This is a genomic window from Pseudonocardia sp. NPDC049154 (genome assembly GCF_040648315.1).
Lineage (GTDB): Bacteria > Actinomycetota > Actinomycetes > Mycobacteriales > Pseudonocardiaceae > Pseudonocardia.
Genome location: NZ_JBEZDN010000025.1, coordinates 1 through 57,671 on the forward strand (window position 1 = coordinate 1; position 57,671 = coordinate 57,671).

51 protein-coding genes and 3 pseudogenes (1 of these 54 running past the window's edge) are annotated in these 57,671 nt (G+C 71.1%); 34 read left to right on the top strand and 20 right to left on the bottom strand.

Annotated elements, in window-relative coordinates; genetic code table 11:
* Together AB0B41_RS15090 and AB0B41_RS15095 are read left to right on the top strand one after the other, a co-directional pair.
* A partial coding sequence (locus AB0B41_RS15090; protein WP_358203197.1) for a 2-oxoacid:ferredoxin oxidoreductase subunit beta occupies positions 1–992 on the top strand: 992 nt, incomplete at its 5' end.
* Positions 993–1,028: 36 nt separating this feature from the next.
* Complete coding sequence (locus tag AB0B41_RS15095) at positions 1,029–2,078, top strand: alcohol dehydrogenase catalytic domain-containing protein (protein ID WP_358203199.1); 1,050 nt, start codon at positions 1,029–1,031, stop codon at positions 2,076–2,078.
* A 66-nt stretch (positions 2,079–2,144) separates the two neighbouring features.
* Here AB0B41_RS15095 and AB0B41_RS15100 read toward each other — a convergent pair whose 3' ends face one another.
* From AB0B41_RS15100 to AB0B41_RS15145, 10 genes and pseudogenes are all read right to left on the bottom strand, one after another.
* Positions 2,145–3,635: an aldehyde dehydrogenase family protein gene (locus AB0B41_RS15100; protein ID WP_358203201.1), complete on the bottom strand. Its 1,491-nt coding sequence runs from the start codon at positions 3,633–3,635 to the stop codon at positions 2,145–2,147.
* 805 nt (positions 3,636–4,440) lie between these two features.
* On the bottom strand, positions 4,441–4,824 hold the full coding sequence (locus tag AB0B41_RS15105) for a hypothetical protein (RefSeq protein ID WP_358203332.1): 384 nt from the start codon (positions 4,822–4,824) through the stop codon (positions 4,441–4,443).
* Between the two features lie 59 nt (positions 4,825–4,883).
* Positions 4,884–5,468 (bottom strand): annotated as a pseudogene (locus tag AB0B41_RS15110) (nitronate monooxygenase); the annotation flags it as partial.
* The gene (locus AB0B41_RS15115) at positions 5,465–6,886 is read right to left on the bottom strand and encodes an AMP-binding protein (RefSeq protein WP_358203202.1); all 1,422 of its coding nucleotides are present in this window, start codon (positions 6,884–6,886) and stop codon (positions 5,465–5,467) included. The pseudogene AB0B41_RS15110 and the gene AB0B41_RS15115, both read right to left, overlap by 4 nt.
* Positions 6,887–7,139: 253 nt before the next feature.
* Positions 7,140–7,724, bottom strand: coding sequence for a hypothetical protein (locus AB0B41_RS15120; RefSeq protein ID WP_358203204.1), 585 nt, complete (start codon positions 7,722–7,724; stop codon positions 7,140–7,142).
* Positions 7,649–8,431 carry an AMP-binding protein gene (locus AB0B41_RS15125; RefSeq protein WP_358203207.1) on the bottom strand — a complete coding sequence of 261 codons (783 nt, stop codon included), beginning with the start codon at positions 8,429–8,431 and terminating at the stop codon, positions 7,649–7,651. Before AB0B41_RS15125 ends, AB0B41_RS15120 begins: the two co-directional genes overlap by 76 nt.
* 165 nt (positions 8,432–8,596) lie before the next feature.
* Positions 8,597–9,910 carry an MFS transporter gene (locus AB0B41_RS15130; RefSeq protein WP_358203209.1) on the bottom strand — a complete coding sequence of 438 codons (1,314 nt, stop codon included), beginning with the start codon at positions 9,908–9,910 and terminating at the stop codon, positions 8,597–8,599.
* 18 nt (positions 9,911–9,928) lie between these two features.
* The gene (locus AB0B41_RS15135) at positions 9,929–10,654 is read right to left on the bottom strand and encodes an SDR family oxidoreductase (protein ID WP_358203212.1); all 726 of its coding nucleotides are present in this window, start codon (positions 10,652–10,654) and stop codon (positions 9,929–9,931) included.
* Entirely contained in the window at positions 10,651–11,790 is a 1,140-nt protein-coding gene (locus tag AB0B41_RS15140) for an acyl-CoA dehydrogenase family protein (protein WP_358203214.1), read from the bottom strand. Before AB0B41_RS15140 ends, AB0B41_RS15135 begins: the two co-directional genes overlap by 4 nt.
* A gap of 88 nt (positions 11,791–11,878) precedes the next feature.
* A complete protein-coding gene (locus tag AB0B41_RS15145; protein ID WP_358203217.1) occupies positions 11,879–12,775 on the bottom strand; it encodes a LysR family transcriptional regulator in 897 nt (298 codons plus the stop codon).
* A gap of 83 nt (positions 12,776–12,858) precedes the next feature.
* Between AB0B41_RS15145 and AB0B41_RS15150 the strand changes: the two genes are divergently transcribed.
* The 11 genes from AB0B41_RS15150 (at position 12,859) to AB0B41_RS15200 (ending at position 25,976) form a co-directional block, all read left to right on the top strand.
* Complete coding sequence (locus tag AB0B41_RS15150) at positions 12,859–14,229, top strand: amidohydrolase family protein (RefSeq protein ID WP_358203219.1); 1,371 nt, start codon at positions 12,859–12,861, stop codon at positions 14,227–14,229.
* 1 nt (position 14,230) lies between these two features.
* Entirely contained in the window at positions 14,231–15,418 is a 1,188-nt protein-coding gene (locus tag AB0B41_RS15155) for an alkene reductase (RefSeq protein ID WP_358203222.1), read from the top strand.
* An 82-nt stretch (positions 15,419–15,500) separates the two neighbouring features.
* A complete protein-coding gene (locus tag AB0B41_RS15160; protein WP_358203224.1) occupies positions 15,501–16,709 on the top strand; it encodes an acetyl-CoA C-acetyltransferase in 1,209 nt (402 codons plus the stop codon).
* Positions 16,710–16,753: 44 nt separating this feature from the next.
* Positions 16,754–18,427 (top strand): helix-turn-helix domain-containing protein, encoded by a 1,674-nt coding sequence (locus AB0B41_RS15165; protein ID WP_358203227.1) that lies wholly within the window; start codon positions 16,754–16,756, stop codon positions 18,425–18,427.
* Between the two features lie 114 nt (positions 18,428–18,541).
* Positions 18,542–20,095, top strand: a complete 1,554-nt coding sequence (locus AB0B41_RS15170; protein ID WP_358203229.1) for an aldehyde dehydrogenase family protein — start codon at positions 18,542–18,544, stop codon at positions 20,093–20,095.
* Positions 20,096–20,179: 84 nt separating this feature from the next.
* The gene (locus AB0B41_RS15175; RefSeq protein WP_358203232.1) at positions 20,180–21,292 is read left to right on the top strand and encodes an NDMA-dependent alcohol dehydrogenase; all 1,113 of its coding nucleotides are present in this window, start codon (positions 20,180–20,182) and stop codon (positions 21,290–21,292) included.
* Positions 21,293–21,368: 76 nt separating this feature from the next.
* Complete coding sequence (locus AB0B41_RS15180) at positions 21,369–22,730, top strand: AMP-binding protein (protein ID WP_358203234.1); 1,362 nt, start codon at positions 21,369–21,371, stop codon at positions 22,728–22,730.
* Positions 22,727–23,518 carry an enoyl-CoA hydratase/isomerase family protein gene (locus tag AB0B41_RS15185; protein WP_358203237.1) on the top strand — a complete coding sequence of 264 codons (792 nt, stop codon included), beginning with the start codon at positions 22,727–22,729 and terminating at the stop codon, positions 23,516–23,518. The genes AB0B41_RS15180 and AB0B41_RS15185 overlap by 4 nt, the downstream gene beginning before the upstream one ends.
* On the top strand, positions 23,515–24,678 hold the full coding sequence (locus AB0B41_RS15190) for a CoA transferase (protein ID WP_358203239.1): 1,164 nt from the start codon (positions 23,515–23,517) through the stop codon (positions 24,676–24,678). Before AB0B41_RS15185 ends, AB0B41_RS15190 begins: the two co-directional genes overlap by 4 nt.
* The gene (locus tag AB0B41_RS15195) at positions 24,668–24,910 is read left to right on the top strand and encodes a GntR family transcriptional regulator (protein ID WP_358203241.1); all 243 of its coding nucleotides are present in this window, start codon (positions 24,668–24,670) and stop codon (positions 24,908–24,910) included. Before AB0B41_RS15190 ends, AB0B41_RS15195 begins: the two co-directional genes overlap by 11 nt.
* Positions 24,903–25,976, top strand: a complete 1,074-nt coding sequence (locus tag AB0B41_RS15200; RefSeq protein WP_358203244.1) for a CaiB/BaiF CoA-transferase family protein — start codon at positions 24,903–24,905, stop codon at positions 25,974–25,976. The genes AB0B41_RS15195 and AB0B41_RS15200 overlap by 8 nt, the downstream gene beginning before the upstream one ends.
* 283 nt (positions 25,977–26,259) lie before the next feature.
* Here the strand turns inward: AB0B41_RS15200 and AB0B41_RS15205 are convergent, their stop codons facing one another.
* The 4 genes from AB0B41_RS15205 to AB0B41_RS15220 form a co-directional block, all read right to left on the bottom strand.
* Positions 26,260–27,051, bottom strand: coding sequence for an LLM class flavin-dependent oxidoreductase (locus tag AB0B41_RS15205; protein ID WP_358203246.1), 792 nt, complete (start codon positions 27,049–27,051; stop codon positions 26,260–26,262).
* A 484-nt stretch (positions 27,052–27,535) separates the two neighbouring features.
* Positions 27,536–28,138 (bottom strand): TetR/AcrR family transcriptional regulator, encoded by a 603-nt coding sequence (locus AB0B41_RS15210; protein WP_358203249.1) that lies wholly within the window; start codon positions 28,136–28,138, stop codon positions 27,536–27,538.
* Positions 28,135–28,746 (bottom strand): TetR family transcriptional regulator, encoded by a 612-nt coding sequence (locus AB0B41_RS15215; protein ID WP_358203251.1) that lies wholly within the window; start codon positions 28,744–28,746, stop codon positions 28,135–28,137. The genes AB0B41_RS15210 and AB0B41_RS15215 overlap by 4 nt, the downstream gene beginning before the upstream one ends.
* Positions 28,747–29,133: 387 nt before the next feature.
* Positions 29,134–29,607, bottom strand: a complete 474-nt coding sequence (locus AB0B41_RS15220) for a hypothetical protein (RefSeq protein ID WP_358203253.1) — start codon at positions 29,605–29,607, stop codon at positions 29,134–29,136.
* 401 nt (positions 29,608–30,008) lie between these two features.
* Between AB0B41_RS15220 and AB0B41_RS15225 the strand changes: the two genes are divergently transcribed.
* The 10 genes from AB0B41_RS15225 to AB0B41_RS15270 all read left to right on the top strand — a co-directional run bounded on the left by AB0B41_RS15225 (position 30,009) and on the right by AB0B41_RS15270 (position 41,180).
* Positions 30,009–31,652, top strand: coding sequence for a class I adenylate-forming enzyme family protein (locus tag AB0B41_RS15225; RefSeq protein ID WP_358203255.1), 1,644 nt, complete (start codon positions 30,009–30,011; stop codon positions 31,650–31,652).
* A gap of 81 nt (positions 31,653–31,733) precedes the next feature.
* Positions 31,734–32,549, top strand: coding sequence for an SRPBCC family protein (locus AB0B41_RS15230; protein WP_358203258.1), 816 nt, complete (start codon positions 31,734–31,736; stop codon positions 32,547–32,549).
* Positions 32,546–33,964 (top strand): aldehyde dehydrogenase family protein, encoded by a 1,419-nt coding sequence (locus AB0B41_RS15235; protein WP_358203260.1) that lies wholly within the window; start codon positions 32,546–32,548, stop codon positions 33,962–33,964. The genes AB0B41_RS15230 and AB0B41_RS15235 overlap by 4 nt, the downstream gene beginning before the upstream one ends.
* Positions 33,961–35,103, top strand: a complete 1,143-nt coding sequence (locus AB0B41_RS15240; RefSeq protein WP_358203262.1) for a zinc-binding dehydrogenase — start codon at positions 33,961–33,963, stop codon at positions 35,101–35,103. The genes AB0B41_RS15235 and AB0B41_RS15240 overlap by 4 nt, the downstream gene beginning before the upstream one ends.
* Positions 35,100–35,897 carry an MBL fold metallo-hydrolase gene (locus tag AB0B41_RS15245; protein ID WP_358203264.1) on the top strand — a complete coding sequence of 266 codons (798 nt, stop codon included), beginning with the start codon at positions 35,100–35,102 and terminating at the stop codon, positions 35,895–35,897. Before AB0B41_RS15240 ends, AB0B41_RS15245 begins: the two co-directional genes overlap by 4 nt.
* Before the next feature lie 13 nt (positions 35,898–35,910).
* Positions 35,911–36,675: an SDR family oxidoreductase gene (locus tag AB0B41_RS15250; RefSeq protein ID WP_358203266.1), complete on the top strand. Its 765-nt coding sequence runs from the start codon at positions 35,911–35,913 to the stop codon at positions 36,673–36,675.
* A gap of 37 nt (positions 36,676–36,712) precedes the next feature.
* Positions 36,713–39,100, top strand: a complete 2,388-nt coding sequence (locus tag AB0B41_RS15255) for a xanthine dehydrogenase family protein molybdopterin-binding subunit (protein ID WP_358203268.1) — start codon at positions 36,713–36,715, stop codon at positions 39,098–39,100.
* Entirely contained in the window at positions 39,097–39,828 is a 732-nt protein-coding gene (locus AB0B41_RS15260; protein ID WP_358203271.1) for an enoyl-CoA hydratase, read from the top strand. Before AB0B41_RS15255 ends, AB0B41_RS15260 begins: the two co-directional genes overlap by 4 nt.
* Positions 39,829–39,832: 4 nt before the next feature.
* Positions 39,833–40,642: an FAD binding domain-containing protein gene (locus AB0B41_RS15265; protein ID WP_358203273.1), complete on the top strand. Its 810-nt coding sequence runs from the start codon at positions 39,833–39,835 to the stop codon at positions 40,640–40,642.
* A gap of 10 nt (positions 40,643–40,652) precedes the next feature.
* On the top strand, positions 40,653–41,180 hold the full coding sequence (locus AB0B41_RS15270; protein ID WP_358203276.1) for a (2Fe-2S)-binding protein: 528 nt from the start codon (positions 40,653–40,655) through the stop codon (positions 41,178–41,180).
* 35 nt (positions 41,181–41,215) lie between these two features.
* On the opposite strand, the gene AB0B41_RS15275 is transcribed toward AB0B41_RS15270, so the two are convergent.
* Complete coding sequence (locus tag AB0B41_RS15275; RefSeq protein WP_358203278.1) at positions 41,216–41,677, bottom strand: Lrp/AsnC family transcriptional regulator; 462 nt, start codon at positions 41,675–41,677, stop codon at positions 41,216–41,218.
* 110 nt (positions 41,678–41,787) lie between these two features.
* On the opposite strand from AB0B41_RS15275, the gene AB0B41_RS15280 reads away from it, so the two are divergent.
* The 8 genes from AB0B41_RS15280 (at position 41,788) to AB0B41_RS15315 (ending at position 53,004) form a co-directional block, all read left to right on the top strand.
* Positions 41,788–43,251, top strand: a complete 1,464-nt coding sequence (locus AB0B41_RS15280; protein ID WP_358203280.1) for a pyridoxal-dependent decarboxylase — start codon at positions 41,788–41,790, stop codon at positions 43,249–43,251.
* A gap of 128 nt (positions 43,252–43,379) precedes the next feature.
* Entirely contained in the window at positions 43,380–44,108 is a 729-nt protein-coding gene (locus tag AB0B41_RS15285; RefSeq protein ID WP_358203282.1) for a Crp/Fnr family transcriptional regulator, read from the top strand.
* 126 nt (positions 44,109–44,234) lie between these two features.
* The gene (locus AB0B41_RS15290; protein ID WP_358203285.1) at positions 44,235–47,822 is read left to right on the top strand and encodes an indolepyruvate ferredoxin oxidoreductase family protein; all 3,588 of its coding nucleotides are present in this window, start codon (positions 44,235–44,237) and stop codon (positions 47,820–47,822) included.
* A gap of 1 nt (position 47,823) precedes the next feature.
* Positions 47,824–49,173: an enoyl-CoA hydratase/isomerase family protein gene (locus tag AB0B41_RS15295; protein ID WP_358203286.1), complete on the top strand. Its 1,350-nt coding sequence runs from the start codon at positions 47,824–47,826 to the stop codon at positions 49,171–49,173.
* Positions 49,170–49,589: a hotdog domain-containing protein gene (locus tag AB0B41_RS15300; protein WP_358203288.1), complete on the top strand. Its 420-nt coding sequence runs from the start codon at positions 49,170–49,172 to the stop codon at positions 49,587–49,589. Before AB0B41_RS15295 ends, AB0B41_RS15300 begins: the two co-directional genes overlap by 4 nt.
* Before the next feature lie 4 nt (positions 49,590–49,593).
* Entirely contained in the window at positions 49,594–51,255 is a 1,662-nt protein-coding gene (locus AB0B41_RS15305; RefSeq protein WP_358203291.1) for an AMP-binding protein, read from the top strand.
* A 4-nt stretch (positions 51,256–51,259) separates the two neighbouring features.
* The gene (locus AB0B41_RS15310) at positions 51,260–51,580 is read left to right on the top strand and encodes a hypothetical protein (RefSeq protein WP_358203293.1); all 321 of its coding nucleotides are present in this window, start codon (positions 51,260–51,262) and stop codon (positions 51,578–51,580) included.
* An 89-nt stretch (positions 51,581–51,669) separates the two neighbouring features.
* Positions 51,670–53,004 carry an MFS transporter gene (locus AB0B41_RS15315; protein WP_358203295.1) on the top strand — a complete coding sequence of 445 codons (1,335 nt, stop codon included), beginning with the start codon at positions 51,670–51,672 and terminating at the stop codon, positions 53,002–53,004.
* A 348-nt stretch (positions 53,005–53,352) separates the two neighbouring features.
* Here AB0B41_RS15315 and AB0B41_RS15320 read toward each other — a convergent pair.
* Positions 53,353–54,407, bottom strand: a pseudogene (locus AB0B41_RS15320) (transposase); the annotation flags it as partial.
* Between the two features lie 113 nt (positions 54,408–54,520).
* A complete protein-coding gene (locus AB0B41_RS15325) occupies positions 54,521–54,715 on the bottom strand; it encodes a hypothetical protein (RefSeq protein ID WP_358203334.1) in 195 nt (64 codons plus the stop codon).
* Between the two features lie 16 nt (positions 54,716–54,731).
* On the opposite strand from AB0B41_RS15325, the gene AB0B41_RS15330 reads away from it, so the two are divergent.
* The 3 genes and pseudogenes from AB0B41_RS15330 to AB0B41_RS15340 all read left to right on the top strand — a co-directional run bounded on the left by AB0B41_RS15330 (position 54,732) and on the right by AB0B41_RS15340 (position 55,643).
* Positions 54,732–55,055 carry a helix-turn-helix domain-containing protein gene (locus tag AB0B41_RS15330; RefSeq protein ID WP_358203330.1) on the top strand — a complete coding sequence of 108 codons (324 nt, stop codon included), beginning with the start codon at positions 54,732–54,734 and terminating at the stop codon, positions 55,053–55,055.
* Between the two features lie 36 nt (positions 55,056–55,091).
* Positions 55,092–55,211 (top strand): annotated as a pseudogene (locus AB0B41_RS15335) (helix-turn-helix domain-containing protein); the annotation flags it as partial.
* Positions 55,212–55,409: 198 nt separating this feature from the next.
* Entirely contained in the window at positions 55,410–55,643 is a 234-nt protein-coding gene (locus tag AB0B41_RS15340; RefSeq protein ID WP_358203297.1) for a hypothetical protein, read from the top strand.
* Between the two features lie 9 nt (positions 55,644–55,652).
* Here the strand turns inward: AB0B41_RS15340 and AB0B41_RS15345 are convergent, their stop codons facing one another.
* The 3 genes in view from AB0B41_RS15345 to AB0B41_RS15355 are tightly spaced (each overlapping or abutting the next) and all read right to left on the bottom strand, a layout consistent with a single transcriptional unit that may run on beyond the window.
* Positions 55,653–56,780, bottom strand: a complete 1,128-nt coding sequence (locus AB0B41_RS15345; RefSeq protein ID WP_358203298.1) for an FAD-dependent monooxygenase — start codon at positions 56,778–56,780, stop codon at positions 55,653–55,655.
* Positions 56,777–57,361 (bottom strand): flavodoxin family protein, encoded by a 585-nt coding sequence (locus AB0B41_RS15350; protein ID WP_358203301.1) that lies wholly within the window; start codon positions 57,359–57,361, stop codon positions 56,777–56,779. The genes AB0B41_RS15345 and AB0B41_RS15350 overlap by 4 nt, the downstream gene beginning before the upstream one ends.
* Positions 57,358–57,671, bottom strand: the 3' end of a protein-coding gene (locus AB0B41_RS15355; RefSeq protein ID WP_358203303.1) for an NADH:flavin oxidoreductase/NADH oxidase. 829 nt of this gene lie beyond the right edge of the window; 314 of the gene's 1,143 nt are visible here — the last part of the coding sequence; its start codon lies off the right edge, out of view — the gene reads right to left on this strand; its stop codon occupies positions 57,358–57,360. The genes AB0B41_RS15350 and AB0B41_RS15355 overlap by 4 nt, the downstream gene beginning before the upstream one ends.

The window sequence follows — 57,671 nt, forward strand, 5'->3', positions numbered from 1 at the left end:
ACTACACCTCCGACCAGGAGGTCCGCTGGTGCCCCGGCTGCGGCGACTACGCCGTCCTGGCCGCCGTGCGCCAGTTCCTCCCCACCCTGGGGATCAAGCGCGAGAACACCGTGTTCGTGTCCGGGATCGGCTGCTCGAGCCGTTTTCCGTACTACCTGAACACCTACGGGATGCACTCCATCCACGGCCGCGCCCCGACCATCGCCACCGGCCTGGCCGTCTCCCGGCCCGACCTGTCCGTGTGGGTGGTGACCGGCGACGGCGACGCGCTCTCGATCGGTGGCAACCACCTGATCCACGCGCTGCGCCGCAACGTCAACCTCAAGATCCTGCTGTTCAACAACCGGATCTACGGGCTGACCAAGGGCCAGTACAGCCCGACCAGCGAGGTCGGGAAGGTCACCAAGTCCACCCCCATGGGCTCCCTCGACCACCCGTTCAACCCGGTCTCCCTCGCCCTCGGCGCCGAAGCGTCCTTCGTCGGGCGGGCCCTGGACTCCGACCGCAAGGGCCTCACCGAGGTCCTCGGTGCCGCCGCCGCGCACCGCGGCTCGGCGCTGGTCGAGATCTTCCAGGACTGCCCGATCTTCAACGACGGCTCCTTCGACCTGCTGCGCAAGCCGGAGACCAAGGACCAGCGGCTCGTCCCGGTCCGGCACGGGGAGCCGATCCGCTTCGGACCCGCGGGCGACGACGGCCTCGGCCAGTACGCCGTGGTCCAGCGCGGGTTCCGGCTCGAGGTCGTCAAGGCCGCCGACCACCCGTCGGAGATCATGGTCCACGACGCGGACAACCTCGAGCTCGCGTTCGCCCTGTCCCGCCTGTCGGACCAGGACCTGAACCACACCGTCACGGGCATCTTCCGCAACGTCGACCGCACCACCTACGACGACGCCGCCCGCGCCCAGCTGCAGCAGGCCAAGGACGCCAACCCGAACGCCGACCTGCAGGCCCTGCTCGACGGCCGCGACACTTGGACCATCGCCGGCTGACCACGAACATCAGTTGACATCGCGAGAAGGAGAGAGATGCGCGCAGTCCAACTGCTCGAGCCGACGAAGCTCGAGCTCACCGAGATCGACACCCCGGAGCCCCGTGCGGGTGAGGTGCTGCTCGAGGTGCTCGCGGCCGGGGTCTGCCAGACGGACGTGCACATGCGTCGGACCACCGAGGCGTGGATCCCCGCCGGCACGATCCTCGGGCACGAGACGGCGGGCCGGATCGCCGCCGTGGGGGAGGGGGTCTCGGGCTGGGCGGTCGGGGACACCGCCGCCGTCTACCCCGTCTGGTCCTGCGGGGTGTGCCGTTCGTGCACCGCGGGCAAGCAGAACGCCTGCCTCGGGACCGGCAGCAGGTTGGCCCCGGCGGCCACGCCGGGCGTGAGCGTGAACGGCGGGATGGCGGACTTCATGGCCGCGCCGGCCTCGGCGCTGGTCCGCACCGGTGACCTGGACCCGACCGTCGCCGCGACCCTCACCGACGCGGCACTGACCCCGTACCACTCCGTGCGGGAGTCCCTGCACCTGCTGGGTCCGGGCTCGTCCGCGGTCGTCATCGGGGCGGGCGGGCTCGGGCGCATGGCCGTGCAGATCCTGCGGGCCATCACCTCCGCGCGGGTCATCGTGCTCGACGTGAAGGAGACCGCCCTCGCCGCCGTCCGGGACGAGGTCGACGCCGCGCTCGACTCCTCCGACCCGTCCATCGCGGACAAGGTGCTCGCCGCTACCGGCGGGACGGGTGCTGACGTGGTGCTCGACTTGGTGGGCGACGACGCCACGCTCGCCCTCGCCACCGGCGTGGTCGCGCCCTATGGCGCCGTCCGGGCGATCGGGCTGACCGAGGGCCGCTTCACCTTCGAGACCAGCCAAGGTGCTCTGTCGCTGCCGTGGGGGGCCTCGCTCACCCGGCCGTACAGCGGCACCTACCAGGACCTCATCGAGGTCGTGGCACTGGCACAGTCGGGCCACCTCCGACCCGTGGTCCAGACGTTCTCGCTGGACCAGGCACTCCTTGCGCTCGACCAGCTCGAGGCGGGCTCGCTGACCGGCCGCGGCGTCCTGGTGCCCAAGGGCGCCTGACGGTGTGCCCGCAGCAACGAGAAGCGGCCCGCCCGGACATCCGGACGGGCCGTTCTCGCGTCGACGTCAGCTGGAGTACGAGCCCGAGAGCAGGATCTGCTTCACCTCGGTGAACTCCAGGATCCCCTCCTTGCCGCACTCACGGCCCCAGCCGGACTGCTTCACGCCGCCGAAGGGCTGGGTGAGGCAGACACCGGCGAGGTTGATCGCGACACCACCGGAATGGATCCGCTTCGCCACCGCCAGCGCCGCGTCCCGGTCCGAGGAGTAGACCGAGGCGGCAAGGCCGAACTTCGAGTCGTTGGCAATCCGGATCGCGTCCTCGACGTCCTCGTAGGCCAGCACGCAGGTGATGGGGCCGAAGACCTCCTCCTGCGCGATGTCCATGTCGGTGGTGACGTCCCGCAGCAGGGTCGGCTCGAACCAGAACCCGCCCTCGGGCAGGTGCTCGGGCCGCCTCCCACCGACGGCGATCTTGGCGCCCTGCTCCTGGGCGCGCTCGAGCATGGCCTCGGTGCGCTCGCGCGCCCGGGCGTTGGCCAGTGGGCCGAGGATCGTGTCCTCCTCGAACGGGTCGCCCAGCTTGTACTTGCCGAACTCATCGACGAGCCGGGCCACGACGTCGTCGTAGCGGGCTCGGGAGACCAGGATGCGCGACAGCGCCACGCAGACCTGGCCGACACCACCGATCGCGCCGGGGACCAGGGTCGGCAGCACCTCGTCGAGGTTCGCGTCGTCGAGAATGATCGCCGGGGACTTGCCACCCAGCTCGAGCGCGGTGCGGGCCAGACGGGGCGCGGTGCGCGCGACGACGTCCACCGCGACCGCTGTACCACCGGTCATGTGCACCATGTCGATGCCGGGGTGACCGACCAGGTGCTTCGAGGTCTCGGTGCCGGCGGCGAGCATGCTGTAGACCCCGGCCGGGAAGCCCGCCTCACGGGCGGCCTCGGCGATGACGCGGGTGGTCAGCTGCGACTCCGGCGCCGCCTTGACGACGATCGGGCAGCCCGCGAGCAGGGCCGGAATGATCTTCATGCCTTGCAGCGGCACCGGGCCGTTGTAGGTGATGATGCCCAGCACCGCGCCGATCGGTTGGTGCTGGAGGAGTACCTCCGACCCGCCCTCGTTGCGCTCCTCCTCCCACTCGATGGTCGCTGCGTTGCGCAGCGCCTCGCGCCAGATCAGCGTGGACGCGCCAGTGTTGATCATGGCGCTGTGGGTCAGCGGGAAGCCGGACTCGAACGCCCACAGGCGGTTCATCTGGTCCATCCTGGCCTCGAGGGCCTCGGCGAAGCGCGTGACGACCGCGATCCGCTCCTCGACGGGCATGTGCGGCCAGGGTCCCTCGACGAACGCCTTGTGTGCCGCCTCGGCGGCGGCATCGGCGTCCGCCGGCGACGGCGCGGGCACCGTGGCGACGACCTGTCCGGTCGACGGCATCACGACGTCGATCGTCTCGCTGCCGGCCGGGATGACCCACTCGCCGCCGATGAACAGCTTGTCGAGGCCGGGGACCTCGACATCGAGAGCGGTCGGACCGGGGGTGGTGCTCAATGTGCCTCCTGCGACTCTGCCTTGAGGAATATCTATGAATATCATATTGATGTGATGACGCGCGTCAACCGATCTCCACGGGGACGCGGGCACTCCTGGAGGACGACATCCGGGCGAACGGATCGGCCTCGGCGTGAAGCACCTGGGCGACCTGGCGGTGGTCACGATGGCCCGCCCACCCGCCAACTTCTTCGACCTCGGTCGATCCGCGATCTGGCCGACGAGCTCGACGAGCTGGCCCACAGGGCTGCCGAGTGGCCGTCCTGGCCTCGGGGGCAAGCATTTCTGTGCTGGTGCCGACCTCGGCGCCGGGGCTCCGCAGGACGGCCTGAGTGTCACGCTGCCGCGGCTGGTCGGATCCCAACGGGCCACCGAGATGCTCCACACCGCCCGCAGGGTCGACGGCGCCGAGGCCTGCTCGCTGGGGCTCGCCGACCGTCTCGTGGACGGCGACGATCCGGTGCCGGGGCGATCGCCTTCGCGGAGCGGATCGCGGCGTCGGCGCCACTGACCGTGCGCTCGACGAAGGCGACGATGCGAGCAGGGCGGGCCGGTCGCGGAGGCGACCGAGCGCGAGTTCGGCGAGCAGTTGACGTTGTGGTCCACCGAGGACTGCCGGATCGGCCTGGCCGCTGCAGCGGCTCGGACCACGCCCGTCTTCCTGGGCCGCTGAAGCGGGCGGGAGGTGGAGCCTGGAAGCAACTCGCTGGTGGGTCCGACCTCGAGGCCTCTCCTGAGAGGACCGCAGCGTCGTCGCGCCATCTCCACGCGACCACCGCCCGGTCCGGGCGGTGGCCGCGTCGCGTCAGGGGAGCCGACCGGCGAGGTCGTCGAGGATCTTGCGGGCCTCCTCGGCCATGCCGGGCACGAACTCCGCAATGGTCACCAGTTCGGTGATGGCGCTGGCGACCTGGCCGGTCATGACGAGGCTCTGTTCGGTGTCGCCCTCGGTCTGCGCCCGCTGCATCGACTCGATCTTGTGCCGGACCAGCTCGGTCGGGTCCGCGTCCGGGTCGGCGGGGCCCTCGAGCAGCGAGGTGGAGGCGTCGTTGCGCAGGCCGCGGCAGGGGCCGTAGACCCCGTCGAACGCCACGTCGTCCCCCTCCCGGGCGCCGAGCAGCGCGTCGAGGTAGCGCGGGTGCCAGCCCGTGTTGTCCGTCGTGAGGATGAACCGGGTGCCCAGGGCCACCCGTCCGCGCCCAGGCAGAGCGCGGCGGCGAGCCCACGGCCGTCGCGGGCGCCGCCGGTCAGCAGCACCGGGACGTCGACGGCCTCGGTGATCGACGGAACCACCACGAACGTGTGCATCCGGCTGGCCGGCGCGTGGCCGCCCATCTCGAACCCGGCAGCGAGGACGACATCCGCCCCGGCCTCCGCGGACTTGACGGCCTGCCGGGTGGAGCCGACCTTGTGCTGGTGCACCATCCCGGCGTCCTTGACCATCGGGATGTACGGCCCGGGGAACCCGGCCGAGGTCGTGAGCACGCGGAGCTGCGCGGCGAGTCCGGCGTCGGTCTCGCGTGCGGCCAGCACCTCCCGGATGTACACGTCGGTGAACTCGACGACCTCGCCGGAGGCGTCCACGCCGACCGGGATGTTCACCGCGAACGGCCGGTCGGTGAGCGAGGCGCACTCCTCGATGTGCGCCCGGAACGTCCGGGCGCCCTCGCGCAGGTCCTCGGGCATCCCGGGCATGCTGACCGTCCCCAGCCCGCCCGCGTTCGACACGGCGGCGGCGATCTTCGGGGTTCGGAAGGGGCCCAGCCCCTCCTGCACGACGGGGTGCTCGATGCCGACGAGCCGGGTGTACCGGTTGCTGATCCGCGCCGTCACGACGTGCCCCGCGTCGGCGAGACGGTCACGGTACCGGTGAGGTCGCCGGCGTCGATCCGGTCCCGCAGGACGAACTTCTGGACCTTGCCGGTCGGCGTCGTCGGCAGGGTGTCGACGAAGAACCATTGGCTGGGGGCCCTGAAGGCGGCGAGCCGCTCGCGACAATAGGCGCGCAGTTCCGCGGGGTCCGGTGGGCTCGCCGGGTCGGTCGGCACGAGGACGGCCCCCACCTGCTCGCCCCACTGGGCGTCCGGGATGCCGACCACGACCGCCGCGGCCACGCCCGGGTGCGTGGCCAGGGCGTCCTCGACCTCCCGAGGGTAGATGTTCTCGCCGCCCCGGATGATCATGTCCTTGAGCCGGCCGGTGATCGTGAGATAGCCGCGCTCGTCCATCGTGCCGAGGTCGCCGGTGTGCAGCCAGCCGTCCTCGAACACGGCGGCCGTCTCCTCGGGCTGCTCGAAGTACCCCAGCATCGTCTGGTAGCCGCGGGCGCAGATCTCTCCGCGCGTCCCGATGGGGGCCACCTCGCCGGTCGCGGGGTCGACGATGCGCACGTCCACCAGCGGCAGCGGCCGTCCGATGGTGCTGGACTGGTCGTCGGGGGAGTCGTCGAGTGCGGTCTGGGTGATCACGCCGTGCAGCTCGGTCTGGCCGAACACGATCGTGAACCGGCAGCCCAGCGTCTCCTTCGTGCGGACGACGAGCTCGGCGGGCACGAACGACGCCCCCGACATCACGGACTGCAGGCTGGAGAGGTCCCGCTTCGGCAGGTCCGGGTGGGTCAGCACCGCGGTGAGCATGGTGGGCACCAGCAGGGTGATCGTTCCGCGGTAGGTCTCGATGAGCTCCAGCAGGGACCCCGCATCGAAGGCGGGCATGAGCACGTAGGTGCCCGCGAAGGAGAAGGTGCCGATCTCGGTCAGCGCGCCGCTGCCGATGTGGAACATCGGCATGGCGTTGACCCACACGGCGCCGTCGGTGGCCCCGGCGCCGCGGGCGACGAGCCGGGAGGCGTTGATGACGCCGCGGTGGTGCAGCAGCGCGCCCTTGGGGAAGCCGGTGGTGCCGGAGGTGTACTGGATCTGCGCGGGGTCCCCCGGGCGCACGTGGGGGAGCTCGTGCTCACCGGTCGCCGAGGCCAGGAACTCGTCCCAGTCCGCGAGGTCGATGGCCTCGCGCAGGTCCGGTGCGGCGGCCCGCGCCTCCCGCACCGTCACCGCCATGTCCACGCCGCGGTACTCGGAGGCGTGCACGATGCCCGCGGCGCCCGAGCGCTGCAGGACGTACTCCAGCTCCATGCGGCGGTTCGCCGGGTTGACGGTCACGAGGACGAGCCCCGCCAGGCTCGCCCCCTGCTGCAGCAGTACCCACTCGGCGCAGTTCGGTGCCCAGATCGCGAGCCGCTCCCCAGGCACGGAACCGGGCGAGGAGGGACTGGGCGACCCGCTCGGCGGTGGCGAGCAGCTCCGCGTAGGTCCAGGACCGGCGCCGGCCCGGGTCCGGGTCGGCGTCGACGAGGGCGCACCGGTCGGGGTGCTCGGTCGCGCGCCTGCGGAGGAGATCGCCGAGGGACATCTCCCACAGCTCGTCGGGACTCCCGGTGGCGGCCCAGGAGGACTGACCGGTCGAGAGGGACATCGTTGGCTCCAGTGGTCGGGGTTCGCGGTGTCAGTGAGGGCCGGGAGTCATTGCGGCGGATCGGTCCGGCGGCGCCACGACGAGGGAGACCTCGAACGGGTATCCGGACAGCGGGGTGCGCAGCGCCTCGGCCGCGGCGGGATCGGACACGGAGACGACGGCCCGCGGTCGGGGGCCCGCCTCGTCGAGCCGGACCTCACCGCCGGGGGCGTGCTCGCGGACGACGCGAGCTACCTCCGCGAGCAGGGCCTCCCGCCGGAGCGCGGGCTTGGAGATCTTGCCGACCGCGGTGGTCGGCATCCGGTCCAGCACGACGACCTCGACCGGGACCTCGGCCCGCTCACCGACGTGCGCGCGGCAGTGGGCGAGCAGCTCCTCCGGCTCGGCCGCGGCGTCCTCCCGCAGCTGCACGTAGGCCATCGGCAGTTCGCCCTTGACCGGGTCCGGCCTGCCGATGGCGGCAGCGAGGTGCACGGCGGGGTGGCGGACCAGGACGTCCTCGATCTCGCCGGGATCGATGTTGTGCCCGCCGCGGATGATCAGGTCCTTGGCCCGCCCGAAGATCCAGACGTACCCGTCCTCGTCGACCGTCCCGAGATCGCCGGTGTTACCCACCGCCATCCGGGTGGGAGGTCTGCGGGCAGGCCGGCCGGAAAGAAGTCGGCGTCGAGCGCGGGGTCCAGATAGCCCGCCATCGCCGTCGGTGTCCCGGTGAGCAGCAGACCGCGCTCCCCGGGCGCGCAGTCCCGCACCCAGCGCCCGCCCTCGTCGAGCTCGACCGCCTTGACCCGGACGAAGGGCAGAGCTCGTCCGGCCGAGCCCACCCGAGGACGGGTGCCGTCGTCGAAGTGCCCGGTCGTGGTGCCGTGCAGTTCGGTCATGCCCCAGTTCTCGCGCAGCCAGATCCCGAACCGCTCGTGGAAGCGCTCCAGGACGTCCGTCGACAGCGGCGCGCCCCCGACGTGGAAGTCCCGGATGCAGCACCCGTCCGCGGTGCCGCCGCCGTGCAGCAGCGCGGTGGCCGTGGTGGGCGTGGCGAGGAGACTCGTGACCCGGTACCGCCGCGCGACTTCCCAGAATTCCGCTACCGCGCGCCGGGACCGGAACCCCTCGGTGGTCAGGGTGAACAGGGTGCCGCCGAACAGCAGGGTCCGCAGGCCGAGCGAGATGGTGCCGCCGCAGTGGAAGTTGGGCATGCCGTGCAGGGTCACGGTATCCGGCTCGTTGCCCATCAGAGCGCCGACGTTCCACGCCACGGTGAGCTGACCCGCCTGCGTCATCCGCACCAGCTTCGGGGTTCCGGTGGTTCCTCCCGTCGGCATGATCAACGCATCCCGGGTCGGGATCGGCCGTAAGCCGTGACCAAGACGGTGACCGCCGGACTTCGTGCTCGATTCGCAGCGGACCTTCGTGGATCACTTTCGGCTCGGGGTGCATCGAGGGCGCGGGCGGGCAACATGCCGCCGCCAATGGCGCTACGAGAGCGCTCAGGGTCGTCTGATCGAGGCAACCGGGCGGAGGGCCAGCGCACTCGCAGCGCTGACGAGGCACCCGATGAGCATGTAGGTGGCGATCGCCGTCGAAGTCCCGAAGCCGTCGAGTAGCGCTGTCGCGATCAAGGGGGCGAAGGCGCCTCCGAGGACGGACCCCGCCTGGATGCCGAGCGAGAGGGCGGAGTAGCGCACTTCGGTGGTGAAGGCGTCGGAGAACAGGGCGCCTTGCGGGCCGTACAGCAGGCTGTGCAGCAGCGAGAGCCCGACGACGAGCGCGAGGGTGAGCAGGGCGGGTGACCCGGAGTCGACCAGCAGCCAGAACGCGAACGACCACAGTCCGAGCAGGACCGCTCCGCTCACGAAGACGGTACGGCGCCCGAACCGGTCGGAGAGCAGGCCGGCGACAGGCAGCGCGACGAGCTCGACCGCCGAGGCCACCAACACGGCGGTCAGCACGGTGCTTCCTGGCATCCCGAGGATCGACGGGTTGGTGGCGTAGGCGACCACGAAGGTGATGAAGACGTAGTAGGTCAGGTTGATCGCGAGGTAGCTCCCGGCGGCCAGGACGATCTGGCGGGGGTGTCGGCGGAGGGCCTCGACGACCGGCGACCGGCGGCGGGGGCCGGTTCGGGTCGTCTGGAAGTCGCTGGTCTCCTCGAGCTTGAGCTGGATCAGGACGGCGAGGGCGATCAGGGCGACGCTGGCGAAGAAGGGGATGCGCCAGCCCCAGGCGAGGAACGCCTCTGGTGAGGTAGTGCCGTTGACCAGAAGGAATGCGCCGTTGGCGAGCAGGACCCCGCCGGGCGCGCCGGCGGAGGCGAAGCTGCCGTAGAAGCCGCGGCGGTTCGCCGGGGAATTCTCCGTGGCCAGGAGGATCACGCCGCCCTGCTGGCCGCCGACGGTGATGCCCTGGAGGAAGCGGAGCACCACGAGGAGGATCGGGGCGGTGACCCCGATGGTGGCGTAGGAGGGCAACAGCCCGATCAAAGTGGTGACGACGCCCATCGCGACGAGCGCGGCGACGAGGGTCTGCTTGCGGCCGATCGTGTCGCCGATGTGCCCGAACAGAGCGCCGCCGAAGGGCCGGGCCACGAAGGCGACGCCAAAGGTCGCGAAGGACAGCAGCGTCCCGGTCAGCGGGTCCTCCGAGGGGAAGAACAGGTTCGGGAAGACTAGGGCGGCGGCGGTGCCGTAGATGAAGAAGTCGTACCACTCGATGCTGGCACCGGCCCAGGAGGCGAACGCGACGGCGGTGGTGCGCCGTCGGCTCGGGGCCGTGGGAGCGGTAAGGGATGGCAGCTCTGACATCGCGAGTGACCTTTCCGGTCAGACGACGAGCGTGTGACCGCCGTCGATGGTGAGGACGTGGCCGTTCATGTAGGCGTTGCCCATGAGGAACAGGGCGGCGTCGGCGACCTCGGTGGGCGACCCGATGCGCCGTCCGGGGAGCTGCGCGGCGATCGCGGCGATCTTCTGCGCGCGGGCGTCGCCGAAGAAGCCGTCGAGCAGCGGGGTGTCGACGTAGCCGGGGGACAGGACGTTGCACCGGATCGGTGCCAGCTCGGTGACCAGCGAGCGCATCAGCGCCTCGACCGCGGCGCAGGACGCCCCGGCCACGGCCTCGCGTGCCATCGGCCGGGTGCCGGCGATGCCGGACACCAAGGTGATGGAGCCGGCGGGTTCCAGCAGCGGCGCGGCGTGGCGGCTCGCGTGGAACGCCGCCCAGAAGCGCAGGTCCATGGCGGGCCGGACGGCCTCGGCGCGGGCGTCGACGACGGCGGTCGGCACCAGCTTCGAGGGGGTCACGAGCAGGTGGTCCAGCCGTCCGGTCCGCTCCAGGAAGGTCTTGATCGCCTCCTCGTCGGAGACGTCGACCTGGTGGCCCTCGGCGCGGGGGCCCAGCCGGGACAGCGCCTCGTCCAGCCGCTCGGGGTCCCGGCCGCCCACGATGACGCGCCCGGCGCCGCGGCTCATCGCCAGCTCGGCCGTGGCCAGGCCGAGGCCGGAGGTCCCGCCGAGTACGACGACAGTCGCACCCTCGACCCCCTTCATCGCATGCCCGCCTCGCGGAGCAGGGACCGGGCGATGACGACCTTCTGGACCTCGCTGGTGCCCTCATAGATGCGGTATAGCCGAGCGTCGCGGAACAACCGCTCGACCGGTGTCGTGCTCAGGTAGCCGAGTCCTCCGTGCACCTGGACCCCTCGGTCAGTGATCCGCGACGCCATCTCGCTGCAGTACAGCTTGGCGGCGGAGGGGCCGGTGCTCGTATCGGCTCCGCCGTCGTAGCGGGCCGCGGCGTCGAGGACCAGCGCCCGCCCCGCGGCGAGCTCGGCGTAGGACTCGGAGAGCATCGCCTGGACCAGCTGGAACTCCCCGATGGGCCGCCCACCCTGTCGGCTCGCCGCGGCGTGGGCGACGGACTCGTCGAGTACACGCTGGGACAGCCCGACGCACAGGGCGGCGATGTGCAGCCGTCCTCGCGACAACACCGTCATGGCGCTGCGGAACGCCCGCCCCTCCGCGCCGACCATCCGTGTAGCCGGGACCCGGACGCCGTCGAGGTGGACCTCCGCGGTCCAGGCGCCGTGCTGGCCCATCTTGGCGTCGCGGGGGCCGACGGTGAGGCCCGGTGTCCCGGCGTCGACGACGAACGCCGAGATCTCCCGTGCCTCTGTCCCGGTCCTGGCGAAGACGACGAAGAGGTCGGCCAACGGGGCGTTGGTGATGTAGCGCTTGGTGCCGTCGAGGACCCAGTCGGACCCGTCCGGGTGGGCGGTGGTGCGCATGCCGGACGGGTCGGAGCCGGCCTCGGACTCGGTGAGGGCAAACGAGGCGACCGCCTTCCCGGCCGCGAGGGCGGGGAGGAACTCGGCCCGCTGCGCCTCGTCGCCGAAGCGGGCGATGACCTGGCCCGCGATGCCGTTGTTGGTGCCGAACAGCGAACGGAATGCCGGCGCGGTGTAGCCGAACTCGAAGGCGAGCCGGACGTCCTCGCTCATCGTGACGCCGAGCCCGCCGTACTCCTCGGGCAGTGCGTAGCCGAACAAGCCCATGTCGGCGGCGGCCGCCCTGATGTCGTCGGGGATGGCGTCGGTCTCCTCGATCTCCTGCTCACGAGGGACGACGAGGTCGCGCACGAGCCTGCGCACGGCGCTGACGATCTGGTCGAAGGATTCTGCGTCCACGGTTCCTCATCGATCTGTGGCCGAGTGGTACCGACGCAGTGAACGGAATCCGGGCCGAGCCCGGTGTTCAAACTTTGAGCATGGCGGCTCAGAAGGCCCGCTCCGGACGGACGTGGGCGGGGACGAGATCGAGGAAGGCCTTCAGTGAACGCGACGACGGGTGCTCGGCGTGTGTCACCACGGAGAGCGTCCACGACAGGTCGGTGTCGGAGACGGGGATGGTGCGCAGCGGGTACCCGCCGTCGCGCACCACCTCCGGCGGGAGCAGGGCGATGCCGAGCCGGTGGGCCACGTACCCGGGGATGCTCCTGAGGTCGGTGACCTCCGCGACCACGGTGCGCGGCAGGGCGCGGTAGGCGAAGGCGACGTCGATGATCGTCCGCTGCCCGTAGCCGTCGGGCATGTCTACAAAGGCCTCGTTCGCGAGCTCGTCGAGGGTGAGGGAGCTCTTGGCGGCGTACGGGTGGTCCGCGGGCACGGCTACCTGGAGGTCGTAGGTCCGGATCGGGACCGCGCGCAGCCGCGGATCGACCAGACGCCCGCCGACGAAGGCGACGTCCACCCGGCCCTGCACGACCTCGTCGACGAGGTCCGCGGTACCCCGACGCGGGGTCTCCAGCCGCAGCCGCACCTGCGGGTGACGCTGGTGGAACCGTCCGACGAGGGCGGGCACGTCCACGACCGTGAGCCCGCTGAGCATGCCGACGGTGAGGCTGCCCCGCAGCTCGCCCGTGGCGGACACGGCGGAGCGCGCGGCGTCCATCGCGTCGATGGTGGCGCGGGCGTGCGGGAGCAGGGCGCGTCCGGCGTCGCTGAGGGCGACCGAGCGCGTGGAGCGAGCGAACAGGGTGGCGCCCAGCTCGGACTCCAGGGACTTCATCGCCGCGGACAGCGTCGACTGCGTGACGTGGAGGTGCCGGGCCGCGCGCGTGAAGTTCAGCTCGCGCGCGAGCACGACGAAGGCCTCGAGACGGCGCAGGTCCACGCGCTCAGTCTATCGATGGAACCGATGACCACATGTTGATTCTTCATTGGACGCGATGAATGCCGGGCGGGCACTCTCGGCTCATGAGCGCTCCGCAGCCCGAACGACTCCTGATCCGCGGCGCCCGCATCCTCACCCAGGACCCGCAGCTCGGTGATCTCGACGGCGACGTGCTCGTCGCCGACGGCCGGATCGCGCAGGTCGGCCCGGTACTCATCGACGACCGGGCGGACGTCGTCGACGGGACCGGACACGCCGTGCTGCCCGGTTTTGTCGACACCCACCGGCACGCCTGGCAGGGGGCGCTGCGCAGCCTCGGCCCCGCCTGGACCTATCCGGAGTACCGCGGCCACGTCCAGGTCGCGGTCGGCCCGCACCTCACTCCCGAGGACGTCCGGATCGGGAACCGGGCCGCGGACCTGATGTCGCTCGACGCCGGCATCACCACGGTCCGGGACGAGTCGCACATCATGAACAGCCCGGCACACGCCGACGCCGCGGTCCAGGCGCACTGGGAGTCCGGCATCCGGACGGTGTTCGACCACGGCTGGCCGTCGACCGAGGCCGAGGCGTGGCAGTTCGGCAGCGATCGGTGCCATCCGGACGACATCAGGCGGGTCCGGGAGCAGCTGCTGCCCGACGACTCCGCCCGGGTCACCCTCAACGCGATGCTGCGGGGCCCCGAGCTGTCCACACCGGACGTCACCGATCGGGACATCCGGCTCGCCCGCGAGCTCGGGCTGCGGATCAGCATGCACGTCGGCCTGGGGGAGTGGGGCGCCGAGCAACAGGCGATCCGCACGCTCCAGAAGGCGGGCACGCTCGCCGCCGACATGACGTTCATCCACTGCTGCACCTCGACCGACGACGAGCTGCGGATGCTGGCGGACCACGGCGCGAGTGCCTCGGTCGCGGCGGCACTGGAGGTGTTCATGCCCGGGCTCGGGCAGCCCGCCACGAACCGGCTGATGGCAGCGGGGGTGCGGCCGAGCCTCAGCGTCGACGTCGAGTCCGCGGTCGCGGGCGACATGTTCGGCGTGATGCGGGCGGCTCTGGCGTACCAGCAGCTGGTGCGCGCGGGCGCGGGTGGGCCGCTGGACCCCGACGCCGGCACCACGTTCGACGCCGCCGACCTGCTCTCCTTTGCGACCATCGAGGGCGCCCGGGCGTGCGGCATCGACGACCGCACCGGCAGCATCACGCCCGGCAAGGCCGCCGACCTGATCATGATCCGGCTGACCGACCCGAACCTGCTCCCCGCGACCGACCCCGCCGCCGCGATCGTCACCAGCGGCCACGCCGGCAACGTCGTGCGCGTGCTGGTCGACGGCCGCACGGTCAAGCGAGACGGCCGAGTCCAGGGCGGCGACGGCATCGCCGAGCTGGCGGCGCAGTCGCGTGACCGCATCCACCGCGCCGCAGGGATCCCGGTCCCGGGACTCGGAAGGAATTGACATGACCGACCAGCCGCTGCTGAAGCCCTACGCCCTGCACGACCTGCTCCTGCCCAACCGCGTCGTCATGGCCCCGATGACCCGGAGCCGGGCGGACAACCCCGAGAACGCCGCGACCGACCTGCACGCCGCCTACTACGCTCAGCGCGCCACGGCCGGGCTCCTCGTCACCGAGGGCTCACCGGTCTCGCCGCAGGGCGTCGGCTACATCAACGTGCCCGGGTTGCACAGCGCGGCACAGGTGGCGGGCTGGCGCGGGGTGACCGAGGCCGTCCACCGGGCGGACGGGCGGATCTTCGCCCAGCTCTGGCACGTCGGGGCGCTGTCCCACCCGGACTTGCAACCCGGCGGGGTGCTCCCGGTCGCCCCCTCCGCCATCAACCCCGAGGACCGGTGCTTCACCCACCGAGGCCACACCCCCACGGTTCGGCCCCGGGCACTGGGCACGGACGAGGTCGTCGAGACGGTCGACCAGTTCCGCCGCGCGGCGGCCAATGCCGTGCTCGCCGGGTTCGACGGAGTCGAGGTCCACGGGGCAAACGGCTACTTGTTCAGCCAATTCTTCGCCCGCAGCATGAACCGTCGCACCGACCGGTACGGCGGCAGCATCGAGAACCGTGCGCGGTTCCTGCTCGAGGTCGTGGACGCGATCGCCACCGAGATCCCGGCCCACCGGGTGGGTGTGCGGCTCAACCCGGCCCTGCACCGGCTGGGCGGTGTGCTGGTCGACGAGGAGACGCTGCCGCTGTTCGAGTACGTGGTCCGCGAGCTCGACTCCCGCGGGCTCGCCTACCTGCACCTGCTCGAGCCGATCAACCCGACCGAGGGGCTGCCGCTGCCCGCGAGGTCGATCGCGGAGCACTTCCGCCCCCTTTGGTCCGGGCCGCTGATCTCGGCCACCGACCACACCCGCGCCGGCGGCAACCGACTGGTGGCCGCTGGGACCGCGGACCTCGTCGCGTTCGGCCGGGCGTTCATCGCCAACCCGGACCTTGTCGCGCGGTTCCGCACCGGCGCGCCGCTCACCGTCCCGGAACGGGCGACCTTCTATAGCGGCGGCGCCCGGGGCTACACCGACTACCCCACGCTTGGGGAGGACGGCGGGCTCGTCACGGTCGCCGGGGACGACGCCGTCGGGTCCCGCTACTCCGAGGCGCGGGCGCAGATGCGCACGACCTGGTCGACCTGATCGGTGTGCAAAGTCTGAGCAGTCGGGCGCAGCCGGGAGTCGGAGAGTGGACGTATCCGAGCACTGTCGATGAGGAGTACCTGTGCGGCGAGCGGCCATCGTCCAGCCCCTGCGGACCCCGGTCGGGGCCTTCGGAGGCGCCTTGCGTGACGTTCCGGTGGAGGACCTCGCCGCAACGGTCGTCCGGGCCGTGGTGGAGCGGTCCGGGATCGACCCCGACCGGGTCGACGACGTCGTGTTCGCCCAGTCCTACGCGAACTCCGAGGTCCCGTGCGTCGGCCGCTGGGTGGCGCTGCACGCCGGTCTGCCCGAGCACGTGCCCGGGATGCAGCTCGACCGTCGCTGCGGCGGCGGGCTCCAGGCGCTGGTCACGGCCGCGATGATGGTCCAGACCGGGGCCGCGGACGTGGTGCTCGCGGGCGGTGTGGAGTCGATGAGCCGCATCGAGTACTACTCCACGGCGACGCGGTGGGGGGCGCGGGCGGGCACGGTGTCGCTGTACGACCGGCTCGACCGCGGCCGGGAACGCTCCCAGCCCGAGGCTCGCTTCGGTCCGATCTCCGGGATGGTCGAGACGGCGGAGAACCTGGCCTCGGACTTCGGCCTCGGTCGCGAGGCGGCGGACGCCTACGCCGCGCGCAGCCACCAGCGTGCCGCGGCCGCCTGGAAGGAAGGCCTGTTCGAGGCCGAGATCGTGCCGGTCGAGGTACCGCAGCGGCGCGGCGAGCCGATCGTCGTCACCCGCGACGAGGGCATCCGGCCGGACACCACCGACGCGAGCCTCGCCCGGCTGCGCACCCTCATGCCGCGCGGCACGGTCACCGCCGGGAACGCCAGCCAGCAGAACGACGCCGCGGCCGCCTGCCTCGTCGTCGCCGAGGACGCCCTCGACGACCTCGGCCTGGAGCCCCTCGGCTACCTGGAGTCCTGGGCGGTGGCCGGCTGCGCGCCGTCTCGCATGGGGTTCGGACCGGTGCCCGCCGTGTCGCGGCTCGCGAGCCGGACCGGGACCGATACCCGCTCGCTGCTCGAGGACATGGCGCTGGTCGAGCTCAACGAGGCCTTCGCCGTGCAGGTGCTGGCGGTGCTGGAGGGCTGGGGCTGGCACGACCACGACCGACTCAACGTCCTCGGCTCCGGCATCTCCCTGGGACATCCCATCGGCGCGACGGGGGTCCGCATGGTCACCACGCTGCTGCACGAGCTGCAGCGTCGCGGCGGTGGCAGGGGGCTGGCCACCATGTGCATCGGCGGCGGCCAGGGGCTCGCCGCGGTCCTGGAGAGCGCCTGACCCGGCGGGCTACCGTCGAGCAGGCCCGAATCGGAGGACTCAACATGGACGTCGCACCGGCCACCGCCGAGCTCCCGTCCACCGCGACGGAGGACATCAGGACATCCTGGGAGCGGTCCTGGATGTCCGGTGTCCGCCCGGACCTCTCCCTGGAACGTCTCGACGCCGTCGAGGTCGACACCGGCAGCAGGTTGCTCCGGGCCGCCCTCCCGGTGCTCGACCGCGTGGCCGACGCGCTGGCCGAGACGTCGTACTTCACCGTGCTGGCCGACAATGCGGCGCGCATCGTGCACCGCGGCCGGATCAGCCACCGCACCTCCGACGTGCTCGACCACACCGGCGTCGTCCTCGGTCGGCAGTTCACCGAGGACTCCACGGGCACCAACGCCATCGCCGCCCCCTTCGAGCTGCGGCGCGGCGTCGCGGTGCGCGGCGGTGAGCACTTCGCCCAGTCGCTGCGGGTCTACAGCTGCTACGGCTACCCGATCATCAACCCGGTCACCCGCAGGCTTGAGGGGGTTTTGGACCTGGCGGGGCGGGCCGGGGAGGAGAACCCGCTGTTCGGGCCCTTCCTGCGGCAGGCCGTCGAGGACATCGAACGTGCTCTGCTCGCGGACTCGCGGGACGCGGGGCGCCGACTGCTGCATGCGTTCGACTCGGCGACGAGCAGGCGCGAGGACCGGGCCCTGCTCGCCCTCGGTGCGGACGGCGAGGTGGTCGTGGCCAACCGGACGGCGATGGACCACCTCGACGCCGACGACCACTCCCGGTTGCGCGAGCTGGCCGACCGGGCCCGCGCCGGCTCCGGCGACCGTGAGGTGCGGTTCGGCACCGCCCGGGGCCTCGACCTGCAGCTCACGGTCGATATCGCGGACGGTCACGGCAACGCGCTGATCTCCTTCGCCCCCGTCTACACCCGCAGGCGGAGCACGATCGCGGCACCGGTCGCCGCCGTCGAGCCGGTTGACCGGGAGCTGGCCCGGTGCCGCGCCCACCGGCTGGCCACCGTGGTGGTGGGCGAACCTGGCACCGGCCGCAGCCACACCGCCCGGCTCCTTGCCGGGCCGGACGACACCGTGGTCACGATGAGCTGCGCGGACATCGAGCAGGTAGGCCGGGTCGCCTGGCTCAACCGGGTCCGTGCGGCGGCGTCCACTGAGGCTCTGGTCGTGGTGGAGGACTTCGATCTCCTCGACGACCACCTGCTCCGCGCCGTCGGGGAGCGGATCGCGAACGGCGCCTGGATCGCGCTCACGGGACCGCCGATGGCGCAGCTCGGGGCCGAGCACCGCTACCTGGCCTTTCGCTGCCTCGGGCGAATCGAGCTCGGTCCGCTGCGCGACCGGCGGTCCGACATCCCGGCGCTGGCGCGGCGGATGCTCGCCCGGGCCACCGGCGGATCCGCTCGGTTCACGCCCCCCACGCTGGCGCGCCTGGCCGAGCTCGACTGGCCGGGGAACCTCCGGGAGCTGGCCCACGTCGTCCGGACCGTTGCGGGTCGGCGCAGCGCCGGGGACATACTCATCTCCGACCTGCCGTCGGAGTACCGCTCCGGGCCCGAGCTCGCGCGGATGAGCCCCTGGGAGCGGTCCGAGCACGACGCGATCCTCGCGGCGATGGAGCGCAACCACGGTAACAAGGTGGCCGCTGCCCGGGATCTCGGCATCAGCCGTGGCACGCTCTACAACCGGATCCGCACGCTGCGAATCAAGGCCTGACGTGCTGTCCAAGGATTGAACAGGGCGCCGCCCGCACACCGGGCAGCCTTCGGGGTGTGATCAGCGATGGAGCGGGTCGACCGCCCGTCGCCATCCACGACGAAGGGACGGATCGTGACCGCCACGGCATCTTCAGAGCTGCAGACCGCCCTCGGCGCGATGTGGGGGTCCCGCGACCCGGACGCGCCCCTGCTGGAGCTGGTGAACCGGGCCCCCTCGGGCAGCCCGCTGCTGCTGGTCGACGGTGAGCGCCGCGAGGCGCGTTCCGGCGCCCGCTTCGACAACGTCGACCCGACCACTGAGCAGGTGATGGGCTCGACCGCCGACGCCGGACCCGAGGACGTCGAGGAGGCGATCGTCGCGGCTCGCCGGGCCTTCGACGAGACGAGCTGGGCGACCGACCATGCCTTCCGCCGCCGCTGCCTCGAGCAGCTGCACGCCGGCCTGCTCCGGGTGGCCAACGAGCTGCGCGCCACCGCGGTGTGGGAGGTCGGGGCAGCGCTGCGGACCACGCACGCCTTCCACAGCGACTTCGCGCTCGACCTGCTGCCGTGGTTCGCCGAGCTCGCGGAGTCCTACGACTACGACGTCACGCTGCCCGACCAGCCCTGGGCTGCCGGGACTCGCCGGCTGCTCGCACGCGAACCGGTCGGCGTGGTCGCGGCGATTACCCCGTGGAACTTCCCGCTCTACACCGCGATGACGAAGATCGCCCCGGCCCTGGCCGCCGGGAACGCCGTCATCCTCAAGCCCGCCCCGCAGACCCCGTGGCACGCCACGCTGCTCGCCCGGGTCGTGGCCGAGGAGACCGACATCCCGCCAGGAGTGCTCAACATCGTCCCGACCTCGGACAACGCCGTCGCCGAGATCCTGACCACCGACCGCCGGGTCGACATGGTCCACTTCACCGGCTCCACCGCCGTCGGCCGCCGAATCATCGCCAACAGCGCCGAGCGCATCGGCCGGGTGGCCCTCGAGCTGGGCGGCAAGTGCGCCAACATCCTGCTCGACGACGCCCCGATCGCCGATCTCGTCCCTGTCGCGGCCGGCATGGTGTGCTGGTCGGCGGGCCAGGGTTGCGTGCTGCCCACCCGGCTGCTGGTCCCAGAGGACCGCTACGACGAGGCCGCCGAGCTGGCGACCGCGGCTTATCACGGGATCGCGTACGGCGACCCCCGAGACCCGCTGGTCATCCAGGGCCCGCAGGTCAGCGCGATCCAGCGGGACCGGGTGCTGTCGTTCATCGAGAAGGGCAGGGCCGAGGGCGCGACCGTCCTCGCAGGTGGCGGCACCCCGGCCCACCTCGATACCGGCTTCTTCGTCGAGCCCACCCTGTTCGGCGACGTGGGCAGGGACTTCACGATCGCCCAGCAGGAGATCTTCGGGCCCGTGCTGTGCCTGATGCCCTACCGGGACGAGGCGGATGCTGTCGCCCTGGCCAACGGGACCGCGTACGGCCTGGCCGGATCGGTCTTCAGCGCCGACCAGGAGCGGGCCGTGTCGGTCGCTCGCCGGGTGCGCTCGGGGATGATGTCGGTCAACGGCGGCTTCTTCTACGCCCGCGACCTGCCGGTCGGCGGCTACAAGCAGAGCGGGCTCGGCCACGAATGCGGCGTCCAGGGCTTCGAGGAGTTCCTGGAGACCAAGGCGATCGCCATCGGGGTCTGACGCTGTGCAAACCCTGAACAGACCTCCGGCGGGCATCGCCGCGAGCATTGATGAGGACACCGCAACGACGCGAGAGGACCAGTCATGAAGACCAAGGCGGCCGTGAGCCTGGGCGTGCACCGACCGTTCGAGATCATGGAGCTCGACCTCGACGGGCCCGGTGAGGGTGAGGTGCTGCTGCGCAACGTCGCCGCGGGCCTGTGCCACTCCGACCTGCACCTGACCGACGGCGACATGCCGCCGCGCTACCCGATCGTCGGCGGCCACGAGGGCGCGGGGATCGTCGAGGAGGTCGGTCCGGGCGTCACCAAGGTCAAGCCCGGAGACCATGTGGTGTGCAGCTACATCCCCAACTGCGGGACCTGCCGTTACTGCGCCTCCGGCCGCTCGAACCTCTGCGACATGGGCGCCACCATCCTGGAGGGCCGGTTCCCCGACGGGTCGTTCAAATTCCATAAGGACGGCGTGGACTTCGGCAGCCTGTGCCTGTTGGGCAGCTTCTCCGAGCGAACCACGGTGTCGCAGCACTCGGTCGTCAAGGTCGACGAGTGGCTGCCGCTGGAGACCGCCGTACTGGTCGGGTGCGGTGTCCCCGCCGGGTGGGGCGGCCCGGTCTACAACAACGGGATCCGGGCCGGCGACACCGCCGTCATCTTCGGCATCGGCGGCCTCGGGATCAACGCGGTCCAGGGCGCGGTGATGGCCGGTGCCCGGTACGTCGTCGCGATCGACCCGATCGAGTTCAAGCGCGACACCGCGCTCAAGTTCGGCGCCACCCACGCGTTCGCCACCGCCGAGGAGGCGCACGAGGCGGTCAAGCAGATGACCTGGGGGCAGATGGCCGACGGCGCGCTGATCTTCGTCGGCACCCCGGACGAGAAGGTCATCAGCGATGCCTTCCACATCATCGGCAAGGGCGGCACCGTCAGCCTCGCGAGCCTCGCCGACCCGGCCAAGCTCACTGTCCACATCTCGGGCATGGAGCTGACCCTGATGGAGAAGACCATCAAGGGCTGCCTGTTCGGGTCGTCGAACCCGCAGTACGACATCGTGCGCCTGCTGCGGCTCTACGACGAGGGCAAGCTCAAGCTCGACGAGCTCATCACCCAGCGGTACCGGCTCGAGGACGTCAACCAGGGCTACGAGGACCTGCGCGCGGGCAAGAACATCCGCGGCGTCATCGTCCTCGACTCCTGATCGTCGACGCTCGGTGATCCCAGCCCGGGCGGGCACCCGCCCGCCCGGGCGTTCCGCCACCCCTCGAGAGGCACCGATGTACGTCCAGCCGGCCACCCCGTTCTCCGCCTCGCACTGGAGCGAGATCGAGACCCTGCCCGCCACCGAGACCCGCGCCGTACAGGACGCGAACCTCCGCGAGCAGATCGCCCACCTCGCCGCGCACAGTACCTTCTACCAGGCCAAATTCGTCGAACACGGCGTCGACCCCGCCGACGTCCGCTCGGTCGACGACCTCGCCGACCTCCCGTTCACCGAGAAGCAGGAGCTGCGCGACAGCCTCGCCGCGTCGCCGCCGCTCGGCCGGCACGTCGCCGCGGACCGCACGGAGATCGTGCAGGTCCAAGCCTCGTCCGGGACCACCGGCAGCCCGTCCTACGTGGGGCTGACCGCCTCTGACGTCACCACCTGGTGTGAGCTCGGCGCCCGCGCCCTCTACGCCAACGGGTTCCGCCCTGGCGACCGCGCACTGCACGCGTTCGGCATGAGCAAGGGGTTCGTCGGCGGCCTGCCGATCGTGCAGATCCTGCAGTACATGGGTATCGTCGACATCCCGATCGGGGCCGAGGCCGGCGCCGAGCGACTCCTGCGGGTCCAGGCCGACCAACGTCCCGAGCTGATCATCGGCACCCCGCACTTCCTGGCCTACCTCGCTGAGCAGGCGCCCACCGTCGTCGGGCAACGCTCTCAGGACCTCGGCGTGCGGTCGATCAGCGTCGGCGGCGAGCCGGGCGCAGGCCTGCCCAGCGTCCGCGAGAACCTCGAACACCTCTGGGGTGCGACCGTGCGCGAGATGCTGGGCGGCACGGACATCGCCTCCACCTACTGGGGCGAGTGCGAGGCGAACGACGGGATGCACTTCCTCTCCCCGGACCTCATGGTCACCGAGCTCATCGACCCCGACACCGGCGAGCGCGTCGAGCCGGTCGACGGGGCCGAGGGCGAGCTGGTCTACACCGCGCTGCGACGGCAGGCCTCGCCGCTGCTGCGGTTCCGCACCCGCGATCACGTCGTGGTCACCGGGACGGACTGTGCCTGCGGACGGACCGGCTACAAGGTGCGCTGCGTCGGGCGCACCGACGACATGCTCATCGTCCGGGGGATCAACGTCTTCCCCTCGGCCATCAAGGACCTCGTGCTGAGCCTGGCGCCCGCAACCACCGGGGAGATGCGGATCCGCGTGGACTTCGCGGGTCACTCGACCCAGCAGCCCCTGCCGCTGATCGTCGAGCACGCCGCCGACCTGGAGGGCTACCGTCACGAGGAGCTGCGGCGGGCGATCGAGGACAGGGTGCGCTCGGCGCTCAACGTGAAGAGCCGGGTGCAGCTCGTCCCGGAGGGCTCGCTGAAGCGCCCGGACCACGTGAAGGTTGCGCTGGTGGAGAGGGTGGGGGCATGAGGAGATACGAGGAATTCCCAACGCTCTCGGTCGACCGGCCCGCCGACGGCGTGCTACGGATCGTGCTCGACGGCCCGGACCTGCACGCGGTCGGCGCGGACATGCACCGCGACCTCGCCGACGTGTGGACGGCGGTGTCCCGGGACGAGTCCGTGCGTGCCGTCCTGATCCGCGGCGCGGGGGACCGGGCGTTCTCCGCGGGCGGAAGCTTCGACCTCGTGGAGTCCATCGTGGACGACTGGCGGGTGCGCACCCGGGTGCTGCGGGAGGCCCGCGACCTAGTGCGCAACATCATCGACTGCGACGTCCCGATCGTGTCGGCGGTCAACGGGCCCGCCGCGGGGGCCGGCCTGGTCGCGGCGCTGCTCGCCGACGTCTCGGTGGTCGGCCGCCGCGCGAAGATCGTCGACGGACACGTGCGGCTCGGCGTGGCCGCTGGCGACCACGCAGCGATCTGCTGGCCGCTGCTGTGCGGGTTGGCGAAGGCGAAGTACCACCTGCTCACCAACGAGGTGCTCACCGGCGAGGAGGCCGAGCGGATCGGGCTCGTGTCCCTTTGTGTCGACGACGCCGAGGTCCAGGACCGCGCCATGGACATCGTGGTGCGGCTGGCGGCGGGCTCGCCGAGCGCGCTCCAGTGGACGAAGCACGCCCTGAACAACTGGTACCGCCAGGCCTGGCCTGCCTTCGAGGCCTCACTGGGACTGGAGTTCCACGGGTTCGGCGGACCGGACGTCGTCGAGGGCGTGGCGGCGCACCGAGAGAAGCGCGCGCCGAGGTTCACGTGAGCCCGCTGGAGGGGCTGCTGGTCGTCGCTCTGGAGCAGGCGATCTCGGCTCCGCTGTGCACCCGCCACCTCGCCGATCTCGGAGCGCGGGTGATCAAGGTGGAGAACCCCGCGGGCGGGGACTCCACCCGCCACTACGACGACGTCGTCCACGGGATGTCCGGCCACTTCGTCTGGCTCAACCACGGCAAGGAGTCGGCCGCGCTCGACCTGACCCAGGCGTCGGACCGAGCCCTGTTCGAGCGCCTGCTGGACGCCGCGGACGTCTTCGTGAGCAACCTCGCCCCGGGTGCGCTTGGGCGTCTCGGGCTCGGCCCCGCCGATCTGGTCCAGCACCGGCCGCGCCTCGTCGTGGTGGACATCTCCGGCTATGGCCTCGGTGGGCCGTTGGACCACAAGCGGGCTTACGACCTGCTGGTCCAAGCCGAGGGCGGGGTGTGTGCGATCACCGGGGAACCTGGCGCACCCGCCAAGCCCGGAGTGCCGGTCGCGGACATCGGGACCGCTCTGTACGCCTTCGGCAGCATCGTCACGGCCCTGTACGACCGCGAGCGGACGGGCCGCGGGACGGTCGTGTCCCTGGCGATGCTCGACGTCGTCGCCGAGATGATGGGCTTCGCGCTGAACCAGGTCGTCCACGGCGCGCCGGCACCGCGCGCCGCCGGGATGGGCTCCCCGCTGATCGCTCCGTACGGCGCCTACCCGACCAGGGACGGACAGATCGCGGTGCTCGGGACTACGAGCGACCGTGAATTCGGCCGCCTCGCCGGTCTGCTCGGCAAACCGGACCTGGCCGAGGACGAGCGCTACCGGCACAACGCCGACCGGATCCGGCACCGGTCGGAGCTCGACGAGGTCCTCGGCGACTGGTGCCGCACGCGCGACCTCGCCGAGATCCAGACCATGGCCGACGCCGCCGGCATCGGGAACGCCCGGCTCAACGACGTCACCGACCTGGCGGCGCACCCGCAGCTGCGCGAGCGCGGCCGCTGGCACGAGGTCACGACCCCCGGCGGCACCGCCCCCGCCCTCCGCCCACCCCCGACGAGCGCGGACTGGGTGGTCCACAGCGCGAGGGTCCCCGACCTGGGCGAGCACACCCGCGCCGTGCAGGAGGAGTTCGGGGCCCGGCTGGAGGAGACGAGCCACCGTGCACGGTGACGATCTGCGTACCGGCGCCCCGGGGCGCCCGCCTGCGCACGTGCTCGCCATGCTCGCCGAGATCTCCGACCAGGGCCGTCTCCCCAGTGAGCGGCGGCTGGCCGAGCTGTGGAGCGTCAGCCGCAACGAGGTCCGAGGTCGGCTCGCCCGCCTGCGGCGCGCCGGTCTGGTGGAGACCCGTCGTCAGTCGGGCAGCTATCTGCTGGTCTGCCGTGGAGGGGCACGTGGGTGAGGGGCAGGGCCCGTTGACGGGCCTGCAGGTCGTCGAGTTCGCCGGTCTCGGTCCCGGACCGTTCGCCGCCATGATGCTGGCCGACGCCGGGGCGGACGTCCTGCGGATCGAGCGTCCGGGCGGCTCGCCGGACGGTGGTGCGCTGCTGCGTGGACGGGACACCCTGGAGGTGGATCCGAAGTCGGCGGAGGGCCGCTCGCGGGCCCACCGCGCGGCCGAGGCCGCCGACGTCCTGATCGAGGGGTACCGACCGGGTGTGATGGAGCGGCTCGGTCTGGGGCCGGAGGACCTGTGCACCGCGAACCCGCGGCTGGTCTACGGGCGCATGACCGGGTGGGGCCAGGACGGCCCGCGCAGCGCGCAGGCCGGCCACGACATCAACTACCTCTCGCTCACCGGCGCCCTGCGCTCGATCGCCCGCCGGGGCGAGGCCCCGGTCCCTCCGCTCAACATCGTCGCCGACTACGGCGGCGGCGGGATGCTGCTGTTCGCCGGCGTGCTGATGGCCCTGGTGGAGCGGCACACCTCGGGCCGCGGCCAGGTCGTCGACGCCGCCATGGTCGACGGGGTCGGCCTGCTCATGACCGGGATCTGGAGTCGGCTCGCCCAGGGCCGGTGGCCGGGCGCGCCGGGGGAGAACGAACTGGACTCGGGCGCTCCCTTCTACGACGTCTACCGCACCGCCGACGACGAGTACATGGCGGTCGGCAGCATCGAGCCGCAGTTCTGGTCGCGGCTGCTGGAGGTCCTCGAACTCGACGCCGCGGTCGTGCCGGACCAATGGGACCGGCAGCGGTGGCCGGAGACGAAGGCACTCCTCGCCACGGCGTTCGCCACCGCCACCCGCGCCGAATGGACCCGACGGTTCGCCTCCGTCGACGCGTGCGTCACCCCGGTCCTGTCGCTGGAGGAGGCTCCTGCCGACGCGCATCTCGCAGCTCGCCGGACCCTCGTGACCGACGCTCACGGAGCCATCGAGCCGGCTCCGGCGCCCCGCTTCTCTCGGACCCCTCTCGGTAAGGCCTTCATGCCCCTCGATCCGGCAGAAGGAGATCGACATCTGTGAACCCGCACGTGCGGGTTTGTCGATTGCGGCGGTGGGACTCCGGCGAGTGTGCACCCACTTCGGGGAACGCTGGGCCTTGATGGCGACGACGCCTGCACCAGGGCAAGTGGCGCTCGGAGCGCCGGCCGGACCCGTTCGGCGAACTCCCGCATCACGTCTCGGGCAGTGGCCAGCGGGCTCTGGAGTGCCAGCTCGGTCACGCCGGCCCGTTCCGCCTCCCGAATCTGCTCCACGACCTCGTCGACGGTGCCCACGATCATGAGCGCCCGGACGGCGTCCTCGGTCAGGAACCCGCGCTCGGCGGCGGGCAGCCAGGTGGCGTGGCCGTCGTGCAGTTCGAGGTAGCGGGCGGTCCTCGGGGGTCTCCATCCGGCGACGTGCGCGCAGTACTCCTCCCAGAAGGGACGGAAGGGCGGGGGACGGCGTCCTCGTCCTCCCGGATCGACCACATCTCGTAGGTGAAGTGAATCGCGGCGCCCACCCAGGAGTCGGTCATCGCGAGCACACGCGACGAGGTCGCCGACTCGCCCTCCGCCAGCACGACGACGTTCGTCATCGACGTCGTGGCGAAGCCCGGAGGAAGGGCGCGGCCGGACCGAGCGGCACCCTCGGCCACCAGCTTCGTGACGCCCTCGACCTCGTCCGGGCGGGTCACGGCGATCGGGACGACACCGTCCCCCTCCGCGCCCGCGAGGCGCAGCGCGCGCGGGCCGTTGGCGCCCACGACGACCGGGATGGGGTGGTCGAGGTCGACGAACCCCTGGTCGCGGATCAGGACGCGGGTGTGTGCGCCTCCGCCGAGGTCCACCTCCTCGCCCGCGAGCAGACCGCGCACCGTGCGCACGTAGGTCCTGAGCTCACCGACGGGCATGGGCTTGCGGCCCATGACCCGCATCGAGGTGTGGCCCGTGCCGATACCGAGAAAGGTCCGGCCCGGCGCCAGCTTCGCCACCGACGCGATGGAGTGGGCCGTGACGGGTGCGAGCCGGGTGCCGGCCGCGGCGACACCCGGGCCGAGGGCGATGCGTTCGGTGTGGGCCGCGGCAAGGGCGAGCTTGCGTAGCAGTCGGACCACAGCATCTGGGAGTCGCAGGCCCACACCGAGTCGAAGCCCAGCTCCTCCGCGTACCGAAAGACCTCCCAGTCGGCGATCCGGGAAGCGAGGACGACCCCGAACCTCATCGGGCACCTCCGGCGACCGTCGGCCGTGCGGCGGGCTCCGCGACACGGGGTAGGCCCGAGATCCACCGCCCGATCCGCGTCAGCGACTCGTCCGCGACAGCGAGCCGTCCGGCGCCCATCTGATAGGCGTGCTGCTGCCCGTCCTCGAGCTCCAGCGTCACGGAAAACCCGGCCGCGCGGGCGCGCTCGGCGAGGCGTGTTGTGTCGTGTCGTGTCGTGTCGTCCCGCAGGGTCTCGTGCCAGCTGGCTGCCAGGTACAGGGGCGGCAGGGGAGCTCCGCCCTCTTGACGCATTGCGGGACGGCAGAGCCAGAGAGGTAGGTCGTCGTCGCCCGGTGGAAGCCCACTCCGGTATGCAGCCCAGGGCTTTGGGGTCGGTCAGGAGCCGATGCGCCCGAGCCCGACGATGTTGAGGGCGAACTCGGTGTACTCGCGGGCGACCTGCTCGGGGCCGATGGGCCCGTCGTCCTGGTACCAGCGGGCGATGCTGACGCACATCTCACGGATGGCGAACGAGGCCAGGGCGGGGGAGTCCACGACAAAGCGGTCCGCTGCGACCCCGTCGCTGATGATCGTCCGTAGGGCGTGCTCGTGCTCGCGCCGCAACTCCTGCATCTGTGAGCGGAACGGCTCCTCAAGGCTCGAGGTGTCCCGGTTGACGACGATCGCCTCCCGCCGGTGTGTCGCATGACGGCGCGCATAGACCAGGACGGCGTGATAGAGCCGGTCGACGGGTTCTGTGCGTCCTTCGATGGCGGCGTGGAAGTCGTCGAGGACCCCTCGGACAGTGTCGGCGACGATCGTCTGCAGCAGCTCCTGCTTGGACCGCATGTGGTTGTACAGGCTCGGGGTGCGCACCTCGAGTACCTCGGCGATCTGGCTCAGCGCTGTGCCGTGGTAGCCGCGTTCGGCGAACAGGGTCAGCGCCGTGTCCAGGACGGCCCGGCTGGTCACCGTGTCCCGGGTGCCGGCGCTGGTCATGGGCGGTACCTCACGATCCGGAGGGCGAACTCGGCGTACTCGTCGGCGACCTGCTCGGCGGTGCGCGGGCCGTCCTCACGGAACCATCGGGCGATGCTGACGCTCATCTCCAGGATGGCGAAGGACGCGAGGCCCGCATTTCCGACGGCAAAGACTCCGCATTCGATGCCCCGGGTGATCACCGAGCGGACAGCGCGCTCGTGATCACGCCGTCGCTCCCGCATTGCGGTGAGCGCGGGCTCGGGCAGGCTGGTGGTGTCCCTGTTGACGATCAGCGCCTCGCGACGGTGCGTGGCATGGCGCAGGGCGTAGACCCTGGTCGCATCGCGCAGCTGGGCGACCGGGTCGTCCGTGCCAGCCACCGCAACATGGAAGTCGGCCAGGACGTGGTCGAGGGTCTGCTCGACGATGGTCTCCAGCAGCTCCTGCTTGGACCGCATGTGGTTGTAGAGGCTGGGCGTGCGGATGCCGAGGATCTCGGCGATCTGACTCAACGCCGTGCCGTGATAGCCCCGCTGGGCGAACAACGTGAGCGCGGCATCCAGGACGGCCTCGCTCGTCACCACGGCCCGGGACTCCGGGCCGGTGCGGGTGTCCGCTGACGGCATGCAACAACCTTAGTCTCGGCGGGGCCACTAGCCGCCGCGCGTCTCCCGACCCACTGACTAACGCTCGCTAGGGTCGTAGTCCGACACTAGTGATGAGCCTCCACAGCGAGCAAGTGGCCTGCGAGCGACTTGCAGGTACGCCTTGACGCGGCCAAATCGTTTCGGCACCGGTGTTCATCGCACTGAACAGGCACTCTGCGCCGTGACCGAGCCGAGCAGTGAGCGCCGGCCCGCCGGTCGGGAGACCTTGCCAGAAGTCGTCGCCCTCACTAGAGTCGGGCTAAGCTTATGAGCGTTAGCTAGTCAAATGTACACTCCACCGCCGGAGGGGCTCGATGACGGCATCGCAGGAAGTCGACTGGGCGGCGCTCCGGGCGTCGACCCCTTTCAGGAGCTGGCCGCCCGTTGTGGTCGCTTCGACCGGGCGGTCAGCACGCTCCTGCTCCGAGGGTTCGCGGTGTTCCTGACCGTCGTCGGCGCTGCTCCCGACTTCGCGGGCACACTGGGCTTGCCACGATCTGGGTACAGATCCTCAAGGCTGTGCTGCTGCTGGTCGCGGGCGCGGCTGTGACGATCGGCGTCTTCTTCGGCATGGGGGCCGTCATCGGGTTCGGCATGAGGGCCGTCATCGGGTTCGGCGCCCGTGCCCTGCTTCCGGCCGAGGCCGGTCCAGTGGTCGGCAAGAGTGGTAGCCCCGGTGTCCTTGCTCGCGAGGTTCCTTGGCGGCGGGCCGGGCAGCTTTGGCGTCGATCTGTTCATCGTGTTCGTGTCCGCGGTGGCGTCCGCGACCATCCTCGCTGTGGTCGCCGCCGGGATCGTCGCGATCGTGATCACGCTGCCGATGGGGCCGAACTTCACCATGGCGTTCCTGGTCGGGCCGGCGTTGGCGGTAGCCGCCGGGGCCAACTTCCCCGCCCTGCTCCTGGCTCTGACCTGGCGTCGGTTCACCACACGGGCGCGATCGCCGGAATCGTCGCCGGACTCCTCATCTCGGTCGAGTGCATCGTGCTCGGCCGTCGGTGTGGCCCGGCGGCCCCCTACCCGATCGAGTACCCGAGCCTGCTCGCGATCCCTGTCGGCTTCCTGGCCGCTGGATTGGCACGGTGCTGTCCTCGGAGCGCGGCGCCGAGCGGTCGTTCGACGAGTTGCAGGTCCGCGCACAGCCCGGGCTTGAATCAGAGCCGACGTCTGTCACCCATTAGTGCACCCGAGTGGGTGCTGGCCCGCCGGATTCCCCTGTCCCGACGACCCGAGGAGGAGTGGTGCTGCGCACGGAGTACATCGCCACCGTGCCGGAACTCATGGCGAACCACACCGACGTGAGGCCCGACCGAATCGCCTACATCGACGACGAGCGCAGCCTCACCTTCAGTGGGCTCGCCGAGAACACCGCACGGATCGCCGGGCACCTGCAGCGCATGGGGGTCCGCCGCGGCGACCGGGTGCTGCTCTACCTGGACAACAGGGTCGAGGTCGCCGAGTCCTACCTCGCCGTGCCCCGGGCGGGCGCAATCGCGGTCTGTGCCAACCCACAGGCCGCGGTCGCGGAGGTCGCCCACATCCTGACCGACAGCGGCTCGCGCGTGGTGATCACCGACGCGGAGCGCCTGCCCACCGTGCGCCAGCTCGCCCGCGGGGCGGACCTGCTCGCGATCGTCGTGGTCGGCGATGCGACGGGGGTGCCGGGCCCGGTCGAGGAGGTCGCCTACTCCGACCTGCTCGCCGCCATCTCCAGCGAGTCCCCCCGCGACTGCCTCGGCCTCGACGACCCAACCTGGATGCTGTACACCTCCGGCACCACGGGCCGGCCGAAGGGTGTCTACCTCACCCAGCGCGGCTGCTTCTGGGTCGTCGCGGCCTGCTGGGCGCCCATCCTCGGGCTCGACTCCGACGACGTGGTGCTCAGCGCCCTGCCGCTGTTCCACTCCTACGCCCTCGTGCTCTGCGTGCTCGGGGTGTTCGCGGTCGGCGCGACGGCGCGGCTGCTCCCGCGCTTCTCGGTCACCGACACCGCCACGCGCTTCACGGGCGGACCGGAAGGCGACGTCACCGTCTTCCCCGGCGTCCCGACGATGTTCCACTACCTGCTCGACCGGGTCGGCGACCAGGGCTTCACCGCGCCCGCCCTGCGTGCCTGCGTCTCCGCCGGGGCGATCCTGCCGGCCGCGGTCAACGAGAAGTTCGAGGCCGCCTTCGGCATCCGCCTGCTCGACGGCTACGGCATCACCGAGACCTCGACGATGGTCACGATGAACTGGCCCACCGGGACGCGGGTGATGGGGTCGTGCGGGCTGCCGCTGCCGGGCCTGTCGGTGCGGCTGGTCGACCCGCAGTCGGGCAAGGACGTCATGCCGGGGGAGGAGGGCGAGCTGTGGGTGCAGGGCCCGAACGTCACCCCCGGCTACCACAACCTGCCCGAAGCGACCGCCGCGGTGCTGGTGGACGGCTGGTATCGCACCGGTGACCTCGCGCGCCGCGACCTCAACGGCTACCTGCGGATCAGCGGGCGCACCAAGGAGCTGATCATCCGGGGCGGGGAGAACATCTACCCCGCCGAGATCGAGGACGCCCTGATCGCCTCCGACGAGATCGACGACGCCGCCGTGGTCGGGATGCCACACTCGCACCTCGGTGAGGTCCCGGTGGCCTTCGTCGTGCCCGCCCGGCCGGGGCGGCTCGACCACGAGGCCGTCCTGGCCGGCGTCCGCGCCCGGCTGTCGTCGTTCAAGGTGCCCGACCGGCTGATCGAGTGCGACGCCATCCCGCGCACCGGCTCCGGGAAGATCCTACGTTTCCGGCTGCAGCAGCAGCTCGTCGAGGAGCCGGGCCGAACGGCCTCGACAGCCGTCCCCGCGCCCTCGTCGACCTCGTCAACGGCTGCGGGCGACTCGACGTCCGCCGGGTGACGATGCGCACCCCGTACTGGCGGCCGGCGGATCGCTGTCGTAGCGTACTAAGGAGCGTTAGTTAGTGAGGAGCGGGAAGCGATGGAGCTGACGAACACGTTCAGCGTGGCGGAGCCGGTCGACCGCGCCTGGGCCGTGATCACCGACCTCGAGCGGGTGGCACCGTGTCTGCCCGGTGCGGCCCTGCTGGGGGTCGACGGCGAGGACTACGAGGGCGCGGTCAAGGTCAAGGTCGGCCCGGTCACCGCCCAGTACGAGGGCGTGGCCCGGTTCGCGCAGCGCGATGACGACAAGCACCACGCCGTGCTGCGCGCCGAGGGCCGGGACGTGCGCGGCCAGGGCAACGCCGCGGCGACCATCGACCTGCAGCTCAACCCGCAGGGCACCGGCACCGAGGTCGTGGTCGTGACCGAGCTCGAGCTGGCCGGCAGGGTCGCGCAGTTCGGACGAGGGGTCATCGCCGACGTCAGCGGCAAACTGATCGGGCAGTTCGCCCGCCGCCTCGAGGAGGAGATGGGTCGCGAGCATGGCGAGGACCCCGGGCGGGGATCCGTGACGGCCGAAGGCGGCGCAGCGCAGCTCGCGGCACCGATCGCGACGCCGACCGCAGCGCGGCCCCGGTCGGTCGACGACGTCGAGCCCCTGGACCTGATGGCGACCGGCGGCGGCGCCGTACTCGGCCTGCTGAAGCAGCAGGCGGTGCCACTCGGCGCGGGCCTGCTCGGGCTGCTGCTCGGCTGGCTGCTGGCGCGCGCGGGCAGGCGCTCGGCCGCGGGCGGCGTACCGATCGCCGGTGTCGGGCCCGCCGCGGCCGCCGGCGCGGCACCCCTGGTGCTGCAGCTGGTGTTGCCGACCACCCGCAACACGACCGTGCACGACGTGGAGGGAGACCGATGAGCGACCCGACCGTGGAGCTGATCCACGAGCCGAAGCTGTACATCGACGGCCGCTGGACCCCGGGTGGCGGCGCTGACCTGGATGTCGAGAACCCGGCCACCGAGGAGGTCATCGGCCGCATCACCCAGGCCTCGACAGAGGACGTCGAGGCGGCGGTCGCCGCGGCAAAGGCGGCGTTCCCGGCCTGGGCAGCGACCCCGGTGGCCGAACGGGCCGCAACACTGCGCCGGCTCAGCGCGGTCCTCAAGGAGCGAGCAGACGTGTTCGCGGACATCGTCAATCGGGAGCAGGGCTCGCCGCCGAAGGTGGCCCGGGCGCTGCACGTCGACACCCCGATCGCGGTGGTCGACGCGACGGTCGACGCGCTCGAGCGGTTCCCGTTCACCTCGCAGATCGGGAACTCGCTGATCCGCCGCGAGCCGGTCGGGGTCGTCGCAGCGATCACGCCGTGGAACCTGCCGCTGCACCAGGTGGTGGTGAAGGTCGTCCCGGCCCTGGCCGCCGGCACCACGGTGGTGCTCAAGCCCGCGGGCCTGACCCCGCTCGCTGCGTTCGAGCTGGCCCGCGCGTTCGAGGCCGCCGGGCTGCCCGCGGGTGTGTTCAATCTCGTCCCGGGCAGCGGCCGCGTGGTGGGTGACCTGCTCACCCGGCACCCGGACGTCGACCAGGTCTCGTTCACCGGATCCACGCCCGTGGGCCGCACCATCGCTGCCACAGCGGCCGAGACCCTCAAGCGGGTCACCCTGGAGCTCGGCGGGAAGTCCCCGAGCGTGGTGCTGTCCGGGGCCTCGGATGAGCAGCTCGCTACCGCGGTCAAGATCACCGTGGCGAACTGCTTCCTCAACGGCGGCCAGACCTGCACGGCCCTGTCCCGGCTCATCGTGCCGGCCGATCGGCTCGCGCAGGTCGAAGAGCTCGCCTCGGCGGCCGCCGCGAAGTACGTGCCCGGTGTCCGGCTGGGCCCGCTGATCTCCGCCGAGCAGCGCAAGGAGGTCCAGTCGTTCCTGGAGCCGGGCGCCGGCGGCGCGCAGGCGGTGACCGTGACCTCGCAGGTCGAGCTGCCGGAGCGGGGCTACTACGTCAGCCCCACCGTGATCTCCCGCGTCGACCCGGACTCCCGCCTCGCGCAGGAGGAGGTGTTCGGCCCGGTGCTCGCGATCCTCGCGGCCGGCTCCGACGACGACGCGGTCGCGATCGCCAACAACAGCATCTACGGCCTGGGCGGCGCCGTGTGGGGCCCCGACGAGGCGGCGCTCGAGGTGGCGGCCCGGCTGCAGACCGGGCAGGTCGACGTGAACGGGGGCGCGTTCAACCCGGGCGCCCCGTTCGGCGGCTACAAGCAGTCCGGCACCGGGCGGGAGATCGGCGAGTACGGCATCGCCGACGTCTGCGAGATCAAGGCGGTGCAGCGATGAGCGTGGAAACCCAGCGGAGCGTGGACACGGCGGCCGACTACCCCCACGCGGTCCGCGCCGCGGTGCTGCGCGAGGCCGGGGCGCCGATGTCGGTGGAGACGATCCGGCTCAAGGCCGTCGGGCCCAGGGACGTGCGGGTGCGCATCGAACGCACAGGCGTGTGCCACTCCGACCTGTCGCTGGCCACCGGCAAGCTGGCCCAGCCGCTGCCCGCGGTGCTGGGGCACGAGGCCTGCGGGACCGTCGTCGAGACCGGCCCCGAGGTCAGCGACCTGGATATCGGGCAGCGGGTGATCCTGTTGTGGATCACGCCCTGCCGCGGCTGCTACTCGTGCACCCACGGCCAGCCCTACCTGTGTGAGAACGGGTCGAGCCGCTCGACCGAGCCCTACGCCGTGACGGCCGACGGCGAGCCGGTCTACCCGGGTCTGACCGTCGGGTCCTTCGCCGAGGAGACGGTCGTGCCGCGCGGCGCGCTGGTCCCGGTGCCCGATGACATCGACACCGCCGACGCCGCGCTGCTCGGCTGCGCGGTCATGACCGGCGTCGGCGCGGTCACCCACACCGCGAAGGTCAGCGAGGGAGCGTCCGTCCTCGTCGTCGGGCTGGGTGGTGTCGGGCTGTCGGTGCTGCAGGGCGCGCGGCTGGCGGGCGCCTCGACGATCATCGCGGTGGACCGCAACGTGGACAAGGCCGAGCAGGCCACTGCGGCCGGGGCGACCCACTTCGTGCCCGCCGATGAGGCCACCAAGAAGGCCGTGCGGAGCCTGACCGGCGGCCGCGGTGCCGACTTCACCTTCGACTGCGTGGGCTCGTCCCGGACCATCCGCGACATCTGGGGCCTCACCCGGCGCGGCGGCACGGCCGTCGTCGTCGGCATCGGCGGCAAGGACGACACCGTCAGCTTCTCCGCGCTCGAGCTGTTCCACTTCGCCCGCACCCTCAAGGGCTGCGTCGCGGGATCGGTCGACGCCGAGGCGGACATGCCCCGCTTCTTCGACTGGGTCCGCTCCGGACAGCTCGACCTGCGCGGCCTGGTCACCGGGCACGGTCACCTCGCGGACGTCAACCACGCCCTCGACGAGCTGGCCGCCGGACGCGGGGTTCGCACCCTGCTCACTCCGGGGGCGGGCACGTGAAGATCGGAGCGATCGAGATCCTCCCGGTGCTCGACGGCGTCGGGAAGGAGCCCGCGGCCGAGGTCCTGACCCGCCCGGAGGCCCCCGACGCGTGGGCGTGCCACACCGACCTGCTCGACGAGCACGGGACCCTGCACCTCGACCTCGGCGGCTTCCTGGTCCGCACCGGGGACCGGGTCGTGCTCGTCGACGCCGGTGTCGGCACCATCGACAACGGCAAGTACGCGGGCGGGCGGTTCCTGGAGTCGCTGCGGGGGCTCGGTGTGGCGCCGGCCGACGTCACCGACGTCGTGTTCACCCACCTGCACTTCGACCACGTCGGCTGGGCGACGAAGAAGGGCGAGGTCGTCTTCCCCCACGCCACCTACCGGGTGCACGCGGCGGACTGGGCGCACTTCGTGGAGTCGCCGGACGCCGATCCGGGCGCAGTCCGGAAGCTCTCGCCGCTGGTGGAGCAGCTGGAGACCTTCGACGCGGACGGCGCCCTCGCTCCGGGGTTCAGCGCCCGGCACACTCCTGGCCACACCCCCGGCTCCACCGTGTACGTGGTGGCCGATGGTGACGAGCGGGCGTTGCTGCTCGGCGACGTCGTGCACTCGGTGGTGGAGCTGCACGAGCGGGACTGGGAGGCGGTCTTCGACGTCGACCCGGTCGCGGCGAGGGCGGTGCGCAACGCCATTGCCGACGAGGTGGCCGACTCCACCGACCTCGTCGTCGGCGCCCACTTCCCCGGGCTGCGGTTCGGGCGCGTGATCACCGCGTTCGGCAACCGCAGCTTCCAGCAGATCGTCTAGGAGACCACACGTCATGGATCTTCAGCTGTCCGGAACGAACGTTCTGGTCACCGGCGCGGGTCAGGGTCTGGGCCGGGCGCTCGGGCTCGGTTTCGCCCGCGAGGGCGCCAACGTCGCGTTCCACTACAACTCCTCTGCCGACGGCGCCGAGAAGGCCGCTGCCGAAGCCAGTGAGCTGGGCGTCAAGGCCATCGCGGTGGGCGGTGACCTGCGCGACGCCGAGGCGGTCGCGGGCATCGTCGAGCGCACCGAGACCGAGCTCGGGCCGATCGAGGTGCTGGTCAACAACTCGGCGGTGACCAAGAAGCAGCGGTTCCTCGAGTCGACCCCCGAGGACTGGGCACCGCAGATCGACGTCACGGTCACCGGGACGCTGCAGCTGACCCACGCCGTGGCCAAGCGGATGGCCGAGCGCAAGTCCGGGTCGATCGTCAACCTCATGGGCGACTCGGGCCGGGTCGGGGAGTCCGGGCTGCTGGTCACCGCGACCGCCCGCTCCACCACCGTCGGGCTCACCCGCTCGCTGGCCAAGGAGCTGGCACGGTTCGGCATCCGCGCCAACGCCGTGTCGCTCGCGCTGGTCCGCACCGACAACTTCGACGCGCACGCCGGCACACCCGAGGCCGAGCAGATGAAGAAGATCCTCGCCCAGTACCCCCTGCGCCGGGTCGGCCACCCGGACGACATCACCCCGATGGTGCTGCTGCTCGCCTCGCCGCTGTCGTCCTGGACCACCGGGCAGGTCGTCTCGGTCAACGGCGGCTACGCGATGCCCTGACCGGTCCGGGTCGGCCACACTGCAGCAAGGAGGACAGATGAGCGTGGACAGGGCGGACGGCGCTGCGGGCGCGCCGCCGGCGACAGCGCCGGCCCCGGCGAGCGCCGCGGAAGACGAGTCCGGCTCGCTGGGCCGCAACGTCCGGCGCAAGGAGGACCGGCGGCTGATCACCGGGCACGGCCGCTACGTCACCGATATCGAGCTGCCGCGGATGCGGCACGTGGCGTTCCTGCGCAGCCCCTACGGCCACGCCCGGATCACCGGCGTGGACGCCACCGCGGCCCGCGACGCGGGATACCGGGTGTTCACCGGCCAGGACTTCGCGCACGTCGTGCTGCGAGCCCAGTCGGCGCTGCCCTCCTACGTCGAGACCGACCAGCCGATCCTCGCCCACGAGAAGGTCTGCTTCTCCGGAGAGCCGGTCGCCGCCGTCGTCGCGAAGGACCGCTACCGCGCCGAAGACGGACTGGAGCTCGTCGACATCGACTACGAGGCCCTGCCGCCGACGGTCTGCGCCTGGCAGGAGCCGCGGGAGCCGGTGCACCCGGAGGCGCCGGACAACGTGCTCCTGCAGCGCACCTTCGACGCCGGCTCGGTGACCGACGCCTTCGCCGCGGCCGATCTCGTCGTGGAGCGCGAGCTCGTCACCAACCGGCACGCCGGCAACCCGATGGAGTGCCGTGCCGGGGTGGCGCTGTGGGACGCCGCCGACGGGAAGCTGACCTTCTACAACGGCACCCAGGTGCCCCACATCGCGCGGAACATGATCGCCGCGCTGATGGGCGTGCCCGAGGGCAAGGTCCGGGTCGTCGCGCCCGATGTCGGCGGCGGGTTCGGGGTCAAGGCCGTGCTCTACCCCGAGGACGTCGCATTGTGTCTGATGGCGCGGGAGATGCCGGGGATCCCGCTGAAGTGGGTGGAGGACCGCGCCGAGCACCTGCTCGCGGCCGCCCATGCCCGCGACCACCGCTACCTGATCAAGGCCGGCTTCGCCTCCGACGGCACGCTGCTGGCCCTGGAGGCCGACGTCACGTGCAACGTCGGCGCCTACTCCGTCTACCCCTGGACGGCGGGCATCGAGCCGCTCATGGCCGGTGGGCTGCTGTCGGGCCCTTACAAGCTCGACAACTACCGGTGCACCGTGCGCGGCGTCGCCACCAACACCGCCCCGGCCGGCCCATACCGTGGCGTCGCCCGTCCGGCCAGCGTGTTCGCTATGGAGACGATGTTCGACGACGCCGCGGCACGGCTCGGCATCGACGCGATCGAGATCCGGCGCCGCAACGTCATCACCCCCGAGGACATCCCGTACAAGATGCCCTCCCGGCTGGTCGACGACTCCGGCCACTACGGCGAGTGCCTCGACAAGGCCCTCGACGCCCTGGACTACCCCGCGTTCCGCGCCGAGCAGCAACGCCGCCGCGAGGCCGGGCACAACCCGATCGGGATCGGCGTGGCGCTCTACAACGAGCTCACCGGGCTCGGTCGCGCCGCGAGCGCCGGGCCGCGGATGCCGTTCCGCACTGGCCACGACGCCTGCACCGTGCGGATCAACCCGGACGGGCGGGTCACCGTGATCTCCGGCATCACCTCCCAGGGCCAGGGCTCGGAGACCATGATCGCCCAGATCGTGTCCGACGCGATCGGTGTCCACTACGACGACGTCGACGTCCGCATCGGCGACACCGACGAGGCCCTCTGGGGCTTCGGCGCCTTCTCCTCCCGCCAAGCCGTCATCGGCGGTGGCGCGGCCCACAACACCGCGGTCGCGGTGAAGGAGAAGCTTGTCAAGCTGGCCGCCGAGCTCATCGAGGCGGCCGAGGCCGACCTGCGCGTAGTCGATGGCGAGATCTACGTGGTCGGCGAGCCCAAGGCCCAGATCTCTGTCGCCGAGGTCGCTCGGGTCGCCTATCTCGAGTCCAACCGGCTACCCGACGGCATCGACCCCGGGCTGGACGCCACCACCTTCTTCGACCCCATCCGCGGCGCCTTCGCTGCCGGCGCCCAGGCCGCGGCCGTGGAGGTCGACCGAGCCACCGGCGAGCTGCGCATCCTGAAGTACGTCTGCGTCGAGGACGCCGGCCGGGCCATGCACCCGCAGATCGTCGACGGGCAGATCGCTGGCGCCATCGCCCAGGGCCTCGGCGGGGCGATGTACGAGCACCTCGTCTACGACGACGCCGGGAACCTGTCCACCGGGACGCTGCTGGACTACCTGATGCCCACAAGCGCCGAGGTGCCCGACATGGTCATTGGCCACGTCTCGCACCAGGCCGCGAACCCGCTCGGGGTCCGCGGCGTCGGCGAGGGCGGCACCCTGGGCCCGAACGCGGTCCTCGCGGGGGCCCTGCGTGACGCCCTCGGGGTCGCCGTCGACACGCTGCCGATCACCCCCGAGAGCGTCTGGAAGGAGCTGCGGTCATGATCGAGCTGTCCTGGCATGGCCGGGTCGCCGTCGTCACCCTCGACCGGCCCGACAAGCACAACGCGCTGAACGTCGAGCTGTGCCGTCTGATCGAGGCGGCGATGACCGAGGCCGCGGAGGGCCGCGCAATCGTCCTCACCGGCAACGGCCGCAGCTTCTGCTCCGGGGCGGACCTCGACGAGGTCTACACCGCGGACTTCCGGGAAGCGCTGTACGGCATGCTGCATGCCGTCACCGACGCCCCGGTCCCGGTCGTCGCCGCGATCGACGGCGCGGCCATCGGGGCGGGCACCCAGCTGGCCATCGCCGCGGACTTCCGCGTCGTCGCCCCGCGGGCGCGATTCGCGGTCCCGACCGCACGCATCGGCCTCGCGGTGGATCCGTGGACCATCCGCCGGCTGGCCCTGCTGGCCGGCAACGGGGTGGCCCGGCGGCTGCTGCTGGCCTGCGACCAGATCGATGCCGAGGCCGCGCTGGCCGGGGGGCTGGCCGACCTGGCCGGCACCACCGAGGAGGCCGTGGCCTGGGCGCAGCAGATGGCGGAGCTGGCCCCGCTCACGCAGGCCTACTCCAAGCGGGTGCTCAACGAGGTCTTCGAGCCGGAGTTCGACGAGCTCCTGGACAAGCGGCTGCACGAGGCGTTCGAGGGGTGCTGGGCGAGCGAGGACTTCGCCGAGGGCCGCCGCTCCCGCACCGAGAAGCGCCCGCCCGTCTTCCAAGGGAGGTGAGCGCGTGAAATGCGCCCCGTTCGACTACGTCCGCGCCGGCAGCGTCGAGGAGGTCGTCAAGGTCCTCGGCGAGGCCGACGGGAACGGCAAGATCCTCGCCGGCGGCCAGAGCCTGGTCCCCGTGCTGGCCCTGCGCATGGCGCGGCCCAGCGTGCTTGTCGACGTCAACCGGATCCCGGGCCTCGGCTCGATCCGCCCAGTCGACGGCGGGCTCGAGGTCGGTGCCCTGGTCCGGCACAGCAGCCTGGTGGAGCAGACGCACTACCCGCTGCTCGCCGAGGCCGCGAAGTGGATCGGGCACACCGCCATCCGTTCGCGGGGCACCACCGGTGGCAGCATCGCTCACGCGGACCCCTCCGCGGAACTGCCCGTGGTCGCGGCCGGGACCGGCGCGACGATCACCGTCGCCGGCCCTTCGGGGGAGCGCACCATCGGCGCCGAGGAACTGTTCCTCGGTGCGCTGATGACCTCGGTCGAGGAGGACGAGATGATCGTCCGCGTCACCTTCCCGAAGCTGGACGGCTGGGGCTTCGCCGAGTTCTCGCGCCGGCACGGGGACTTCGCCCTGGTGATGGCGGTGGTGGCGAAGGTGGACGGGGTGGCCCGGGTGACCCTGGGCGGGGTCGGCGCGGTACCCGTGCGCGCCACGAGCGCCGAGCAGGTCCTCGCCGGGGGCGGCACCGCCGAAGAGGCCGCGAGGGCGGCGTCCGAGGAGATCGAGCCGACGGCCGACCTGCACGGCACGGTTCCCTTCCGCCGCGCGATCGCGGGCGAGATGGTTCGACGGGCCCTCGCCGGGGCCGGCATCGACTAGGAGCGCGACGATGGACATCACCTTCAGCGTCAACGGCGAGCGGACCCAGCTCAGCGTCGAGCCCCGCCGGACCCTGGCCGACGCTCTCCGGGAGGACGTCGGGCTCACCGGCACCCACCTGGGCTGCGAGCACGGGGTGTGCGGCGCCTGCACCGTCCTGGTGGACGGCGAGCCGGCCCGGGCCTGCCTGATGTTCGCTGTGCAGGCGGACGGCAGCTCGATCACCACGGTCGAGGGCCTGCAGGGCACGGACGGCTCGCTGCACCCGCTGCAGGAGGCCTTCGTCGAGCACCACGGCCTGCAGTGCGGCTTCTGCACTCCCGGGATGCTCATGAGCGGCCTGCACCTGCTCGACACCGAGCCCGACGCGGACCGCGAGCGGATCCGCGCCGAGATGTCGGGCAACATCTGCCGGTGCACGGGCTACCAGGGCATCGTCGACGCCCTGCAGGCCGCGCAGAGCGCGCTGCGCGGCGACGATCAGCCCGATTCCACGCCGAACACCGAGCACGGCGGAGCGCCCACCATGGGGGAGTGAGGACCGCCGCATCCCTCGCCGCCGGCTGAGCGCGTTCAGGTTGTCAGCACGCCGGAGCCCGGCGCCTGCTTAACCACCTTCATGATGAATTGCGACTTCGTGGTCGCCACGCCGGGCAGCGCCGTGAGCGTGCCCATGTAGAGCCGCTCGTAGGACTCTAAGCCGCCGACCGCGACGGTGAGCAGGTAGTCCGGGTTACCGAACATCCGCCGGCAGCTCACGATCGCCTCCACTTCCTGCACGGCCGCCTCGAACGCCTCGACCGTTGCCTGCCGCTGGTCGGCCATGTCGACGTGCACCAGCACCTGCAGCCCACGGCCCATGGCCGTCAGGTCGACGGCGGCGTGGTACCCGGTGATCACGCCGGCCTCCTCGAGCGCGCGTACCCGTCGCAGGCAGGGCGAGGGGGACAGGCCCACGCGCTGGGCCAGCTCGGTGTTGGCGATCCGACCGTCCCGCACTAACTGGTGGACAATTGCGTGATCGAGGCGATCCATGGTGAATTATGCTATCTGACGCGGGCTTCTGCGCAAAGGTTGGCACCATCTGCCGCAGTTCATTGGCTAATCTGAATGGCATCCAACGAGACGCACTTCAAGGAGCGGGAATGACCCTGGTTCTGGACGACGGCGAACGTCGCCTCGCGAACGACCTCCTCGGTCGGTTCCTGGACGAGTACGAGCAGGGCCTCGCGGATCGGCCGATCCTGCCGGACGTGGACCGTGACACGCTGGCGGAGCTGCTCGACGAGGGCTTCCCCGCCGAGGGCGTCGGGGTGGAGGGCTTCTTCCGCGACCTCGACGAGCGCATCCTGCCCAACTCCACTGCAGTCGCCCACCCGCGCTTCCTGGCCTACGTGCTGGGCCCGCCCAACGGCATCGGTGCCTACGCCGACACGGTTGCGGCCACGCTGAACCAGAACTGCAACTTCTGGCAGCTCTCGCCTGCCGCGAACGTCATCGAGCGCTCCGTGCTGACCTGGCTCGCGGGCCTGTTCGGCTTCGACACCGACCGCTCCGGCGGCATCCTGACCACAGGCGGCTCCATCGCCACGCTGAACGCCCTGACCACCGCCCTGCACGACCGGCGGCCGGACTTCCGGCGGACGGGCCTGCAGACAGGCGGGGCGCCCCTGGTCGTCTACACCTCGGCCGAGGCGCACCGCTGCGTGGACAAGGCGGCGGGCATCCTCGGGCTGGGCCTGGACAACGTGCGGCGCATCCCCACCGACGAGAACCAGCGGATGCGGGTGGACCTGCTGGCCGAGGCGATCCGGACCGACCGCGAGGCCGGCCGCGAGCCGTTCTGCGTCGTCGTCACCACGGGCACCGTCACCACCGGCGCCATCGACCCGGTCGCCGAGATCGCCGACCTGGCCGAGGCCGAGGACCTGTGGCTGCACGTCGATGGGGCCTACGGCGCCCTGTTCGTGCTCGCCGAGCAGACCGCGAGCCTGTTCTCCGCGGTGTCGCGAGCGGATTCGGTGGCCCTGGACCCGCACAAGCTGCTGTTCGCGCCCCTGGAGGCCGGCTGCCTGCTGGTAAAGGACGCGGAGAAGCTGCGCCGCGCGTACGCCTACTCTTCGTCCTACCTCACGGTGCAGGAGGACCCGCTGATGCGGGACTACATGGACTACGGCCCGCAGCTGTCCCGCAACTTCAAGGCGCTCAAGATCTGGGCTGCGCTGCGCACATTCGGCACCGAGGCCTTCCGCTCAGCCCTGAGCTCGATGCTCGACCTGTCGACCTACCTCGCGCAGCGGGTGGAGCAGGAGCCCTCGTTGCGGCTCATGGCACCGGTCATGCTGACCGCCGTGTGTGTACACGTCCCGGGCCTGTCGCACGAGGGGCACACCGAGCTGCTGGCCAAGCTCGCCGCGGAGGGCACCGCCCTGCTGGGCCCCGCCGTCGTCGACGGCCAGGCCGGCATGCGGGCCTGCGTGACGAACCACCGCACCACTCGCGTGGACATCGACACGATCGTCGGCCGGCTCGTCGAGCTTGTCACCGAGCTGAGGCTGACGGGGGTTAGTGCGGTTGCGCCAGCGCCGGCGGAGGATCTCAATGGCTAACGTTCGTTCGCAGCCGGCTTCATGCGGCGCCCATATCCTCGACCGAGCAGCCAACTTGTCCACATGTCGACTGAGTTATGGCTAACGGACGCTAGTATCGGACCGAGGTGGCGTCGCAGGAGGTGGCCATGGCATCCCGACATGACATGGGTGGGCGGGGCGGGTGGATGCGGTCCCCGGCAGTGTCGATCACGTCGCCGTTCCTGCTCACCGAGGACCCCTCGATCGCGCAGAAGATCGCTGCTCTGGGGGAGGCGCGTGTGTACCGGAACGGGGAGTTCGTCTACCGACAGGGTTCGCTCTCAGACTACTTCTATCAAGTTGTCGACGGGCGACTACGGATCTACCTGAGCCGCGCGGACGGCTCCGAGCGGGTGCTGTCCTACGCCGAGCCCGGCGCCGGGATCGGCGAGTCCACCTGTTTCGACGGCCTGCCGCGCTACGCCTCCTGTGTCGCGATGGTGGACAGCGAACTGCTGGCGGTCAGCAGGCGCGCCGTGCTCGACGCGGGCCGTCGGGAGCCGGAGATCCTGGTGGAGATGACCCGGCGGATCTCCCGCAAGGCGCGCTTGTTCGCCATGCACATCGCGGCGGACGGGCTGCCGGCGTGCGGCCGCGTCGCCCTGATGCTCGACCATCTCGTGGAGGCTTACGGGGTCGAGCGGCCCGAGGGCGTCCACCTGCGCGTGCAGTACTCCCTCGACGAGCTCGCGCTCATGATCGGCGTGACCCGCGTGACGATGAGCCGCGAGCTGGCCCGGCTGATCGACGAGGGCCTAGTGATCCGCAAAGGACGCGAGATCGTGGTCCCGGACGTGGCGGCGCTGCGGGCCGTGGCCGGTGACTATCGCCCGTAAGCCCAACCTGACCTGCGGAGATCGAGATTCCTCGACCTGTCTCGCGGTCTGTATCACGTGTTACCGACAGTGGTCCCGTCACTCGACATGCTTCGAGTGTCATCACTGCGAGGACGTGGAGCACACATGACGACAGTCGACGCCCCTCGCGTCGAGGAGTCTCGCCCGGCGAGCACGGTCTCGCTCGGCGACCGGTTCCGGCTCGAGGAGGGCCGGGTCTTCCTCACGGGGATTCAGGCGCTCGTGCGGGCGCCGCTCGAGCAGGTGCGCCGCGACCGTCGGGCCGGCCTCCGCACCGGTGGTTTCGTCACCGGCTTCCCGGGCTCGCCGCTCGGCGGTTACGACCTTGCGCTCAAGCAGAACCGGCCGCTGCTCGACGAGCACGGCATCGTCCATCAGATGGGCCAGAACGAGGAGCTTGCCGCGGCGGCCCTGATGGGTACCCAGCTGCTGGAGCGCTACCCGCACAGCCACTACGACGGGGTAACGGGCTTCTGGTACGGCAAAGGGCCCGGTCTCGACCGGGCGGGCGACTCGCTGCGCCACGGCAATTTCGCCGGCACCACCACGCACGGCGCGGTGGTCGTGCTCTCTGGTGAGGACCACGAGGCGAAGAGCTCGTCACTGCCTTATGAGCAGGAATACGCGTTCGCCCACGCCGGGATCCCGGTCTTGTACCCCTCCTCGGTGGAGGAGTTCCTGACCTACTCCGCGCATGCGATCGGCATGTCCCGCTACTCCGGCTGCTGGGTCGCGATGAAGCTGATCGGCCAGCTGTGCGACGGCGGCCAGACGATCGACCTCGACCCCGATCGGCTGAAGATTGTGGTGCCCGAGTTCGAGATCGACGGGCGTCCCTTCCGCAAGTGGCAGGATCACTCGTTCTTCCCCGGCAAGGTCGTGGAGACCGAGCAGCACGTCTTCGCCGAGCGGCACCCGGCGGCCGTGGCCTACGCGAAGGTCAACGGGCTCAACGAGATCAAGGTCCGCGGTGAGCACGACTCGCTCGGCCTGGTCACCGCGGGCAAGAGCTACGCGGACACCCTGCAGGCGTTGCGTGACCTCGGCATCGGGGAGAACGACCTGCGCGTGGCCGGTGTCCGCCTGATCAAGATCGGCGCGATCTACCCGCTGGACGCGGAGTTCGTCCGCGAGGCCACCCGCGACCTCGATGAGGTCGTGGTCGTGGAGGAGAAGCGGCCAATCCTCGAGGACGCGATCAAGGTCGCTCTCTGCAACGTGCCGTCGGGCCCGCGGGTGCACGGCAAGTGCGACCTCGAGGGCCGGGTGCGCTTCGCCGAGTACGGCAGCCTCGACGCCGACGCCGTCGCGCGCGGGCTGGCCCCGATGCTGCGCCCGCGCCTGCGCGAGCAGATCATCCTGGACCGGCGCACGGAGGAGCTCGAGGCCGTCTCGGCCCGCGACTACTCCGCGAACCTCAAGCGCTCGCCGAACTACTGCTCGGGCTGCCCGCACAACGTCTCCACGATCGTGCCCCAGGGTCAGGTCGCCTGGGGCGCACCAGGTTGTCACATCTTCGCGGCGGTCATGGAGCAGCCCGAACGTCAGATCGACGCCACCTTCCCGCTCGGGGGCGAGGGCGTTGCGTGGATCGGGCTTAGCCCGTTCACCGACATGGAGCACGTCATCCAGAACCAGGGTGACGGCAGCCTGTTCCACTCCAGCTACCTGAGCATCCGCTGGTCGATCGCCGCCGGCGTGAAGATGACCTACCGCATCCTCTACAACGGCGCGGTCGCCAACACCGGCGCTCAGGAGCCGATCGGCCAGGCCGAGGTCCCGAAGCTGGCCAACCTGCTCGCCCTCGAGGGCGTGAAGAAGATCGGCATCATCGCCGAGGACCCGGCGGTCTACCGCAAGGCGGACCTGCCCCCGATCGCCTCGGTGCACGGCGCCGGGGACGTGCAGAAGGTCCTCAAGGATCTCGAGCAGGTCGACGGCGTGACGGTCTTCCTCTACGACGGGGAGTGCGCCAACGAGCGCCGTCGCCGCCGCAAGCGGGGCACCGCGCCCAAGGCCACCGAGTTCGTGGTGATCAACGAGGATGTCTGCGAGAACTGCGGGGACTGCGGCGAGGTCACGAACTGCATGTCGCTGCACAAGAGCGACACCGAGTTCGGGCCCAAGACCACGATCCACCAGTCGTCCTGCAACCAGGACCACTCGTGTCTCAAGGGCGACTGCCCGTCCTTCGTCACCGTGCACAGCGAGGAGGGGTTCGCGGCGCCGGTCTACACCCCGCTGGAGATCGACGCGGTCGCGGAGCCGGAGCGCCCCGCGCTGGACCGGCCCTACCACGTGTTCGTGCCCGGTGTCGGCGGCACCGGTGTGCTCACCCTGAACTCAATGTTGGCCTGGGCCGCGCTGGTCGACGGGGCCGAGGCTGTCAGCTACGACCAGACCGGCGCCGCCCAGAAGTGGGGCGCGGTGCTGAGCAGCCTGGTGCTGACCCCGCGCGGTGAGCGGGCGGACTCGAACAAGGTCGGCATCGGCCGCGCGGACCTCTACCTGGCCGTCGACGCGATGGCCGCGGCGGACCCGGTGAACCTGGACCGCTGCTCGCCCGAGCACACCGCGGCGCTGGTCAACACCGGACTGCTGCCCAGCGGCGAGATGATCCGCAACAGCCGCCTGGACGTGTCGGTCGACCCGATGATCGACTCGGTCTCCCGGTTCACGGCCCGCGTGGTCGCCGTGGACGCCCGGGCTATCGCCGAGACCCTGTTCGGCGACTACATGGCCACGAACATGGTGGCGGTGGGTGCGGCGTACCAGGCGGGCCTGCTGCCGATCTCCTCGTCCGCGATCGAGGAGGCCATCCGCCTCAATGGCACGGCCAAGGTGCAGAACCAGCAGGCGTTCCGCTACGGGCGGCTTGCCGTGGCCGACCCGGCCCGGGTCGCCGCGCTGATCTCGCCGCCGCCGCGCGACGCCGAGCAGGAGCGCGAGCACGCCCGCGGCCAGCTCGCCGAGCGCGAGCGCGCCCGCTACGACGCGCTCGTCGCGAAGGTCGCGGACCTGGCCGAGGAGGACCGGCGCCTGCTGGCCGTCCGGATCGGCGAGTTGATCGCCTTCCAGGACGCCGACTACGCGGGCCGCTACGTCGACGTCGTGCTGGACGTGGCCCGCCGCGAGCAGGAGCGCCTCGGGGACAAGGCCGGCCTGCCGATCACCCGCGAGGTGATCCGCAACCTCTACAAGCTCATGGCCTACAAGGACGAGTACGAGGTCGCCCGCCTGCATCTGCGGGCCAGCCGCGAGCACCGCGTCTCGAGCCAGTTCGCCGGCAAGGTGAAGATCGTTTACAACCTGCACCCGCCGATGCTGCGCGCGATGGGCATGAAGAACAAGCTCAAGGTCTCCGCCCGCGTGCTCGACCCGGCGTTCGCCGTGCTGAGCGGCATGAAGAAGGTCCGCGGCACCAGGCTGGACCTCTTCGGCCGCGACCGCGTGCGGGTCGAGGAGCGCCGCCTGATCGACTGGTACATCGACCTCGTCCGCACCTCGATGGACGAGCTCAAGTTGCAGAACAAGGCCGCCGTGCTGGACATCGCCCGGCTGCCCGACGGCATCCGCGGCTACGAGGACATCAAGCTGCGGTCGGCGGCCGAGGCCATCGAGCGCGCGGAGGTCCTGCGCGGCCGACTCAAGAACACCCGGTCCCTGCCCCTGCTGACGACGACGGAGAGCTGACATGGTCGACACCTCTCACAGCCCGATCGAGCTGACCCGCGACTTCGACAAGGATGCAGCGCTCGTCTCGGAGCTGTTCGCCGGCCTGGATGCCGAGCTGGCGAAGCTGCCCGCCAAGGCAGAGCGCACCGAGGAGCAGGACGCCGCGGCGTCGGCACTCCTGGATCGTGGCCGCGCCGCCCGCGAGGACTTCCTCGCGGTGCACGTCGCGACCCTGTACGACACGCTGACCGAGGGCCGCACTCGGCTGCTGCGGGTGGCCGAGCTGGCCTACGCCGCCGCGGACCTGGTTCCCGGCCTGGTGCCCACCCGGGAGCGGATCGCCGAGGAGCGCACCCACCCGCAGAAGCACAAGGAGGGCTGGGAGTACGACCAGGGCATCCTGATCTCCCGCGTCCTCGACAACCCGGTCGCCGGCTACCACCTCATGCACGCCATGGCGCAGCCGCTGCCTGAGGCCCTCGAGCTGCTTGACGAGCTGCGTCGGACAGACCGCGTGGACCTCGGCACCAGTCTCGTGGAGCGCAAGGGCAACGTCGGGCACCTGACGATCCAGCACCACAAGTACCTCAACGCCGAGGACGACGAGTCCACCCGGGCGATGGAGATCGCCACGGACCTCATCCTCCTCGACGACCGGATCGACGTCGGGCTGCTGCGCGGCGCCGAGGCGCAGCACCCGAAATATCTGGGCCGCCGGGTGTTCGACGCGGGTGTCAACCTGACTCGGCTCTACCACGGCGAGATCTCGCTCATCGAGTTCTTCATCGAGCGGGAGCTGGGCCTGATCACCAAGTGGTTCCGCGGGCACTCGATCGGCGACGGCGAGGTGTCCGTCGTGGAGCGCCGCCACGAGAAGCCGTGGATCGCGGCCGTGGACTCGTTCGCCATCGGCGGCGGCTGCCAGTACCTGCTGGTCATGGACCGGGTCATCGCCCGCTCTGGCGCCTACGTCAACCTGCCGGCCCGCCGGGAGGGCTTCCTGCCTGGCTGCGGCAACATGCGCCTGCCGCGCTTCGTGGGAGAGAAGGTGGCCCGTCAGGGCATCTTCTTCAACCGCGACATCTACGTGGACTCGCCCGAGGGCCGCCAGATTGTCGACGACCTGGTCGTGGACGAGGAGGGCATGCAGGCGGCCATCGCCGACGCCGTCGACGCGCTCACAGCCACCGGCCCCGTCGGCATCAACGCCAACCGCACCGAGATGCGGATCGGGGCCGAGCCGCTGGAGACCTTCCGCGCCTACATGGCGAACCTGTCGATCCTGCAGGCCAAGTGTATGTACTCGCCGGCGATCATCCGCAACCTCGAGCTGGCCTGGGACCCGAAGCGTCGCGGTGGTGTGAAGTGAGCGCCCCGGACACCACCGTGCCCGACGCCCTCAAGCCCGGTACGATCGAACACCGGGTCGACGCCGGGGACTGCGTGAACCGCGGCGGGTACGACGTCCTCGCGACCCCGTCGGTCGTACGGCTCCTCGAGGAGGCCGCGATGGTTGCGGTCGAGCCGCTGCTGAAGTCGGGCCAGAGCTCGGTCGGATCCACAGTGGATATCGTCCATGTCCGCCCGACACTGCGCGGGCAACTGGTCACGGCCACAGCGACCGTCGTCGAGGTCGACCGGCGCCGGATCTTGATGTCAATCGAAGTGTTCGACGACGTCGAGCGCATCGCGCACGGCCGCCACGAGCGGTTCGTGGTGGACGAGGACGACTTCGGGGCCCGCCTGGCACACAAGGCGGAACACGCGACCGCAGCCGGAGGGTGAGCCGGTGAATCACCCCTCCTACGCGTGTGGCCGGGCGGATCTGCCACTGCTCGGCGAGACCATCGGTGAGAACCTGCGGCGGGTCGCCGAGCGCAGCGGCGGGCGTACAGCGCTCGTCGACGTGGCACTCGGCGTCCGCGCGACCTACGCCGAGCTGTGGGAGCGCGCGGGCCGGGTCGCGGGCGCGCTGCTGGCCCGGGGCGTCATCAACGGCGACCGAGTCGGCGTGTGGGCGACGAACAGGTACGAGTGGATCGTCCTGCAGTTCGCTACGGCGCGGATCGGCGCGGTGCTCGTTGCGCTCAACCCGACGTATGAGAGTGCGGAGCTCGCGTACGCCGTACGGCACTCGGGGACCTCGGTGTTGTTCCACTCCGCGTGGTACCGCAAGACGAACTGTGCCGCGGTCGTCGCCGAGATCGCGAGGGAGTGCCCGCAGCTGCGCGAGTCCGTGGTTTTCGAGGACGGCTGGGCGCAGTTCGAGGCCGGGGACCCCGGGCCGGTCACCGAGGCCGAGCGCCGGGTCGACATCGACGACCCGGTGGCGATCCAGTACACCTCCGGCACCACGGGCCGCCCGAAGGGCGCCACTCTGACCCACCACAACCTGCTCAACAACGGCTACCTCATCGGTGCACAGGCCGGCTTCACCGAGCAGGACCGCATCTGCGTGCCGGTGCCGCTGTTCCACTGCTTCGGGATGGTGCTCGGCACCTTGGGGGCCAGCACGCACGGGGCCACGCTCGTCCTCCCGGGCGGCGCTTTCGATGCGCTCTCCACCCTGGAAGCCGTCGCGAGCGAGCGGTGCACAGCCGTCTACGGAGTGCCGACGATGTACCTGGCGATGCTCGAGCACCCCGAGCTGGAGCGCATCGACCTGAGCTCGCTGCGCACCGGCCTGATCGGCGGCGCACCCTGCCCCCCGGACCTACTCGGGTCGATCCGCACGCGCCTGCACATCCCGCACCTGTCCACGGTGTGCGGCATGACGGAGACCTCGCCGATCTCCACGCAGACGCTGCCCTCGGACCCTACGGAGATCCGGGACCACACAGTCGGCAGGCCGACCCCACACGTCGAGGTCAAGATCGTCGACCCGACGACGGGGCGAGTCGTGCCCATCGGAACGCCAGGCGAGCAGTGCACCCGAGGCTACAGCGTCATGCGCGGCTATTGGGAGAACGACGAGGCGACCGCCGCAGCCATCAGCTCCTCGGGCTGGATGCACACCGGTGACCTGGCTGTGATGGACGAGCAGGGCACGGTCCGCATCGTCGGCCGACTCAAGGACGTGATCATCCGCGGGGGCGAGAACATCTACCCCAGAGAGGTCGAGGAGCTTCTGCGGGGCCACCCAGGTGTCAGTGACGCCCAGGTGATCGGGATCCCCCACGAACGCTACGGAGAGCAGGTGATGGCCTGGGTACGCCCGAAGGAGGGCACACAGCTCGACGCCTCCGAGCTGACCTCATTCTGCAGGGGGCGGATCAGCCGTTCCAAGATCCCGGCACTGTGGCGCTTCACGGACACCTTCCCCACCACCGCGAGCGGGAAGATCCAGAAATTCCGCATGCGGCAGATCGCGCTCGAGGAGCTCGACGGCGGTGCCGGCCCGGAGGACGAGAAACGGCCAAAGATCGGATCGTCCGCGCCGGTGAAGGTCTGACGGCATGATCGAGACCGAGAGGAGTTCGGCCAGGATGACCGTCACGAGCGTGATGCTCGACGATGACGGCATCCTCCTGAGCGGGCATCTGCTGGTCCTCGCCAACGCGGCGAGCATCGCGGTACTGGCCCCGGGCGGGGCCGGTACCTCCCGGTACGTCGTCGACGTCCTTGGGCCCCTTCCCGGAGCCGGTGCTGTTCTGCTGGCTGAAGCCAGCCTGGCCACGGACACGGATCACCAGGTCATCTGCGACACAGTGATCCGCCACGAGACCACGGGTCTACCGGTCGCCGCCCTCGTGCGGCACTACATCGACGTCGATTAACCCGATCCGCCGATCCCTGGCAGGACAAGGCCGGGAACCCGCAGTCCGCGCCACCCACAGTCCAGTTCGACCTTCCTCGAAAGGGAGCCATGACCTCGACCGGTGCAACGCAGCACAATCCCATGGCCCGTGTCGCATTCGCGAGCATGACCGGCACGGTGATCGAGTTCTACGACTTCTTCGTCTACGGTACGGCTGCCGCGCTCGTGTTCAACAAGGTGTTCTTCCCTGAGCTCGGGGCAGCTCAGGGCACCCTGCTTGCGCTAGCGACGTTCGGTGTCGCGTTCGTGGCACGACCGTTCGGTTCCATCCTGTTCGGGCATTACGGTGACCGGATCGGCCGCAAGCGGACCCTGGTCACAACCCTGCTCATGATGGGTCTGTCCACGGTCGCGATCGGGATCCTGCCTTCCACTGACACGATCGGCGTCCTCGCGCCGATTGTGCTGGTGGTCCTGCGCATCGTGCAGGGTCTCGCCGTGGGCGGTGAGTGGGCTGGTGCGACGCTGCTCGCCGCCGAGAACGCGCCGAAGGCCAAGCGCGGCAGATACGCGCTCTATCCGCAGCTGGGTCCGTCCGTGGCGTTCGCGCTGTCCAGCGCAACCTTCCTGGTTACCGCTCTCACGATGTCCAACGAGGCGTTCCTGAGCTGGGGCTGGCGACTGCCCTTCATCGGCAGCATCCTACTTGTCGGTCTGGGGCTGTTCGTCCGCCTGAAGATCGAGGAGACCGAGTCGTTCAAGGCGGCTAAGAACTCCGGCTCGATCTCCAAACTGCCTGTAATCGACGTGATCACCCGCCAGCCGCGCGAGATCATCCTCGGCTCATTCATGACGACCACAGTGTTCGGCTTCTTCTACATCGGCGTCACCTACCTGACCACCTACGGCACTGCGGTGTTGAAGCACCCGCGTACCACGGTCCTCGCCCTCGGCATCCTAGGCGGACTCGCCTTCGCGGCTACCACGATCGCCGGCGCGACCTGGTCCGACCGGGCGGGCCGCAAGAAGCTCGTGCTGTGGGGCAACCTGGCCTCGATCGCCGTCGGCGTCGTCGCGTTCCCGGTGCTGGACATCGGAACTGCGTGGGCCTTCGGCCTGGGCCTGTGCCTCGTCCTCGGCGTGGTCGGCTTCGCCTACGGCCCGGTCGGTGCGATGCTACCCGAGCTGTTCAGCGCCCAGTACCGCTACACCGGTGCCGGCCTGTCCTACAACCTCGCGGGCGTACTCGGCGGCGCGATCACGCCGCTGGTCGCTGGGGTGCTCGTCGACTCGTTTGGCAGCATCGCACTCGGGTTCTACCTCGCCTTCCTGGCACTGGTGAGCACGCTCTGCACCTTAGGGCTGCGGGACACGCGCCACGTCGAGATGACGACGGTCGTTCCGCCCACCATGACCGAGGGGCTGCAGGGCGCATCGAGCTGACCCTGCCGACTGGTCCTCAAGGATCAGACCGGTCGGGATGAAGATTCCCTTGCGAGGACCGATGGGCTCGGCGGCCGAGCCTCGGTATCACCGGTGATCGCTGGGAGGAGATCCGAGAGGGTAGTCATGCGCGCTCTACACCCAGGCGGTCGCAGGCTCGAACCCTGCCGTGCTCACCAGCTCAGCCCGGACGGTGTGTTGCTTGAGGCACAACACGACGGTGGCATGAGCCCATCCAGTGTCCTACGCCTGAAATTCGCTAGTTACTTCGACCTGAAGAAGGCCGATCGTGCTGAGGCGGGTGGGGGCCGGGCGGCGTGCGGGGTGTGTTGATCTCCGCCCGGTGGTGTCGAGGGTGTGGTCGAACACGATGCCGTCGTCGTTGTCGAGGACCTGGGCCTTGTAGCCGAACTCCTCCGGCTTGCCGAGTCGGCCCTTCGCGATCGGGCGGGCGTCGCCGTCGTGCAGGCTGACCCGCCGCGTCGCCCCGTCCGGGGTGGTCCCGGACAGGCGCCTGCGGGTCTGCGCAGCGATCCGTCGGGTCGCATCCAACAGATCAGTGAGGTCGTTCACGGCGCGGCCGAGCTGTCCTCGCTTGCGGCCGGCGGCCGCATCGCCGAGGCCGGCTGCGGCGAGTTCGGCCGCCTTCGCTGTGGGCATGACGCAGCGCTCGGCGGCCGTTGACCAGCAGCGCCTCGGCCTCGGCGGCGGCCGTCTCCGCGAGCCCGGCCAGCTCACCGGTGATCCGGCGCACCACAGCCTGGGCTTCGTCGCGGGTCTGCGCGCCGCGCAGCCGCAGCTTCGCCCCGATCTCCCGGGCCCGCCGGCCGGCGGAGCGGCTGCGATCCCGCAGCCGGGTGCGGGTGGCCCCACCCGCGGCCTGCACCCGCCGCCCGGCCGCGGCGGTCCGCCGCACCGCGCGGGCCAGCAGCCCGGAGTCGGTCGGGTAGGACACGTCGGCCGGGACCACGGTGGTGTCCGCGCGCAGCCAGCTGGTGCGCAACAGCTTCGCCTGCGCGGCCTTGGCCAGCAGCGCCTCGTTGCGCCCCTCTACCGCCGCGGTGCTACACCGGGTGGTCAGCTTCATCAGCGTGGTCGGGTGCGGCTCGTGCCCGTCGAGCGGGATCCGGCAGAACCGCCGCCACGTGATCGAGTCGGCCACCTCGCGGCACAGCGACTCATACCCCAGCCGGTAGCGGGACTTGAGGAACATCAACCGCAGGTAGACCTCCATCGGCGTGGACGGCCGGCCCAGCCGTGGATCGAAGAACGCCACAAACGGGGCGAAGAACACCGGATCATCCAGCAGCGCGTCGACCAGGCCAGCTCCTCGGGCAGCCGCAGCAGCTCCTCGGGAAGCACCGCTCCCACAAACTCACCTCGGCTGCATGTGTCCGCAGCATCAGGCCCCGTTTCCCCTGCTCACCGCCGCTAGCAGGCCATTCTCCCGGTCATACGCCCCTGATCACGGGAGGCGCGCCGCCCCATCTGCGCAGGTCAGAAGCCTAGGAAGCCGCTACTTCTTCAGGTCGAAGTAGTTATCAGTCGGCTGGCTGGTCGTGCCGAGTAGGGGCCGGCCGGTAGCCGAGGTGACTCTGACCGACGAGCAGCGCGAGACGCTGATCCGGTGGTCGCGGCGGGCGAAGTCGTCGCAGGCGCTGGCGTTGCCCAGCACGATCGTGCTGGCCGCGGCCGAGGGGCTGTCGAACACCGCGATCGCGCAGGAGGTGGGCTGTCACACGGTCACGGTCGGCAAGTGGCTGGCCCGCTTCGTGGGCGCAGGCCTAGACGGGCTGTCCGACGAGCCCCGCCCGGGCGCCCCACGGACGATCAGCGACGAGCAGATCGAGCAGGTCGTGGTGGCTCCCTGGAGCGCACCCCGACCGAGGCCACGCACTGGTCGCGCGCGTCGATGGCCGCCGAGAGCGGCCTGTCGCGGTCGACCGTGGGGCGGATCCGGAAGGCCTTCGGGCTCAAGCCCACCAGGTGGACACGTTCAAGCTGTCGACCGGCCCGCACCCGGCCGGCCTCACCGCGGTGGTGAGGCGTGACTCACCCGCGCACCGGACCCGGCGCGGTCGCGGCTCCTGGGCACGGCGAGCCGGATCTTCTACTCCGAGGGACTGCATTCGGTTGGGGTCGACCGTCTCATCACGGAGGCGGACACGACCCGGGCCACGTTCTACCGGCATTTCCCGGGCAGGGAGGACCTCGTCGTCTCGTACCTGGAGGAGGCCGACCGCGTCCTGCGGGCCCGTTTCGCGGGGGCCGAGGAGACGGGCGGGCCGGCCGATGAGCTGCTGCGCGCGGTCGCCGCGGACATCGCAGGGGACATCTGGCGGGAGGGCTTCCAGGGATGCGCCTTCCTCGACGCCGCCGCCGAGTACCTCGATCCCGAGCACCCCGTGCGCCGGCGCGTCGCCGAGCACCGCGACTGGTTCCTCGGCGCCGTGACCGACCTGTTGTCCCGGGTCGGTGAAGGCCCGGCGGAGCCCGTGGGCCGGCACTTCGTCATGTTGCGGGACGGCGCGATGGTGGCCGGCTGCCTGGCGGAGCCGGAGGCTGTGAGCAGGACCTTCCTCGACGGCGTCGAGGGCCTGCTGTGGTCCCGCTCCGTGCCCGGCACCCACCGGCCCTGAGATGCGGCCCTACCGCAGCTCCTCGTACGCCCGGATCATCTCCGGGTTGTTGCGGCGGAACTGCTCGTAGCGCACCCGGCCGGTCCGCATGATGTATTCCAGCGTCATCGTGGTGAGGTCGCGGGGCGGCCGGGTCTGCAGGCCCTCGTACCAGCCGATGCTGCGCAGCGCCGCCCGCTGGAAGGCCTCGGCGTTGCTCCGCCGGCTCTCCTCGTAGCCGCGCAGCCCGCGGGACACGTCCCACTCGGCGGCCTTCAGCGCATCGACCAGGTACACGGCGTCGCGCATCGCGAAGCGGGTGCCCGAGCCCAGCGAGGGATGGACGGTGTGCAGCGCGTCGCCGAGCAGGGTGACGTTCTCGTGGCTCCACGATCCGGTGCACCGGACGAATTTCGGCTGGAACCACAGCGACTTGTTCGTGTAGAGGGGGTGCCCGTCGAGCGAGTCGGCGAACATCGCCTCGCAGCGGCGCCGGGACTCCTCCTCGTCGAGGTTCTCGAACCCCCCGGAGCGGAAGACCCGCGGGGTCAGCTCGACCACGAAGTTGCTCCGGTCGGCGGCGTACTGGGAGGCGTGGCTGACGGCCACGCCCTCCGGGCGTCGCAGCACGATGATCGACGGGGCGGTGAACAGCCGCGAGGTGCCGTACCAGGCGAACCAGTTGTTCCCGTAGCTGATCTCCGGCTTGAACACGTCGGCGAAGATGTCGCGCACCCGGCTGTTGACGCCGTCCGCCCCCACGACGAGGTCCCAGCCCTCGAGCTCCGTGGGGTCTTCGAGGCGCTGATCGAAGGCGAACGTCACGCCCTCGGACCGGGCCCAGCGCTGCAGGGTAGCCAGCAGCTGGATCCGCCCGGTGCGGGAGAAGGTGGACGCCGTGACCCGCAGCGTCTCGCCGTCGAGGCCGACCTCCATCTGGTCGGTGACGTCGATGTCGGCGGCGAGGTCGTCGACCACGTCGGGGGCCGAGGGGCGCAGCGCGTCGAGGGCGGAGTCGGTCAGCCCGATGCCCCAGCCGTAGCTCGCGCCCTCCGGGTTCTGTTCGACCACGTGGACCGTCAGGTCCGGCCGGGCGCGCTTGAGCAGGATGCCGAGGAACAGCCCGCCCGGGCCCCCGCCGACCACCAGGATCTTCATCGCGCCACCTCTTCCGGCACGCGCTGCCAGCGCTGCGTGCACACCGCCACCCGCCGCCCGAGCGCCGCCGCCGTCGCCAGGTCGCTGTCGGGGGTGCCCTCCAGGCCCAGGTCGGTGTCGGACTTCGCCATCGCGCCCGCGTACCCGCCGAGCCGGTTGAGGCTGTACGGGGGCGCCGAGCCGGAGCCACCGCCGTCGGGGAGGCCCAGGCCCACCCACACCATCCCGTGCTGCATCGCGAACAGCATCAGCTGCACGAGCGTGCTCAGCTTGTCGCCGCTGTAGCCGCCGGAGTTGGTGAAGCCGGCGGCCAGCTTGTCCTTCCACCCCTGCTTCAGCCAGATCTCCGACGTGGCGTCGAGGAACGCCTTGAAGGGGGCCGAGGGACCGGCCATGTAGGTCGGGCAGCCCAGGACCAGGGCGTCGTAGGGGTCGAGCACGTTCGGGTCCCGCGCCGCGTCCTCGGCGAAGACCAGCCGCGCCGTGGTCCCCGGCACCGTGAGCGTGCCCTCACCGACCGCCCGCGCGAGCGCGGCGGTGTGCCCGAACCCGCTGTGGTAGACGATTCCTACAGATGTCATCGGTCGGCGTTCCTTCGTTCTCGGACCGGGCCGCTGCGGGGCCAGGCGCCCTTGAGGTACTGGGTGGGGTACGGCGCCGCGTCCCGCGGTACTCCGAGCTCGGCGGCGGCGCGCAACGGCCAGGCGGGCTCGCGCAGCGCGACCCGTCCGAACAGGACCACGTCGGCGGAGCCCTCGACGAGGATGTCCTCGGCGTGCGCGGGTTCAGTGATCATGCCGACCGCCGCCGTCGGCAGCCCGGAGAGCTTGCGGACCTCCCGGGCGAACCCGACCTGGTAGCCGGGGCCGACGGTGACCCGTTCCTGCGGCG

Bases quoted from the DNA above. Each gene is read 5' to 3' on its own strand.
- AB0B41_RS15095 (WP_358203199.1), top strand. From the start codon at position 1,029: ATGCGCGCAGTCCAACTGCTCGAGCCGACGAAGCTCGAGCTCACCGAG.
- AB0B41_RS15125 (WP_358203207.1), bottom strand. From the start codon at position 8,431: ATGCCGACGGGAGGAACCACCGGAACCCCGAAGCTGGTGCGGATGACG.
- AB0B41_RS15130 (WP_358203209.1), bottom strand. From the start codon at position 9,910: ATGTCAGAGCTGCCATCCCTTACCGCTCCCACGGCCCCGAGCCGACGG.
- AB0B41_RS15135 (WP_358203212.1), bottom strand. From the start codon at position 10,654: ATGAAGGGGGTCGAGGGTGCGACTGTCGTCGTACTCGGCGGGACCTCC.
- AB0B41_RS15150 (WP_358203219.1), top strand. From the start codon at position 12,859: ATGAGCGCTCCGCAGCCCGAACGACTCCTGATCCGCGGCGCCCGCATC.
- AB0B41_RS15155 (WP_358203222.1), top strand. From the start codon at position 14,231: ATGACCGACCAGCCGCTGCTGAAGCCCTACGCCCTGCACGACCTGCTC.
- AB0B41_RS15165 (WP_358203227.1), top strand. From the start codon at position 16,754: ATGGACGTCGCACCGGCCACCGCCGAGCTCCCGTCCACCGCGACGGAG.
- AB0B41_RS15175 (WP_358203232.1), top strand. From the start codon at position 20,180: ATGAAGACCAAGGCGGCCGTGAGCCTGGGCGTGCACCGACCGTTCGAG.
- AB0B41_RS15180 (WP_358203234.1), top strand. From the start codon at position 21,369: ATGTACGTCCAGCCGGCCACCCCGTTCTCCGCCTCGCACTGGAGCGAG.
- AB0B41_RS15185 (WP_358203237.1), top strand. From the start codon at position 22,727: ATGAGGAGATACGAGGAATTCCCAACGCTCTCGGTCGACCGGCCCGCC.
- AB0B41_RS15210 (WP_358203249.1), bottom strand. From the start codon at position 28,138: ATGACCAGCGCCGGCACCCGGGACACGGTGACCAGCCGGGCCGTCCTG.
- AB0B41_RS15215 (WP_358203251.1), bottom strand. From the start codon at position 28,746: ATGCCGTCAGCGGACACCCGCACCGGCCCGGAGTCCCGGGCCGTGGTG.
- AB0B41_RS15220 (WP_358203253.1), bottom strand. From the start codon at position 29,607: ATGGTGAAGTTCGGCCCCATCGGCAGCGTGATCACGATCGCGACGATC.
- AB0B41_RS15230 (WP_358203258.1), top strand. From the start codon at position 31,734: ATGGAGCTGACGAACACGTTCAGCGTGGCGGAGCCGGTCGACCGCGCC.
- AB0B41_RS15235 (WP_358203260.1), top strand. From the start codon at position 32,546: ATGAGCGACCCGACCGTGGAGCTGATCCACGAGCCGAAGCTGTACATC.
- AB0B41_RS15240 (WP_358203262.1), top strand. From the start codon at position 33,961: ATGAGCGTGGAAACCCAGCGGAGCGTGGACACGGCGGCCGACTACCCC.
- AB0B41_RS15250 (WP_358203266.1), top strand. From the start codon at position 35,911: ATGGATCTTCAGCTGTCCGGAACGAACGTTCTGGTCACCGGCGCGGGT.
- AB0B41_RS15255 (WP_358203268.1), top strand. From the start codon at position 36,713: ATGAGCGTGGACAGGGCGGACGGCGCTGCGGGCGCGCCGCCGGCGACA.
- AB0B41_RS15260 (WP_358203271.1), top strand. From the start codon at position 39,097: ATGATCGAGCTGTCCTGGCATGGCCGGGTCGCCGTCGTCACCCTCGAC.
- AB0B41_RS15270 (WP_358203276.1), top strand. From the start codon at position 40,653: ATGGACATCACCTTCAGCGTCAACGGCGAGCGGACCCAGCTCAGCGTC.
- AB0B41_RS15275 (WP_358203278.1), bottom strand. From the start codon at position 41,677: ATGGATCGCCTCGATCACGCAATTGTCCACCAGTTAGTGCGGGACGGT.
- AB0B41_RS15280 (WP_358203280.1), top strand. From the start codon at position 41,788: ATGACCCTGGTTCTGGACGACGGCGAACGTCGCCTCGCGAACGACCTC.
- AB0B41_RS15285 (WP_358203282.1), top strand. From the start codon at position 43,380: ATGGCATCCCGACATGACATGGGTGGGCGGGGCGGGTGGATGCGGTCC.
- AB0B41_RS15290 (WP_358203285.1), top strand. From the start codon at position 44,235: ATGACGACAGTCGACGCCCCTCGCGTCGAGGAGTCTCGCCCGGCGAGC.
- AB0B41_RS15295 (WP_358203286.1), top strand. From the start codon at position 47,824: ATGGTCGACACCTCTCACAGCCCGATCGAGCTGACCCGCGACTTCGAC.
- AB0B41_RS15310 (WP_358203293.1), top strand. From the start codon at position 51,260: ATGATCGAGACCGAGAGGAGTTCGGCCAGGATGACCGTCACGAGCGTG.
- AB0B41_RS15315 (WP_358203295.1), top strand. From the start codon at position 51,670: ATGACCTCGACCGGTGCAACGCAGCACAATCCCATGGCCCGTGTCGCA.
- AB0B41_RS15345 (WP_358203298.1), bottom strand. From the start codon at position 56,780: ATGAAGATCCTGGTGGTCGGCGGGGGCCCGGGCGGGCTGTTCCTCGGC.
- AB0B41_RS15350 (WP_358203301.1), bottom strand. From the start codon at position 57,361: ATGACATCTGTAGGAATCGTCTACCACAGCGGGTTCGGGCACACCGCC.